This is a genomic window from Arthrobacter sp. NPDC055585 (assembly GCF_053619115.1).
On sequence record NZ_JBSHIT010000001.1, the window covers coordinates 181,751 to 239,421 of the forward strand.

The window sequence follows — 57,671 nt, forward strand, 5'->3', positions numbered from 1 at the left end:
CGTGTACGCGCATCCAGTGGACTGGGCGACGGGCGCGGCTCTGCTGGTGGACATGCCCCTCGCGCGCAGACTTGGCGGGTGGAACGAGTCCTTCTTCCTGTACTCGGAAGAAACTGATTACTTCCGCCGGGCCCGCGAGGCCGGTGCGCAGGCCTGGTTTGAACCTGCGGCGTGCATGGTTCACCGGCGCGGCGGTTCGGGCCAGTCGGATGACCTTGCGGCGCTGATGGCCGTAAACCGGGTCCGGTACGCGGCGCTGCACCGGAGCCGGGGCTACGTGGCCGCATTCCATGCCGCCGTTCTGCTCTCTGAAGTGCTCCGGACCGGGCGGGCAGGGCATCACAAAGCGGTGCCGGCGCTGCTGCTGCCGGGCCGGCGCAGGGGGCTCCCCCACGCCCAGCCTCCCGCGGCGGAGCCCGTCGACCCGCATTCAGCGGACGTTTACCCGGGCACCGCGGCGCCCTTTCCGCAGGGAAGCATCATCATTCCCTGCCACAACGAGGAACAGGTCATTGGCGCCACCTTGGATTCGCTGGCACCGGTGATTGAAACCGGAACCGAAGTGATCGTGGTGTGCAACGGGTGCACCGATGACTCGGCGGTACTGGCACGTTCCAGGGCGGGGGTGCGGGTGCTTGAACTGGATGGAGCATCCAAGGCAGCTGCCATCAACGCCGGTAACGCCGCTGCGTCCCGGTGGCCGCGCCTGTACCTGGACGCGGATATCCGGGTAAGCCCGGAGACAGTCCGGGCGGTGTTCAATGCCCTGGCCACGGGATCCCTGGCAGTGCGTCCCGCTGTTGACTACGACCTCGACGGCGCCGGGACGCTTGTCCGGTCCTATTACCGGGCGCGCCGGCACCTGCCCGGGGCCCAGCGGTCGCTCTGGGGTGCCGGAGCCTATGCCCTGAGCGCTGAAGCCGGGCAGCGGCTGGGACTGCTGCCCGACGTCGTAGCCGATGACCTCTATATTGAGCGATTCTTTCCGCCCGAGCAGAAGGCCGTCCTGGACTGCCCGCCTGTACTGGTACGGCTGCCGCGGAACGTCAGCGGCCTGCTCGCTGTTCTGCGGCGCACATACCGCGGCAATGCGGAACAGGGTGCCCTGCGCGCCACCGCCGCGGCAAGCGCCGCCGGTATCCTGGGTGCTGTCCGCGGGCCTCGCAGCGCCCTCGATGCCGTGGTGTATGCGGCGTTCACCGTGGCCGGACGGCGGCTGGCAGCGGCCTCGGGCCCCGGGACAACATGGGAACGGGACGAAAGCACCCGCAGCGTCCGGCAGCAGCGTGACGTTGCCTCCTAACCCGTCTTCGAAACGAGCGCTTCCCGGTGGGCGGCAGCTGACCGCCCGCCGGGCCGTTGTGGTCCTTGGCCTGGGTCTGTCCATCCTGTTTCTTGCCGGCGGCACACTTCTTGCCAGGCTTCCCGGCAATGTTGCGTTCCCTGCTGCCGACGGCACACCCGCGCCGCTGCCCACCGCAGATCAGGTTCCGGGAGGCATCCCGCCGCAGAAAGCCCAGGAATCCACCGGCGCCCTTCCCCCGGCTGCCGCACCGGACCCCGACCGTCCGCTCGAAGTTCCGCCCGGTGCTGCCACTCGCGACTCAGGCTCGCTGCCCGTTTCCCGTGAGCTGCCTGAAGCGCGTGTCCTGGTCCGGCTGCCGCTGCCGGCCGCGGATGCCGCCGACGGCCACCTCGTTGCTGACTTCCCGCAGGATATTCTCCCGGTGGTGCCGGGATCCCTGGTGCTCTCCTCTTCTGTGGCGTCTTCCGGGAACACGCTGCAGGCCGGGCTGCACGCGTCCGGGGACCCCACGGCCGTGCTCGAGTTCTACGAAGGACACTTTCAGGCTCTGGGATTCCAGCCTGGTGCACGGGAAACCGCCGGAGGAACCACAACCGCGGTGTTCTCCTACGGCAGCAGCTCGGTGACGGTGACCACGGGAGAAGGCACACCGGGAACCGCCGCCGAGTACTTCGTCTTCGCTGTCCTGCGCGCCGGCCTGTAGGAGACCCGTGTACCTTTCACTTGCCGACCAGCGGGCCCGCCGCCTCAGCCGTGCCGGCGCCCCCGGGGTGCCGTTCCGGCTCTCCCCGGTCATCCTCTGGCTGGGCATCGTCAGTCTGCTCACCGATATCTCCTCCGAAGCCGTAGCTGCCGTCCTGCCCGTGTACCTCACCGGTGCGCTGGGTCTGTCCATCCTTGCCTATGGTTTCCTGGACGGGCTGCAGCAGGGCATCAGTGCCGTCGTACGGATCGGCGCCGGCTGGACATCGGATGCGGTGGACCGGCCCAAATGGGTGGCAGCCGCGGGGTACGGCCTGTCCATGGCGGCGCGCGCGGGACTGCTGGTCTCCGCGTCAGTGGGTGCCGTTGCCTCTGTGATCACGCTGGACCGGATCGGCAAGGGCATCAGGACTGCGCCCCGGGATGCACTGATCACCACCGCAGCACAGCCGGAACATCTGGCCCGTTCCTTCGGCGTGCACAGGATGCTGGACACTGTGGGGGCAACGGCCGGACCGCTGCTGGCTTTTTGTGTGCTGCTGGTGATTCCGCAGGGGTACTCGACGGTATTCGTGCTGTCGCTGGGTGCTGCCGTCCTGGGGGTGGCGGTGCTGGTGCTGCTGGTCCCCAACCTGCGGCCGCAGGCCAGCGGCTCCGAGTCACAGGCCGCCGCCGGGCCGCGGAACGCAGCGGACACCGGTACCCGGCGGGCGGCATGGGAAAGGCCTGCGCGGGAACGACAAGCCCGGCGGCGTGCCCTGTCAGAGCTGAACACTTCGCCGGTACGCTGCCTGCTGCTGGCAGCGGGCCTGCTTTCGCTGCTGAGCGTGGGGGACGGTTTCCTCTACCTGCTGCTGCTGACCTCCGGCGGGTTCAGCCCGGTGTGGTTCCCTCTGCTTTTTGTGGGGACCAACGCGGCGTACCTGCTGCTGGCCATTCCGCTGGGCCGGGCAGCGGACCGCTGGGGCAGACACCGCGTATTCCTGCTGGGCCATGCCGGCCTGCTGGCCGCTTATGTCTGTGCCGGTTTCGGCGGCCCGGCTGCCACGGTGCTGTGCCTGCTGGCCCTCGGCGCGTTCTACGCGGCAACTGACGGTGTGCTCGCTGCGCTGATGGGCAGCCTGGTACCCGAACGGGTCCGCGCCACCGGAATCGCCGCAGCCCAGACCGTGGTGGCCCTCGGCCGGCTGGTTGCATCAAGCCTGTTCGGTGTCCTCTGGTACACCCTGGGACCGCAGCCGGCACTGTGGCTCGCGGCCGGTGCCCTGGCCCTGGCGCTGCCCGCCGCGGCATGGCTGATCCGGTTCGTGACCCGGCGTCCGGTCCCCGCTGCGGCGGACGCACCATGACGACGCCGGCTGGCTCCGGGCCGCAGCTGGCTGCCCCCACCCCCGAGGTGCCACCGGCCTCCGCTGCCCGCTGGCGGGTGCTCGCGGTGGTGACGGCCGCCGTCGTCGCCGGCAGCGCTGTGTACGGGTTCACGGCCTTCCAGGACTACCGGGAGCGGTCGGACGCGGCACCCAGGGTGGCTGTGGATACAACCCGTCCACCTCCGGCGGGGTCCCATCTGGTGTTCCGCAATACAGCGGCAGGTGCGGGGTACGGGCACATCGCCACGGTGCCGCTGACGGACCCCGCCGGTGCACGCCGGATCGAGGACACGGTGTGCGACCGGATCTATGCCGCGGCTGCCGTGCGCTCCTGCCTGCAGACCAGCGGGGCGCTGAGCGCGTTTTCCGATGTGCTCCTCGACGCTGAGGGCAACACCCTCGCCTCCTGGCCGCTGGCAGGGATCCCGAGCCGCACCCGGGTCTCTCCGGACGGCGCCCTGATTGCCACCACCGCGTTCGTGACCGGGCACTCCTACGCCGGCGGCGGGTTCTCCACGGAAACCTGGATTACCGGGGTGGACGGCACACAGCACGGCAATATCCAGGACTTCACCCTGCTGCTCGACGGCGACGAGGTCACCGCGGTGGACCGCAACATCTGGGGCATCACCTTCGGCACGGACGGGGACACCTTCTACGCCACGGCGGCCAGCGGTTCCTCCACCTGGCTGGTGCGCGGCAGTCTCTCGGCACGCACGCTCACCGTGCTGCGGGACGGAGTGGAGTGCCCCTCACTCTCACCGGATGGTCAGCGGATCGCGTACAAAAAAGAGGTTTCCGGGTCCGCTGTTCCGCACTGGCGGGTTGCGGTGCTTGAGCTGGACACCCTCACGGAAACAGTTTTGGGCGAAACCCGCAGCGTCGATGACCAGGTTGAGTGGCTGGACGGGGACACCGTGCTCTACGGGCTCCCCCGGGATGGGGGCCCCGGCGACTCGGATGTCTGGGCGCTGAAGAGGACCGGCGGAGAACCCCGGCTGTTCATCGAGCATGCGTGGTCCCCCGCCGTCGTCCGGTAACCCGGTCCGGCATTCTTAGTCCGGATCCCGCCTGAACACCACGTCCACCAGGTACGTGGCCCCGGTCTGCGTGGTGGGGAACGTCCCGCTGTACGAATAGCGTCCGCCGTTGGCCGGAACCAGCAGCGGTGTCCGGTCCCGTCCGGCGGCGAACCCGCCGGGGGTAGCGGAGTAGACGCCGGCCGGCGCGGTGTACGCCACCGTGTACTCAGTGCCCGGCACCAGCCGGACCGGCTGCGCCAGCAGCGCAGACTGCCAGCCGGAGCCGCCGCCGGCCGGGAAGGTAACCCGGCCCAGTTCGGTGCCTCCGGCGTCAAAGAGGTACCCGGTGTGCGGACCGCTGTTGCCCTCTCCCCGGTAGAAGCGCAGCGCGCTGATCTCTCCGGCGCCGGCCACGGAGAACGCGGTGCCCAGCGTGACCGGTGTTCCGTCCAGGACCCGGTCGATGAGCGGGACGTCCGTCTGCCCGTACAGGCTGCAGGGACAGCTGGTCCCGGGAACTTCCGGGTCAGCAGGAAGCTCGGCCGGTTCGAACAGGACATCCACCAGGTAGCTGGCCGCAGAGGAGCTGGCGGGGTAGCCGCCGGAGTACGTGAACCGTCCGCCGGATGGATCCACCGTAAGCGGGCCGTATTCGTAGGCAGCGGCGAACTGTCCGGGGGTGACTGAATATGTGCCCGACGGCGAGGTGTAGGCGGCCACGTACTGCTCCCCTGCCCGGACGGGAACCGGAGTGGCGAACCGGACGCTTTGCCAGCCGGTGCCGGCAGAGGCGGTGAACGTGGCCGAGGCCAGGACACTGCCGTCTGCCTTGAATACCTGCCCGGTGTGCGTGCCGGTGTTGCCCGGTCCCTTGTAGAACTTCAGGCCTCGGAGCACACCGTCCGTGGAAGAACGGAAGGCCGTGCCCAGGACCACCGGTGAGCCGTCCGCGACCACCGCCACGGCCGGAACGGTGTCCGGCGGGAACAGGCTGCAGCACTCAGTCTCCGGCGGAGGTTCCGCCGTGGTGAACGTCCAGGTGCCGCTGCCGTCCGGTAGCAGTCCCCCGGAGGCGGTGGCGCTCAGCTGCACCGTGTACGCGGTGCCGCCTGCCAGCCGGTCGGCAGGGGTGAACGTGGCGGTGCGGGTTCCGGCGTCGTAGGAGGTCTGGCCCTGCACCGTCCGACCGTCCGGTCCGCGGACGTCAAAGGCGACGGAGCCCGGCACCACGTCATGGGAGAACGCCCCCGAAATCCGGGTGTCGGCAGGGACGCCCGTGGCGCCGTCGGCCGGTGCCTTGGCGTGCACGCCCAGGGCCGGGCCGCTGCGCTCAAAGACCACGTCCACCAGGTAACCGGAGGTGGACGTCCGGTCCGGGTAGGTTCCACCGTAGACGTACCGGCCGCCCTCGGCAGGAACGGTCAGCGGCCCGAAGGTGTAGCTGCCGGCGAACTGGCCGGGGTTGGCTGAGTATCCTCCGGTCGGTGAACTGTAGGCCGCTATGTACTCCCGGCCGGCCTGCACCGGGACCGGCACCGCGAAGGACGCGCTCTGCCAGCCCGAAGAGGATTCGCCGCTGAACGTCACCGCGGCCAGCTCCGTCCCGCCGGGTCCGAACAGGCGGCCGGTGTGCACGCCGGTGTTGCCCGGGCCTTTGTAGAAACGGATGCCGGTGACCGTCCCGGCGGTGTCGGGACGGAACGCGACACCCAGGCTCAGCGGAATCCCGTCGGAAAGCTGCGGCAGGGACGGGATCATGTCCTCGTTGAACAGGCTGCAGGGGCATTCTCCTTCTGCCACGTTCCGTGCAGTGGTGAAGGACCACGTTCCGCCGGCCACCAGGGCGCGGCCCTCGGTATCCGTGGCAGTGAGCACGGCGGTGTACCGGGTGCCCTCGGCGAGGGGTTCCTGGGGCACGAACTCGGCGGTGCGGCTGGCCGCTGAATACCGGGTGGTGCCCGCAGCCGGGTTCCCGGCAGCGTCGCGGAACTCAATGCTCACGCTTTCACGCAGGACTTCCCGGGACAGGACGGCGCTGATCCGGGTGGCGGTCTGGACTCCGGAGGCGCCGTCGGCCGGGGTGTGGGAGGACGCGGAGAGCGGGGCGTTGCTGGTGGTTTCAAAAACAGCGTCCACGAAATAATTGGTGTTGCGGTAGCTGTCTGCGGGGAACCGGCCCGGTGTGGTGTTGAAGACCCCGGCAGGCGGAGCCCCGAAGCCTCCCGCGACCAGCAGCGGGGCGGCGTTGCTGCCGTGTGCTGACCAGTAGTCCGGGGCGGTGGCGTAATGGCCGGTCTGGGTGCTGTAGGAGATCACGTAACCGCGCCCCGCAGTGACGGCGACGGGTTCTGCAAACACTGCCTGCTGCCAGCCTGTTGCGCTTTCGCCGGTGAAAACCGTTGTGGCCAGGGCATTGCCGGCGGCGTCCCACAGGGTTCCGGTGTGCTGGCCGGTGTTGGCGGCCGACTTGTAGAAACGCACTCCGCTGATGAATCCGGACACGGACGGGGTGAACCGCATGCCCAGCTCCACCGGGGACCGGTCCAGACCGTCCGCCGTCTGTGGTTCCTCGGCCCCAAAGACGGTGAACGGCCCATGGACGCTTACCGGGGCCCAAACGCCGGCGGCGGAGAAGTTCCCGCTGTCATCGATGGCGCGGGCGCGGATTATCTGGGTGTCCATGCCGGACTGGATGTAGGAGTAGCTCCAGGCGGTGGTGCCCTCGGCTGCGGACCACGTTTCGCCGTCGTCGGTGGAGATTTCCACTCCGGCAACCTCGCCGCCGCCGGTGTCAGCTGCGGTGCCGGAGACGGTGACGGCCTGCCCGTTGGCCACCGTGCTTCCGGGTTGGAATGTAGTGATCGCCGTGGACGGCGCGGCGGTGTCAGTGCTCTTGGAGGTGCGGGTCAGGGCCGGGTCCAGGGTGGCCGGCTGGGCGTCCATGTCCGCCAGGAGGTTCACCTGGGCCTGCTGCATCCGGCGGTCCGCCGGTGCTCCCCACCCGTCGTGTTCCCGGTCCAGACCCCAGGTCCACTGAACGCTGCCGGCAGAGAAAACCAGCGCCCCGCTGGGTACCCGGTACTGGGTGACGTGGTGGGTGGTGGTGCCCTCCGTGACCGTGTTGCCGAAGTCGCGCAGGTACTGGGGTGTGGGACCGGTGGTGGTGGAAAGCCGGGCGAGGCCGGGCGGGCGGAACCCGTTGTCCAGGTCCTCGTTCGATTCGTAGCCGACGGTGTGCGCGGCCAGCTCCGTCCGGGTGCCGGCATTCTGCGAAGCGAGTTCGGTATGACGCCAGAGCCGGTACTTCCCCTCCTCAGCGCTGACCGTGACCGGCAGGTCGGAGAAGTTGGCCACGTAGGCGGTCCCGGTGAGGCCGTTTTCGGGCAGGCCGCCGCCCTGGTTCTGCGCGGCGAACCGGGGATCGCGCCAGGTGCCCGTCCACTCCGGCACCGGGTCGATCTTGGTGTTGGCCCAGGTCTCCTTGTAGCTGACCAGCGTCCGGTGCGCGCCGCCGTCGGTAGTCGAGGGCTCATACCGGGTGCGCCAGTACACCTCGTTGCCGGAGAGGAACTGCAGGTTCACACCGGCATCCCGTGCTGCTTCCACGTTGCGGCGCTGTGCACCGGACCAGTATTCGTCGTGTCCCACGGAAAGGAACACGCTGTGGTTCAGCAGCCGCTCCCCGTAGCGGTCCGTGTCCACGCCGGACTGGTAGGTGACGTCGTAGCCGTTCTTCTCCAGAAAGCGCACCAGGGGGTATTCGGCGCTGAAGTAGAAATCCCGGCCGTCGTTGTCCGCCCGGGTGGTCACCGGCCGGTTGTAGCTGAGTTTGTAGGCGCGCCCGTTGGCGGCGCCGCGGTAGAAGTCGGACCCGCCGTAGGTGTTGTACGCCTGCCAGGTGGGATCCGAGGTCTGGAAAACGACGTCGGCCGTGGACGCATCGCTGCGCACAATGAAGGTGATGTGGCTGGCCCCGCCGGTGTCCGTGCGCTTCAGCAGCGCCACGTACACGCCGGAGACCGCGTCGGCGGGGACGTGCCAGGTAGCCGAGCGGTGCCAGGTGCCGCAGTCCACCAGTTCGGTGCTGACGTCGCGGAGGCATTCGGGCTGGTTCTGCGGCAGCGCGGCCGACGGCGTTACCGAGTCGATGTGCCGGGCGCCGAGTCCCTGGTACCAGCCGGTGCGGTAGATCTCGATGGTGTAGGCGGCGGCGTCGGTGTCCACTTTGAAGTCCAGGCTGTTCCCGGCATTGACGCTGATGTCGGTGGAGAAGCCCTGGATGCTGGGGTCTCCGGCTTTCTCAATGTCCCATTCATCCGGGTCCGCACCGGGTTTCGCGTTCTCACAGACCACCGGGCTGGCTGCAGCGGAACAGTCTTCCGCTGCAGCTGCCGGGGAGGGCTGGGCTCCGGGCAGGACCAGCTGGGCCACGGCCAGCAGAGCAGCCAAGGCCAGCGCGGTCCGGACCGGGCGTCTGCCGTGCTGCGCGGACCGGCGCGGGGTTTGACGGTGCGGTGATGGACGCGGCTGGAATGTGCGGCGCGGGACCTCGGCGAATCCGGATGCGCTGTGCCGGGACTGATGGTTTGAAGATGCACTGTGCATACGTGGTGTTGACCTGTTCTTCACGGGTGGTCCGGGCTTCCCACGGTAGGAGCCTGCCCCGGAAACCGGGTGAGTGGCAGTTACCGGAGCATCCGTGGATTCTGTTGCGGCTACCCGTTCAGCGGGACCCGGTAAATGTGGAAGGAATACTCGTTCTCGAAGCTGTCCTCGAAAACTCCGTTCCTGTCAACGGGCAGGACACGGTCTTCGAAAAGCACCTCCACGTCCCCTGCTGTAATTCCCTCCGGCAGGACGAAGCTCCGCCGGCCCGGCTCGGTGCCGCCCTCCGGCATGGCGAACACATAGGCCTGCCCGTCCTGAACTTTGAGCATGGTGTCCAGCCCCGGGCCGAAAGAGTACTCATAGGACTGGGTGTTGATGACCGGCGCCAGTTCATGGATCCGCCGGTTCACCTCCCCGGCCGCTTCCACCTGGGCACGGCCGCAGAAAGCGGGGTCCATCTGGGATGCGCGGAAGACGTTGGAGCTTACGCAGTCCCCGGAGAAGCTTTGGTTGAAGTAGAGGATGCCCCGGGCCTCGTTGATCACGGCGCTCATCACCGCACCCTGGACCTGCCCGGGCTGGATGTACCCCGAGTACGTTCCCTCAGCCGGCCCGCCGTTCAGGTTCTCCACAAAATGCCAGACCTGCTGCAGTTCACCGTCCGCTGCGTCCCGCATCCGCAGGGCTTCGACCGCTCTGCCGTAACTGGACGCGGTTCGGCACGCCTGCCGGGAGATCTCCACCAGGTAGGGGCTGCGGTACGGTTCCAGCGAGCAGTGCGGAACCGTGTACCAGTACATGTCCATCGACACGACGTCGGTGGGGCCGTTCACCAACGCCTCCGCATCCGCTGCAGGCAGGTCGCTGCTGATGATCATCTGGGTGAAGTTCGCCATTTTGAAAACACCGGGAGGTGCCTGCCCCGCCCGGCCCTGGAGCTGGCGCAGGCCGTCCGCGGGGCTGAAACGCCCGTCCACTTCGTCGTCCAGGAAAGTACCGACCCAATGGGGGCTCTCCGGCTTGAAGGAGTCGTTGAGCCGGTCGCCAATCCAGAAGACGCCGTTGTCTTCGAACAGGCTGAACGGGGTGCCGTCGGACATGCCGATGTAGGTGTTAATCCCCAGGGATTTGTCATATTGCACCTCTTCGTCGGTGCTGATGCCGTTGTGCCAGGCGACAACGGGGAAGAACGCGGGGTCCGTCCACCCCGCCGCATCGGCGTTGGGGAAGGATGACCAGTACTCAGGGCCTCCTTCCCACGGAATGCGGGGCAGGGACAGCTCTGGCCCGGAGGGCACAGCGGGTGCGGGCTGGGCATCCCCCGTGCACCCGGCCAGCACTGCCGCAGTGGCGGCAGCAGCCGCAACCCGGACGAGGAGCCCTCGTCCGCCCCGGCTGCCGGAGCCCATCAGCGGCGCCTTCCGTCAGACGCCTGCGGGTGGACTTGCCGGGGGTTTCCCAGCTCAGGGAAACCGGGCGGTATCCCGGCCAGCCCCCGGTAAGCGCCCGCCAGTCCCACCGACAGGAACAGCAGGGCTGCCGAGATGGAGAAGTTCAGTCCGTCGAAGAAGGACAGCAGGACTGCTCCGGCCAGGATGGCTGCGGCCAGTCCGGCTCCCAGCGCCCGGGTGAGGCTTCCGGCCGGGGCACGGGTGAAGCCGGCAGACAGGGCTGCCCATATTCCGCTGAGAAGGAGCAGGATGAGCAGTAGCAGTCCAACCAGACCAACCTCCACCAGTGCTGTCAGGTAGCCGTTGTCGAAGATGCGGTAATTAGGCAGGAATGTTCCGAACCCGCGCCCGAAGAACAGATTCCGGGCGGCTATTTCGGCGGCGACAACATAGCTTTCGGTGCGGGACAGCGAGCTTGAATCGTTGCCCAGGGTCTGGAACATCCCGCGGACCGTTCCCGCGATTCCGGGCACGCTCACGTACACCAGCCCCAGCAGCACGCCCAGCGCTCCGAGCACCCTGATCCGTACCGCGGACGGCCAGGTGGGAATCAGCACCAGCACACCAACAGCAGCGCCGATAAACGCCGAGCGGGACCCGGACATGATGCAGGCAAGTGTCAGTCCCAGCGCCGGCCACCAGCGGGCGGCGATGCTGCGGTTCTTGTCTGAGAGTGCCAGCGTCAGCGCCAGCGGCAGGGCCATGGAAAGTACGACGGCGTATTCCAGTGGCTGCGTGGCCGTTCCCGAAGGGCGGATGAAGTCCCCGCGGCTGGAGACCTCGTGGCCTCCTTCAGCGCTGAACCCCGGCAGCGAAACCCATTCCAGCAGGGTCTGCCCGGCGAGGAACTGTGCCAGTCCGAGCAGGCCCGCCAGACCGCTGATCAGGACCAGCCGCCGGATCAGCATCAGCCAGCGCCCGGGCGAGGAAATCCCGTCATTCGCGAGCAAGGCGATGCCGGTCCAGCCGGCGACCCGCAGCATGCCGCTGTCTGCGGGGGACGACTCACTCGGCGGTATGCCCTGGAGGTTCGAAACCGCGTAGCTGAGGAGCACTGCGGCCAGGAACAGCAGCAGGATCCAGCGCACGGCTTTGGAACCCGTTTTCAGGGCGGTGGTCCGCCGCAGCCGCTCAAAGAACCACCAGAACAATCCCAGCAGGGCCCACAGCGTGGACGGACGGCCCATGGATCCAAGTGCAGTGATGGTCAGGTAGGACGGCACTGCCAGTGTGAGGATCAGGTAGACAGTGAGGAAGGAGACGACGTCCCCCGCAGCCGGAGCAGCTGCAGGCCGGAGCGCAGGCGGGGTGTTTCCGGTGCCCGGGGCACTCACGGGATGCTCCCGGCAGGCTCGCGCACCGGCTTCGGCCCGGTACCCCGGTGCTTTCCGCGGGACCTGGTCCGACGTACGGCCAGCGCATCCGCCGCAGCCGCGGCAGCGCAGGAAAGGCCCAACCCGGTCACCAGCAGGACCAGCAGCGCCTTGGCTTCACCCATCCGCGTTTTGCCGAAGGAGGTGATGATCAGGTCCTCCGGCGCGCGTTCCACGGTGATCAGTGCTTCCGGCTGAGCACCGGCTTCAAGCTGCAGGGCATCACTGACTGCCTGCACCTCTGCGTGAACCCGGGCAATTTCCGCGGAAACCTTCTCAGGTGTCGGCGCGGCGGCCTGCACTGAAAGCACCGGGCGGCTGAAGGAAGAGAGCCACTGACCGCCGGTGTCCAGCATCCCGACCGAGGTGCCTTCACGGATCCCGGTGCCGAACAGGGACGCCGTGGGCGAGGCGAGTTTGGCTGTCTTGGTTCCGGCCAGGTACTTGCGCTCGACGACGGCAGCGAAGTCGATCAGCGTCTGCGGTTCGGTGCCGGTAAGGGTGCGGCTCTGTCCTGGAACACCGGGCTCCTGGAAAACCAGGTCCGACTGCGCCGCATAAACCGGTGCGGACTGGCTCAGGAACCCAAACGCGATTCCCGTGCAGCAGAGGCCCGCCAGCCACACGTACCAGCGGCGGCGCAGCACGCCCAGGAGCTGGACGGGAGTCACCGCGTCCTGGCGTCTTCCCCGAGTGAATCCGGTGAGCCGTGCTTCTCTGCCCCGGGTTTCCTGCCCGCTGACCGGCTGCCCACTGAGCGGCTGCCCGGCTCCTGCTTCGCGGATGCGGTTCCGCCCGCTCTCCGGCTTCCGGCCCGGGCCGGAAGCCGCCTGTCCGTCTTTGCGTCCGGAACCAGATCCGGATCCGGCCCCTTCCCCCCTCCGGCGCTGCCCCGGGAATGCTCACCGGATGTCTCCTGCCGCTCAGCCCGGGCCAGCAGCAGTCCGTCAGCCAGGGCAGTGAACATCAGGGTTCCGGACAGGCCCACAACTACGGCCACTGCCAGCATCTGAAGAGTCTGTTTGGAGTTCAGTGTGGCTTCCGCGTCCACCACCACGGGCATGATGTCGATCCGCTGCACCGGAATCACGGCCAGCTCATCCTGCATGCGGGTCAGCACGGCTGGAAGGGTTTCCATCGCCTGGTCCAGGACAGTCAGTGACTCTTCTTCGGTTTCAGCCGTTGCCTGGACAACCACGATCGAGCCGCTGGTGCTGCGGTCAGGTTCAATGGTGTACGTCGCCGAGGGGTAGGCCTCCAGCACCCGGTCCCGGACGGCGGGGGCGTTAGCCTGCCGCACCAGGACATCCAGCGCTTCGCTCATTCCGCCGAGCTGAAGATAGGGGTTGCCCTCGTCGCCGACGGCCGCCGGCGGCGGCATCAGCACCATGCTGCCCTGGGCGTCATAGGACGGAGGCACAATCTGGCTGGCTCCCCAGCAGAGGACGGCGGTAAACACAATTCCGGAAAGGACCAGATACCAGCGGCGCAGGATTACCTTGAAGGTCTGCGGTGTGGTCATGGCTTCTCCCCTGCTGCTGCGCCCCGAAGGGAAGCGATGCGTTCCTTGACCCGGTCCAGCCCCTCCTTGCCCGCTGCACGAAGCAGTACGGCCTTTGCGGCTGCCCGTACCCCTGAACCCAGAGCCCGGCGGGGCGTGTCCAGCACAAGCTCCCGGACCCGTTCTGCGGCTCCCGGCGGGCGCGCACCGGTCAGCAGGCCGGGGAAACGCTGCCGGTGGGCAGCAGGGGAAACCCGCACTCCCCGGACCCGGTTGCTCACGTTTCCGCCGTGGACCACCTGCAGCCAGCCCGGTGGTCCCGGCACCTCGCGTACCGGCATGCTTCGGCCCAGCAGGGTGTGCCAGTCCGCCCAGCAGGTTACGGCGTCTGGCCAGGGCTCGGCCACACTGCAGAACGCGTTGGTGCGGTCCCGGCGGGCGAAGAGCCCGGTACCGGCAAGGATCAGGCCGCGGGGAAGATAGAGGGCGGTGCGGCTGCGGGTTTGTGCGGCCGCGTGCTGCAGCCGTTCCACAAAGTCCGTGGCAACGCCGTCGTCGTTGTCCAAGTTGGTAGTCATCAACTCGGCCGCGGGGTCCGGAACCAGGCTGCGCAGGTCTGAGAGGAGCTCCGGCCGCTCCACGGAAGTCCGGTACACGGGAGTGAAGAGTCCGTCCGCAGACCACTCGCGGATGCGTTCGCGCAGCCAGGCCGGGCTTTCCGGATCAAAGTAGATCAGCCACTTAAACCGGGTGTTGGACTGGGCTGCCACGGAAGGCAGGCAGTAACGCTCGAACAGGCTGGACCGTTCGCGCAGCCAGCCCTCGCGTGCCCGTATCAGGGACTCCGGACCGGGGGTGGGCAGGTTGAACCGGGTAATCAGGAAGTGATCTCCCGTCCAGACCGGCGCGGCGGCGTCGACGGCGTCCAGCAGGGTGCGCGCACGGGCGTCCCACGAATGCTGTCTGGCGAGCCGGCGCCGTTCCTCGGCCCTGTGTGGGTCCGGGGCCTCCGCCAGGACCCGCTGCAGCGCGGCGGTGAACGCGGCCGGGGAGTCCTCACGGGTTACGTGGCCTGTACCAAGCCACCTGGCGGCGGGCAGGTCGGTGGAGACTACTGGCAATCCAGCGGAGAGATAGTCCAGGGTCTTCAGCGGAAAACTTGACCGGTTGAATTCCGTATTGGCATACGGCGTGATGCCGGCGCCAGCGCCGCCCAGCCGGCCGGGCACGTGCTCGGGCGGTATTGTCCCCTCCCAGCTCACGTTTGTGTGTGTCAGCAGGGCATCCAGCCGGGCCCGGGCTGCCGGGTCCCGTTCCGTTCGCGGTCCGATAAGCGCCAGCGGGATCCCGGCACCGGCAACAGCATCAAGAATGTCAAAGTCCAGCCTTTCGTTCAGCTGCCCCAGCAGTACCGCACCCCGTTTCTCCCTCCCGTGCTCCGGCGAGGCAGAGGAATCAGGCAGCGGGACACAGCCGTTGGGCAGGAGGAGCACTGGAATGCCGGGCCGCAGCAGGCGCAGCCGGTCAGCGAGGTCTTCGGTGACGGCTGCAACCAGGTCCGCCTCAGCCAGGTTTTGGCTCATGCAGCGCCGGATCCGCTCCGCGGGGAGTCCCATCAGCGGGGCTCCGGCGAGCCAGTCGTCGGTCACGAAGAACACTTTTATGCCTGTGTCCAGCCGCGGGAAGCGCGCCAGCGGAGCCGCCACGACGACGGCGCCGGGAGCCTTTGACGTTCCGGCAGCCCTGCGGATGGCCAGCCGCTGCAACCCTCCGGCCACAGCGCCGAGCACCGGCCGCCAGGCGCCGGGCGGAACCGGGACGATCAGCCGGGTCAGCTGCGGCGCCACCTCTTCAGCCACCGCACGGATCCCCCGTGCGGTACCGCCAAAAACCGGTGCCGGGGGGTCGGCCCAGAGGACTTCCCGGTATTCTGCCAGCGCCTTCGCCAGGCGTTTCTCCGTGCCCTCGAGATCATCCCAGCGGGTGCCCGCGATCCACACCAGTGTGCCCTTGCTGCTCACGGCAGGCTCCCTTCTGCGCGGGAAACCGGCCGGCGTCCGGTCCCGCGGTGTCCTGATGCCCGCCCGCTGGCGCCCAGCAGGGCCGTGCCGCGAAGCGGGTCATGGGCCAGCAGCACCAGCCGGCTGCCCGCAGACAATCCGGAAAGCAGCCGGTATCCCGCGGCTGAGGCTGTGTCAGGGAGGATGACCAGGGCACAGCGGGAAATGAATTCCAGAGCGTCTTCAGCGGCGGAGGCGTCCGCCACAAAGGCCGCGGTCCGGGACGGCTCCAGGCTCTTCGGCACTGCCTGCGGTTTATCTGGAGGCAGGAGGGTAAGCGGAGGAAGCGACGGGTTGAGTGCCAGTCCGCGGGACAGGGACCGTTCAAGCCGGCTGCCGGCCGGCTGGCCAAACAGGACCGCCGATTCAAGTCCCTCCCGGCGCAGGACGTCCGTGAGGAGGCGGGAGAATTCGTCGGTGAGCAGCCGCTGCTTCAGCGGGGAGAGTCCGATCCGCAGCTGCCGCACCGCGCCGGTACGAAGCCGCCAGCGCAGGCGGCGCAGCATCCGCTGCCTGACCCGGCGCACGATGTTCCCCGCCGGTGCCTGCGCCGTCGCGGCACCGGCCACCGGCACAGATCCGGCCGGCGCTGCCCCATGTACGGCTGCAGTGAACTGCAGGCCGTGGGACGGCTGGCCGCAGGCGCTCAGGTGCTGCTGCAGCTCAGCCTCCCAGCGCTCGGCTGTCCGGGCCGGGACCGGACAGACGGAGGCGCGGATGGGTCCGGTCCCCTCGCCGGGAACTCCCAGGCACTGCCGTATCCGGTCAAGCTCCGGATGGCGCAGCTGCCCGAACCGCGCCGCGGCCGCGACTGCCTGTTCGCGTTCCCCGGAACACAGCAGGGTGCGCACATGGGCAGCCCAGAGTACCGGGTCCGGGTCCGGTGCTGAGCGGTCAGTAAAGGTGTCCACCAGTGCCTGCGTTGTCCAGTCCCGGGCGGCTCCGGCGTTCCCGGCTGCCAGGTCAGTCCAGGCCGTGCCGATCACAGCCTCGGGAATGAAGTAGTAGTTCAGGCACTTGAGGAATTCCCGCCGGGCACGGACCGTGTCGTGGTCCTGGAGCAGCTGCCAGCCTGCCGCCAGGAAATCCCGGTCTCGCCCGCCCGCAGTAAAAGTGACCGGCCGCGTTTGCACTGGAGCCAGGAAAAGGCTGCCGGCAGGACCTGCCTGCGCTATGCGCTCCCCCGGGCCCCGCACGGACGTCAGCTGCAGCCATTGAAGCACCTGGCTGCGGCAGGACTGGATGTGGGCTTCATGCACAAGCTTTGTGCCGGCGGCGGTGATGCCCTCCAGCCGGCCGGGATCGGCCAGCAGGATGTCGAGTTTCTCGGCGATCTCTTCCGCTTCGCCCAGTACGCAGTTCTCCAGGTCCCTGAATCCGAACGCGGCGAGCGCGGGGGTGTCCTCCGCGATCAGGCAGGCTCCGGCTGCCGGGATTTCAAGGTGTTTGCGCACCAGGTCCCGCGACATGCTTCCGCAGGCAGGCACAAAAATGCTGGCACTGAGCAGGCGGGCGTATTCCTCCCCGAAGACGGTGCGGCTGCCGGCTTTGCCCCACCCGTAGTGCGGCATGGTCATGGTCGCGAAGCTGCGCGAAAGCACCCGGCCGACGGCGTTGCGCCAGGGATAGTGCCGTTCCTGGCTTCCGGTGAACAGGACCGGGATGTTCTTCTCCACCGGGTACGGGTGGAAAACGGCCGGGTCCACGGAATTGGGCCAGACGAAGAGCCGGTCAGCGATTTCCGGGGTGTATTCAGCCATGGCCACCGAGGTTGTGAAAAACTCCTCCACCCCCCATCGGTCCATGTCGGAGAGGAAGACTGCGCGCGCCAGATCGTAGGGGTCAGAGTGCAGGAATCCGAGCTTGGGGATCTGCGGGTGGCTGGAGGTGTTCCGGATGCTGCGCTCCCTGGCATAGACACCCGATTCGAAGACACAGAGATCCGGTTCGAAGGCATCACATTCGGCGGCGTAGTCACAGTCCCGGTCAATCACCCGGACCTCAAAGAAGTGCTGCAGCGTCTGCACATGTTCATCCAGGTGCCGGTTGAGGAAACCGGGCAGGCCGGGTTTGGCCCAGCGGAAGAACAGCAGCCGTGGTTTCCTCTGGCTATCGGGGATCATACGGTGCTCTCCTTGGTGGGCCGCAGCCGTGCCAGCAGCGGGCGTTCAAACCGGTCATAGGCGGCCAGCAGGTTCCCGGCCCTGCCCTGGACCTGCGAAGGCAGGACCCGGCGGAGCATCGGTGCACTGAAAACCAGATAGGCTGCGCAGCCGGTAAACCCTCCCAGCAGCAGCCGCCCAATGTCCCCGCCGGCAAGGGATGCGGCTGCCAGTGCCAGCACGGCCGCGCCGGCGGCGGCCAGCGCGGGGGCCGCTGACGCCCGGGCCAGGAGCCGGCCCGGAGCCGGAACGGTGGCGCGGACAGCGCGCAGGTACAGCGGCATGATGACTGCCGTGATCACGCCGACGTGAACCCAAGCGGCTCCGGGCAGGCCGAACGGGCCAAGACTGAGGCCGACCGCAGGGACCAGCAGCACCAGCCAGGCTGCCTGCACACCGAAGACGGCTCCGGCACGTCCCTGGCCTACCAGCAGGTTGGAGAACAGCAGCGAGAGGGCAAAGACACCTCCGTACAGCGCGAGAATGCGCAGGACGGGGGCGGCCGGAGCCCAGGTTCCGCCGTAGAGCACTGCCACCAGCTCCCCGGCCAGCGCCACTGTCAGGGCAGTGACGGGGAAAGCGATCAGCGCTACCAGGCGGGATGTCCGGGCCAGGAAGCTGCGCAGCTCTGAAGATCCTGCGCCCAAGGCGGAGAACGCTGGCATGGCCACGGAATTGATGGTGGAGCTCATGACCGAGGTGGACCAGGACGCCACGGTAAAAGCCAGGGTGTAGATGCCCAGTTCCACCGGCCCCAGGAAAGCGCCGATGATCGCGTAGTCGGCGTTGAGCAGGCTGTAGCCCAGCAGGTTTGCGCCCGCCAGCGGCAGGCCAAAGCGCAGCACCGGCCCCACTTCTGCCCTGCGCAGCCGCGGCCAGTAGGTCCGGTCCACGCTCAGTGCCATGACCACACCGCTGATGAGCTGGCTGACCACCCGGGACCAGGCGAAGGCCATGGCGCCGTCGCCGTTCACTGCCATCAGCACCAGCACCAGGTTCGCCGGGAGAAAGGCCACGGCGGAGGCGAGGAAGACCTTGCCCTGCCGGAACTCGCGGACCAGCAGCGCGCCGGGAACGGTGAAGACACCGCCCAGGACGACGGCGATGGCCAGCACCCGGATGGGTCCGGCGGCCTCCGGCGCGCCAAGCAGCCCGGCGAGCGGATCCGCGGCCAAAGCCATGCCGGCGGCCAGGGTGAAGGAACTTAGAATGGCGAGCACGGCCACGGTTGAGGCCACCCGGTCTGGATCCAGGTCCCGCCGGGCAACGCAGGAGGAAAGCCCCAGTTCACCGAAGCTTGAGACAACCGCATGTACCACCAGCGCAGCGGCAAAGACTCCGAACTCGTGCGGTGTCACCAGCCGAACCACGATCACCATGACCGCAATTCCTGCGAGCTTCATCATCAGGGCGTTTGCGCCGCTCCAGAGCGCTCCCCGGGCGGCCCTCGCACCGATCCCCGCAAGTCCGGTGGACTCTGACGGTGCTGTCACCGCAGCGCCTCCGCGAGGGTTTCGGCGACGTATTCCTGCTGCGGCCGGCTCAGGTGCGGATGCAGTGGCAGCGAGAGCAGGCGCAACGCGGCGTCCTCGCTCACCGGGAAGTCTCCGGGTCCGTAACCCAGATGAGCATAGGCACCGGTCAGGTGCACCGGCACCGGATAGTGGATTCCGGCACCGATGCCCGCGTCCGTGAGCGCCTGCAGGATCCTCTCCCGTTCTTCGGCCGGGACCCGTACGGCGTAGATGTGCCACACGTCCGTGTTGCCGTCCGCACTGAAGGGCAGCTCCAGCCCGGGGATCCCGGCGAGCAGTTCCTGGTAGGCGGATGCGGCGTCTCGGCGCCGCTGGTTCCATGCTGCGAGCCGTTTGAGTTTGGCGCTCAGCACCACGGCCTGCACGGCGTCCAGCCGCGAGTTCATGCCCGCCACCTCATGCCGGTACTTGACCCGGCTGCCGTGGTCCGCGAGCAGCCTGACGCGTTCGGCCACGGATTCGCTGCCGGTCAGCACAGCGCCGGCGTCCCCGGCAGCACCAAGGTTCTTGCCCGGATAGAAGCTGGTTCCCGCGGCGTCGCCCAGGGTACCGGCCTTCCTGCCAAACCGTTCCGCCCCCTGGGACTGCGCGGCGTCTTCCACGATCGCCGCGCCAAAGCGCCTGGCGGTGCCGGCCAGGGCCTCCACCGGAGCGGTCTGTCCGAACAGGTGCACGGGCATCAGCGCCCGTGTTTTGGGCCCGGCTGCCTGGGCCGCGCAGGCCGGGTCGATCAGCAGATGCTCAGGATCGACGTCGGCGAGCACCGGCAGGGCGCCGGCGCGGGAGACCGCCTCTGCGGTGGCGATGAACGTATTGGCCGGCAGGATCACTTCCGTCCCCGGCTCCACACCGCAGGCCCGCAGGGCCAGCTCCAGGGCATCGGTGCCGTTGGCCACGCCGATGCAGTGAGCGCTGCCCAGCCACTGGCCATACGCTTCCTCGAAGCCTGCAACGTGCCTGCCGCCAATGAACGCCGTCGCAGCGAACACTTCCTTGAGTCCGGCCTGGATCTCCTCATCGACTTCGGCATGCTGCGCGGCCAGATCCACGAGCGGGACTCGTACGGTGGGCGGTGTCTTCATCGGGGGTCCTTCCAGTCAGTAGGGCCGGTAACCGCTGCCGGTGCCGGCGCGGCCGTCCGCTTCAGTTCCCGGGCGGGCACTCCGGCCCAGGTTTGCCCGCCGGGAAGGTCCTGCAGGACAGCAGACCCCATTCCCACCACGGTGCCCGCGCCAATCCGCACGCCCTGCCGGACGGTGGCCGCCATGCCCAGGTACGCCCCGGATCCGACGCGGACTCCGCCTCCCAGACACACGCCCGAGGTGAGCGTGGCGTAATCCTCCAGCACGTCGTCGTGCGTCAGGGTACAGTTGGGCATCACGGCAACGTGCCGCCCCACCGTGACGGCAGCGGTCATGACGGTCCCGGCAAGCACGATGCTGCCGGTCCCCACGGTGCACCCTTCGGTCATCTGCACTGCGGGGTCGACGAACACGGCAAACCGGTCCTCTCCCACCCCCGCGCCGGCCAGGCGGCGGACCATACCCGCACGCGCTGTTCCGGAACCCGCGCATGCCAGAAAACTGCAGCGGGGGTAGTTCCCCGCGTCGCTGAGTCCGCCGAGCACGGGAACCCCGTCCAGCATCGCCCCGTGCAGGGCGGGATCATCATCGAGGAAACCGAAGATCCGGTACGTCTGGGTCCTGCGAATGGCGGCAAGCACCTCCCGCGCCAGCCCGCCGGCACCAAGCAGCAGCAGCGTCGGCATGCTCATGGTTTCCTGCCGCTGCCGGCCACAGCCTCAATGACCCTGGCCTGTTCCGACTCAGTCATTTCATGGAACAGCGGCAGAATGAGCGTGTTGGCGCTGAGCCGTTCAGTTACTTCCAGCGACACGTCCCCGGTGTCCCTGTCCCGGTACGCCGGTTCCAGATGGGCAGCCATAATTCCGCGGCGGGCTGAGATCTCCTGTCCGGCGAGCGCCTCAAGCACCCCGTTGCGGTCCGTGCCAAACCCTGGCAGGACCTCGATCCAGTAGGACTGGAAGTTGGATTCGCCCCACGGCGGATCCACGACCGCACGCAGGAACTCAATCTCCGCGAACGCCTTTGCATAACCCGCCGCGAGTTCCCTCCGCCGGCGCACCACGGCGTCGAGCCGTTCCAGCTGGACGAGGCCGACGGCAGCCTGGAGATCCGTCATCCGGTAGTTGTAGCCAACCTCGGTGTACGCCTCCGCCGGGGCGAGGATGCTGGCGCTGCGTTCCGCTGCGGAAACGCTCATCGCGTGCTCACGCAGGGTCCGGGCACGGGCAGCCCACTCCGGTCGCGCCGTCGTCAGCATGCCCCCTTCACCTGTGGTGAGGATCTTCCGGGGGTGGAAAGACCAGGCAGCGATCTCCGCTCCTGCGCCTGCGGGCCGCCCGGCGTACCGCGAGCCGGCGGCGCAGGCTGCGTCTTCCAGGACGGTGATGCCCAGGGGATCACAAAGTGCCCGCAGCGGTGCGAGGTCCACCGGCACGCCGCCCTGGTCCACGGCGATCACGGCGCGGGTCGCCGGTGTGAGGGCCGCCTGCACGGTCTGCGCGGTCAGGTTCCCGGTGTCAGGATCAACATCTGCGAACACCGGCCGGGCACCCACATAGGTTGGTGCGTTGGCCGTGGCGATAAAGGAGAAGGAGGGAACCACGACGTCGTCTCCCGGGCCAACGCCTGCGGCGATCAGCGCGAGGTGCAGCGCCGTGGTGCAGCTGGAAGCGGCCACCGCGTGTCCGGCTTCCATCCGCGCGGCGAAGGCTGCTTCGAACTGCGCTGTACGGGGTCCCTGGGCGATCCAGCCGGAGGAAATGACCTCGCTGACTGCGGCGGCCTCCTCAGCGCCCAGCCAGGGCTTCATCACGTTGATGCGGCTCATGCGTCGGCGCTCCCCCGTCCGGCTGCGATCTCCGAACGCAGCGGGAGCCACCACTGGACCAGTTCGGCAAGGCCTTTGGCCAGCGGAACTTCAGCTTTGAATCCCAGGTCTGCCTGCGCTGCGGAGGTATCTGCCAGCCGGCGGGTAACGCCGTTGACAGCGCGTTCCGGGCCGAACTCGACGTCGAGATCCGAGTTCATGACCGAAAGCAGCGCCTGCGCCAGCTCCAGCAGGCTGGTTTCCGTACCGCTGGCTACGTTGTAGATCCCGGCCGGGGCGTCCTGCACGGCCGCCAGGAGGTTCGCCCGGGCAATATCGGTTGTGTAAATGAAGTCCATGGTCTGGGCTCCGTCGCCGAAAATCAGCGGCGGGCGTCCGTCCGCGATGCGTTCCATCCAGCGGACCAGCACTTCCGTGTACACGCCGTGTACATCCATCCGGGGTCCATAGACGTTGAAATAGCGCAACCCTGTGTAGGCAAGGCCGTACATGGCGTGGAAACTGCGGAGCATCCCCTCGTTGAAGGCTTTCGCAGCGCCGTAGAAGGTGTCGTTGCTGTGCAGGTGGTGGTTCTCCGGCGTCGGAAATACTTCCGCGAGGCCGTAGACCGAGGCGCTGGAGGCAGCGACGACGCGCGCCACTGAATGCGCGGCCGCCGCCTCCAGGACGTTGAATGTTCCGTCCGCCAGGACTTCCAGAGCCAGGCGGGGATCTTCGGCGCACTGGGTGATGCGGATGGCGGCCTGGTGAAAGACACAGTCGGTGCCCCGGGTCAGGTCATTCACTGCGTCCCGGTCCCGGATGTCGGCTTCGTAGAGGCGGACCCGCTGGTCGGACAGAGCATCGGCGAGGTTGGCACGGCGTCCGCGGACGAGGTTGTCCAGCACACGCACCTCCCCCGCCCCGGCATCAAGGAGCTGGTCAACGATTGCCGAGCCGATGGTCCCGGCGCCGCCGGTAACCAGAACGCAGGCTCCGCGGAGCTGATGGGTGTGTGTCATGAGGCGGATTCCAGTTCGAGAGTGGGACGGAGCGGGACAGGGGATCCGCTCACCTGGCTGTGGGTGGCGGCTTCAAGGACGGAAAGGACCCGGACACCGGCCGCGCCGCTGGTCAGGGCCGGGCGCCTGCTGCGGATGGCAGCTGCGAACTCTGTGACCATCGCCGAGAGTGCCTCGTGTTCGGGGAGGGCGGGAGACCAGGTGTCCCCAAGCCGGTAGGAAATGTTGGACTGGGAGCGTTCCTCTTCACCGGTTGCCCCGGCAGTACGGGAGAGGTTCACGCCGCGATCGTAGACGCTCAGCCGCTGCTGGGGGTTGAGGTCGTCCCAGACGAGGGTGCGCCGGCTGCCGCCGATCACCAGCTGGCGGATCTTGGTGGGGCTGAGCCAGTTCACGTGGATGTGTGCCATGGCCCCGGAGTCCAGTTCCAGGACCAGGTGGCCCACGCAGGACGTCCCCGCACCCAGCGGATCGGAACCGTGTGCCGATACCCGGACCGGCCGCAGCCCTCCCGGCAGGACAAAATCGAGGATGGCCAGGTCGTGGGGTGCCAGGTCCCAGAACACGTCGACGTCGGGCTGGATGAGGCCCAGGTTGATCCGCACGGAATCGATGAACAGGATTTCACCGAGTTCCCCCTGCGCCACCAGGTCACGGATCTTCAGCACGGCCGGCGTGTAGCAGTACGTGTGATCTGCCATCAGCACCAGCCCCGCGGCCTGGGCCTGCGCCACCATCTGCTCTCCGCGGGCGAGCGAATCGGCCAGCGGCTTTTCCACCAGGACGTGCTTGCCGGCGGCGAGCGCAGCTGTTGCCAGCCCGTGGTGGGTTCGGGCCGGCGTGGCGATGGCAACGGCGTCGAGGTTCGGGTCCTGCAGCAGCTCCTGGACGGAACCGGTGACCGGTACCCCGCCCACGTTCCGGGCCAGACGGGCTGCCCGGTCCGTGTCCAGGTCGCATATAGCTGCCAGCTGCCAGTCGGATCCCGCATTGAAGTTGCGCGCGAGGTTGGGGCCCCAGTAGCCGGCTCCGATAACTGCCACGGAAAGCGGCGTTTCGGGCAAAGCCGTTCCAGGGTTTGGGGAAGGGTGCACTTTGGAGACCTGCGTTCTGTCCGCAGCCGGGCGGCTGAGCTCTGATACTGCGCGCCACCCTACGAAGCAGCAGCTGCCGCCCGGATGAGTACCGGCTACGGGTCGTTACTCGGCCTTACCCGCCTGCATCCCGGAAGCGGCGGGTAATCAATCCTGCCCTTTACTCTCCCACCAGGTCCGCTGTCAGTTCCTCGCGTTTGCTGATCCCCAGCTTCTCGAAAATCCGGTAAATGTGACCCTCAACGGTGCGTACGGACAGGAAGAGCCGTCCGGCTATCTCGGCATTGCGGTAGCCCTTGGCCACCAGTGCTGCGACGTCCTTCTCCCGCCGGGTGAGTGAGGGCGCCGGCATGGCGCTCCTGCCCGGGCCGGTGTTTTCCGAGGACTTGCCAATGGCGCGCTGGACGCGCTGAATCTGGGACCGGTCTCCTCCGGCTTTCGCCAGCCGGAGCGCTTCCTGGAGCGCCAGCGGCCCCAGGGCGACGGCGTCGGGGTCTGCCGGTTCAACAGCGAACCGCAGAAGTCCGGAAACATCCTGGTCCAGCACAGCCCTCGCAAAGACATTCACTGCCCTGGCACGTGGTCCCTGGACATCCTCCGAGAGTTTCAGCAGCCGGTTCATGGTGGTCGGGTCGCCGGCGGCCATGCTCAGGCAGCGCAGCTCGAATTCGGCCGCTACCAGTCCGTGCTCCTCGGCCTGCTCGGCGGCATCTCGCAGGGCGGTCAGGGCTTTGGGGTCGCCGGTCCTGGCGTATTCGGCGGCCAGCCGGTTTCCCCTGGCAATGACCCGCGTACTGGCCGTTCCGCGCGGTTCCAGCCGGTCCCAGTCCCCAAGAAGTTCATCGGCCCGGACGGTGTCTCCCCCGGCGGAGGCCAGCTGGGCGGCAATGGACAGGGCCAGGGCCAGGCTGCCGTCCGGGTCATGGGTGCGCATCCCCTCTATAGCCGCCGTCAGCTTGGGCATTGCTGCTGTGTGATTGCCGCGGCGCAGTTCCAGGACCGCCAGGCACAGGTCAACCGTTCCGCCAACCTGGAGAGCGCTGCGGGAGTACATTGCGAAGTCCTGGTGGACGGAGCCGAGGACTTCGTCCCAGTAGCCGGCCCAGAGGAGCGCCGAAAGGTGGCGGTGCAGCACGAACTGGTAGTACGTGAGGAAACGGTGGTCGCTGTGGGTGACGATTCCCAGGGCCTCCCGGGTGAAGTTCACAGCTGTTTCCGCCCGTCCGCTGCAGGCATGGATCTCGCCCATGAGAGTCAGGGAGACCAGGATCGCTTCGCTGTCCCCTGCTGCCCTGGCTTCCGCGAGCAGCGTTTCCACTGCCACGGCCGTGCTCCGGAAGTTCCCTTCGGAAACCTCGATCAGCGTTCCCAGCAGCGCGGCGCCGCGCCAGGACGACTCGATGTCTGCCCGCAGTTCGGCGTCCAGCGTTCCCGCCTCAACCGCGGCTGCCTCGATCCGCCCGATTGCCGCCTCCCAGGCGGCCCGGGCCTCTTCCAACCCCCCAAGGGCATTCGCCAGCCGCTGGTTTAGCTGGACACGCAGCAGGGTCCCCATTTTCGCAGTAGTGAGGTCCGTTGCAGCTTCAACGGTGCCGTTGACGAGTTCCTGTGCAGCCTCGAAGTTGGCCCGCTGGTAGTGGGCGCGGGCTTTTTGGACCCTGGCAGCCGGCAGCAGGGCCGGATCCTGGATTTCCCGTGCGGCACGGAGGGCGAAATCGCTGTCGAAGAAATTGTTGGCCATGTACGCAGCGCGGAGCAGCTGCTCATCCGGGACCCTCGCCCCGCAGTCCAGCGACCAGCCAACGCTGCGCAGCAGGCCGTCCATCGAATCGGTGTCATCTGGCATGATTTCCAGTACGCGCTGGCGCAGGCGGGCGCTGCGTGCGGCCGGAACCATGTGCCGCACCAGCTGCCCGTACAGGGGATGGCGGGGACGGAGCAGACGGCTGCCCTCGTCCTCAACACTGACCAGGTGCGCAGCCGTCAGCGCATCCACTGAGCGGTGCAGGCCCAGCCGGAAAGCAACGGCCACCGGCACGGGCTCGGCGAGGGCAATGATCTCCATGGCCTCGCGTTCCTCCGCGGACAGCCCGGAAAGCTGTGCTTTCAGCAGATCGCCCAGCCGCCCCTGCGGCGGATCCGCGTTGGCACCCATCAGCCAGACTCCGTGCCGTTCGGCGAGGGCACCGGTGCGCCGGGTCTCGGCGATCAATGCCAGCACGAACATCGGGTTCCCTCCGCTTCGGCGGGCAAGCTCGGCACTGGTGGTGCTGAGCACCGGCCCGCCAAGCACCTGTGAACAGAGTTCGTGGACCTGGATGTCAGTCAGCGGCAGCAGGTGGTGCCGCGCAATGACGCCGCTCCATACCTGCGCCGGGATGCCGGCGGGGATGTCGGTGATGCTCCGGGTCAGGATTAGCATCCGGACCCTGCCGGAGGCAGTCAGCTGCGAGAGAAGGTCAGCGCTGGACTCATCCAGCGCGTGGGCGTCATCGAGCACCAGCAGCGGCGCGGGGCCGGTGTCCCGTCCGGAGCCCGGCCTCAGCCTGCCCAGCAGCGCGCGCATCACGGCAAGCGGCGAATCGGTTTCATCCGCCGAAAGCACGGGCAGCAGGGGGGCCAGGGCACCGAAGGGTATACCGGTCAGCGCCGAACTGGCATGGATCCGGTGCACGGGCATCTCCTGACCGAGCCTGGCTGCCACAACATTTGCGAGCGCACTCTTGCCCATGCCCGCTTCCGCCACGACCAGCGCCCCGCACAGCTCCGCGGAGCGGAGATCGGCCAGGACAGCTTCGACCTCCGAATCCCGTCCCACAAGTGCCTGTGAAGCAAATCCCTGCATATCTCCCCCAAACCTCAACCTGCCGAACGCAGGACATCCCGCAGCTCAGACCGTCCTGAGACGTGCAGCTTCCGGAACAGCTTGTTCAGGTGCCAGTCCACCGTGCGTGGTGACAGGTGCAGATCCTGCGCGATCTGCGTCCTGGACCAGGATCCGGCAGCCATCTGCACCAGCCGCCCATCGAAGTCGCTGAGTGTCTCCAGCATGCTTTGAATACTGTGTTCCCGCAGGAGCTTACGGTACGCCGCGTTCTCTACGACGGCGGCACGGCGGGCAATGCGGCTGCCGGCCGCAGGTGCATCGGCCCGTACCAGTCCTGCAGCCCGGTGGGCGAGGAGCTGATGGCCGAGTTCCGCGGCGCCTTCGGCGGCCGCCAGCAGCAGGCCCGGATCCCCGTCAAGCAGTCCCCGGCCATAGGCCGCCAGGGTGTCGGCCCAGCGTCCTGTTGCAGTCGGCGCGAGCCTGGCGAGCTCCGCCGCCGCCGGAAGGTCACCGAGGGAGGCGGCAGCCTCCAAACTGGCCAGCGCGAAGGAAATATTGCCCCGGGCCTCAGCCTCTTCCGCCATGCGGGTAAGGCTCCGTGCCGTGGTCTGGGGATTGTGCCCTTGCTGGGAGAGCGTTCGGTAAAAGGCAGCGACCCGCTCCGCGTGCCAGGACGGGCGGTGCCTGTACCTGGGTGCCAGGGCCCGGTATTCCGATGCCCGGGCATGGTTTCCGGCAAGCAGGTAAGCGTAGGACAACACGGCCGTGGCAAGTGGCAGCAGGTCGTCCCGGTCACGGAAGCGCAGCTGGCTGACCGCAGGAGCCAGCGAGTCCACCGCAGAATCGGCTTCACCGGCGGCGGCATGAAGGAGCCCGCAGGCCAGCTCGCCGGCGGTACCGCGGTACGACTCCTGCGCGCCGTCGGCATCGGCGCGGACAAACCGCAGGGCCCGGGCCAGATCTCCGGCGGCATAGAGCGCGTAGAAGAGACGGGTCACGATTGTGCTCTGGTCAGGTGCCGGAAGCGGCCTGCGCAAAAGTTCCTGGTTGCTTTCCAGCAGCTCCAGGGCTTCAGCTGCCTGCCCGGAGACTGCCAGCGCTTCAGCAGCTGCGGAAACAGCCAGCGCGCGCATCCTGGCGGAGATACCGCTCCGGACAGCAAGCGCGCGCAGGGGCATAACCGCTGCCGCGTAGTTGCCTTCGGCCAGCTGCAGCTCTGCCTCCGCGACGTCGATTGCTGCAGCCGTCTCGGTGCTCTCTGCCGGTACTCCGTCTGAGCGTGAAGCCCGCAGGGTTTCCAGGACATCCTGCGGAGACCCGGATTTGGGGAGGCTGCGCCGCAGGGCTGCTTTCTGAATCATGAGGGCCGCCCAGCTCTCCCGCCGGGTGCGGTCGAATCCCGGCTCGCTTTCAAGAAGCAGAGCCTGGGCCGCCTGAAGTTCACCCAGCACCATAAGTGCCCGGATTTCCTCCCGGACCAGGTCCTGGTCCCTGTCGGAGCGTTCCACGGACCGCACAAATTCGAGGGCCTGGGAGGGGTTCCCGGAGTCGTTGACGAAGCGGGCGGCCCGCAGGACTGCCTTCGCTCCCGGATCCGCCTCACACGAGAGTGTCCAGGACACGTATCCAGCTTCCGCAGCCGGCTCCAGCTCGACCGGATCCGAGAGCAGTTCGGAGAATTCTCTCCACAGCTGGTGGCTGCGGCCCAGCGGCACATTCGCGGCGACCACAGCGCCCAGAGTTGGGTCACCTAGCAGCACGCCGGTCGAGGACGGGCCGCGTTCGAGCACAACTGTGCCGTTTTCTTCCAGGGCATCCAGCGTTTCCGCGGGGGTAAGACCGAGCATCACAGGCAGCGGAAGCGGGCTGACCAGCGACAGGATTTCCACTACCCTCCGCTGGTCCTCAGGAAGCCTGGAGAGTCTGGTCGAAACAACCTCTGCCACAGCGCCGGTGTACACATAGGGCCGCGCCCGTACCCACGTCTGGTCCGAGAGCACCAGCCGGCGCAGCTGAACCTGTTCCTCAGTCATAAGAATGGTGAAGTGCGGATTGCCCCGGGTTTCCGCCCACATTTCCCGGACCGCCCGTTCAGAGACCGGGCCCCGGAGCAGCCGTTCCATGAGCGTGCGTGTTTCTCCGCTTGAGAGCGGTTCGACGTCGATGCGCTGCAGATGCCCGTCGGACCAGAGCGAGAGGACCTCTTCGTCTGCCTCCAGCAGGTCGGTGACAGTGGCTACAACAGTGGCATCTTCTGCGCGTACCAGCTGGGACACCACCTGGATGGAGAGCTCATCGAGTTTATCGGCGTCATCCACCAGCAGCAGCAGCGGAGCGGTGCCCGCCTTGGACCGCAGCAGCCTGCGCACTTCCTGCAGGACGCTGACCGGGTTCATGCCGCCGGAGGACGGGAGCTCACTGAGCAGCGGGGCAAGTGCACCATAGGGGCTGCGCCGGGACACGTCGGTCCCGTAAAGCGCCTGCACCCAGTAGCCCCGGGTTCGTTCTGCCAGCGCCGCTGCCAGTGCAGTCTTGCCGATTCCCGGCGGGCCGGCAATGAGGACACCGCGGCCTTCAGCCAACGCCGAAGCAAGGCGGCCCAGCACAACCTCACGGCCAACAAGTTCGGTGGACGGCCTGGGCAGCATCATGCCCGGCCAACCGCACGCAGGCGGAGCCGTCTGCCAGAACCGCGCGACGCCGGCCCTCTCATAGTTCGTCCCCCCAGATTCGCGTGTCCCCCGAGCCAAAGCTGGTCTGCTGGGCGACGTGCCTCACCAGTCCACTGCGCAAGAGTACAGTCCATTCCCGCCCATAGGAAGGTATGGAGTGCGCAGAGGCCAAGATGAAGGCCGCTTGTTGAATCCCACAGTTGGGATGATGTGGAAGAGGGAACCCGCAGCGAACGCAGGATGGCTACGGGACGGAGGTGGCTGGAGTCTGATGACGGCTGAAGAGGGTAGCTGAAAGCTGATGATAGCTAAACGCTGATAAGGGACCGGCGCCGGGATGGGGGTGGCCCAGTCTCGGAGGCCTCCCGACGCCGGCCCCGCTTCAGGAGCCCGAAGGCTACCGCCAGTCTAGGCCTGCGCCATGACCCAAACAATGCCTTTTGGGGCGCACTCCGGCACGGGTCTTATACCTGAATATCGCCGCTCGGTTACTCGTATGGAACGGCTGCTGCGTCCGGTTCTAGGCCGCGCCGTGGAACTTCTGCTGCGCGGCAAGCAGACCGTCGGAAAGCAGCAGCTCAACCGCATCCGCGCCGTCGGAAACCAGGAAAGGCAGTTCCTTGGATTCCGCCGTGCCGAAGTCCTTCAGCACCCAGTCAGCGGTGTCCATCCGGCCCGGAGGCCGGCCCACCCCTACCCGCACCCGCAGGTAGTCCTTGGTGCCCAAAGCCTTGCTAATGTCACGAAGCCCGTTATGCCCGCCTTCGCCGCCGCCGAGCTTGAGCTTGACGGAGTTGAACGGAATGTCGATTTCGTCATGCACGGCAACGACGTTCTCCGGTTCGATCCCGTAGAAGCGCGCCAGCGCTGAGACCGGTCCGCCGGAGAGGTTCATGTACGTGAGCGGCTTCGCCAGGATGACGCGGGGTCCGCCGATGCCGATCCGGCCTTCCAGGACCTGTGCACGGGACTTGTGCGACTTGAACCTGCCGCCCATGCGGGAGGCGAGTTCGTCCAGGACCATCTGGCCTACATTGTGCCGGTTACGGCTGTAGCCGGGCCCGGGATTCCCGAGCCCGGCTACAAGCCAGGTGTTGCTGGTCAAAAAGGACTACGCCTCTTCGGAAGCGGCCGGTGCGGCTGCTTCTTCTTCGCCTTCGCCTGCACCCAGATCCTGTACAGCGGACTCGGAGATGTTGATGACCATGGTCTCGGGATCGAGCAGCAGTTCGACGCCGGCCGGCAGTTCCAGGTCCTTGGCGTAGATGTGCTCGCCGGCCGTGCGGCCTTCAATGCTGACCGTGATGGTCTCCGGCAGGTTGGTGGCGTCTGCGGAGACGAGGACCGTGTTGGCTTCCTGGTTGTAGACCGAGGAGCCCGGTGCCAGTTCGCCTTCTACGTGGACGTTGACCTCAACCTCAACCTTTTCGCCCTTGCGGACGGTCAGGAGGTCGATGTGCTCGATGATCTGCTTGATCGGGTCGCGCTGGATGTCCTTGGCCAGGGCCAGGTGGCCTTCGCCGTCGACGTCGATTTCCAGCAGGGCGTTCGGGGTGCGGACAGCCAGCGTGGTTGCCTTGGCGGGCAGCAGGATGTGCATGACATCGGCGCCGTGGCCGTAGATGACTGCGGGGATCTTGCCGGCGGCGCGGGCCTTGCGGGCTGCACCCTTGCCGAAGTCGGTGCGGGTGGTGGCTGCGAGCTTCTGCTCAGACATTGCAAACTCCTGTGATGGTTCTTCCGGGATTTCAGTTGCCTATTCGGCGCCGGTATCGGAACGAACCAGCTGCATCGTCTGCGCCGGTCATCAGAAACTGATCAGAGCGCGTGCAGTTGAGAAGTTGCCAGCCACCGTCGATAACGGAGTGCCTCCGGGATAATCCGGGGCCTCCCTCGCCTAGGCATCGGACACAATCCTACCAGCAACCCGGCGTCGGACGTTCCGCCCTGCTCCTCCCCAACCGCCGAGAGGCCAGTTGCGGCTGGTTTGAGCGCTCAAACCGGCCGTAACTGGCCTCTCGATGAAAAGGAACTGCCGCTAATTAGGCCTTGCCGTCGAACAGGCTGGTGACTGAACCGTCTTCGAAGACCTCGCGGATGGCGCGGGCGATCAGCGGGGCGATGGAGAGCACGGTGAGCTGCTCGAAGCGCTTGTTGACGGGGATCGGCAGGGTGTTGGTGACCACTACTTCGCGGGCACCGGACTCGGCCAGGGTGCGTGCTGCCGGATCTGAGAACACGGCGTGGGTGGCGGCGATGATGACGTCCTTCGCACCAGCTTCCTTGAGCACACGCACTGCACCGGCGATCGTTCCGCCGGTGTCGATCATGTCATCGATCAGCACGCAGGTGCGGCCCTCGATCTGGCCCACAACCTGCTTGGAAACAGCCTGGTTGGGCACGGTCAGGTCACGGCTCTTGTGCACGAATGCCAGCGGGGCACCGCCCAGGCGCTCGGCCCACTGCTCGGCGACGCGGACGCGGCCGGTGTCCGGGGAAACCACGGTGACGTTGGAGACGTCCACGCGGGTCCGGATGTAATCGGCCAGCAGCGGGATGGCCATCAGGTGGTCCACCGGGCCGTCGAAGAAGCCCTGGATCTGCGAGGTGTGCAGGTCAACGCTCATGATGCGGTCTGCACCGGCGGTCTTGTACAGGTCTGCCACCAGGCGGGCGGAGATCGGCTCGCGGCCGCGGCCCTTCTTGTCCTGGCGGGCGTACGGGTAGAACGGGGAAACAACGGTGATGCGCTGGGCCGAGGCACGCTTGAGTGCGTCGATCATGATCAGCTGTTCCATCAGCCAGTTGTTCAGCGGTGCCGGGTGGGCCTGGATGACAAAAACATCCTTGCCGCGCACGCTCTCGCCCGGACGCACGTAGATCTCGCCGTTGGCGAAGTCATAGGCAGCGAGCGGCAGCAGCTCCGTGTCGAGGCACTTGGCCACTTCCTCCGCCAGCTCAGGGTGTGCCCGTCCTGATGCTAGGACAAGCCTTTTTTCACCTTGTGCGGTGATTACGCTGCTCATGACTGTTCGCTTTCTCGCGTGGGGATATCAGTACCGGAGAGGGAAGTCTGTGTCTGGGCGCGCTCGGCAGCCTGTGCTGCAGCGGAGCCGGGGCGGTTAGCCGACACCCAGTTCTCGAGGTTGCGCTGCGGTGCCACGTTGATGGCCAGCGAGCCCGCCGGAACGTCCTTGCGGATCACCGTTCCAGCTCCACTGTACGCCCCGTCCCCCACGGTGACGGGCGCCACATACATGTTGTCGCTGCCCATCCGTACGTGCGATCCGACCGTGGTGTGGTGCTTGTTTTCGCCGTCGTAGTTGACGAAAACCGAGGCTGCACCGATGTTCGAGTACTCGCCGATGGTGGCGTCCCCCACATAGGAAAGGTGCGGAACTTTGGAGCCGGTGCCGATCTGCGCGTTTTTGGTCTCCACGAACGTGCCGATCTTCCCGCGCTCACCCAGCTGTGTGCCCGGGCGAAGGTAGGCAAAGGGTCCGACGTCGGCGCCCGCGCCAATCACTGCGTCGGATCCGTGAGTGCGGATCACCTTTGCGCCTTCGCCGATCACCACGTTGGTGAGGGTGGTATCCGGGCCGACGACGGCGTCGCGCGCCACCGTGGTGGTGCCGTGCAGCTGGGTGCCGGGCAGGATGGTGACGTCTTCGTCCAGGGTGACGGTTGAGTCGATCCAGGTGGTAGCCGGGTCCACGACCGTGACGCCGGCACGCATCCAGCGGGTCAGGTTCCGGCGGTTGTGCTCGGCATTCAGGGCTGCCAGCTGCACGCGGTCATTGGCGCCTTCAACCTGCCACTGGTCAGTGGTTTCAACTGCAGCGACGCGTCCGCCTGCTGCCCGGGCAATGGCCAGGACGTCGGTCAGATACATCTCGCCCTGGGCGTTGTCGGTACTGACCGAGGCAAGGGCCGAACGCAGCACGGCGGCGTCGAAGGCGTAAATGCCGGAGTTGATTTCGTTCACTGCCAGCTGTTCGGCCGTGGCATCTTTCTGCTCCACGATTCCGGTAACGGTTCCGTCTTCGGCACGCAGTACCCGGCCGTAGCCGGTGGGATCGGCAACACGGGCGGTGAGAACCGTGACGGCGTTGGAGTCCACGTTGTGCACGGCCACCAGTTCGCGCAGCGTGCCCGCATCCAGCAGCGGCACGTCGCCGTAGGTCACCACAACGGTCCCATCCAGCGGGGTCAGGGCGTCGATGGCTGCAACAGCGGCCTGGACGGCACGTCCGGTGCCGGGAACCTCGTCCTGGTCAACAATCATGGCGCCGGGCATCAGAGAGGCGATGTGGGAGGCGACCTGGTCCCGCTCGTGGCGCACAACGACGGCGAGGGTGCGCGGGTGCAGGGCGTCCGCGGCGTTCAGGGCATGCCCCACCATGGAGATGCCGCCCACGGGATGGAGGATCTTGGGGGTGCGGGACTTCATCCTGGTACCTGCTCCGGCTGCGAGGACGATAACCGCGGCAGGTGCGGCGCCTTCGTTCGGTCCGGTTTCCTGCGTATCCTGCATGCTCACGAAAAGGCGCTCCTACACGTTGTCCGGCCACGGCCCGGGGCTGTCCCCCTGCTCGCCGCGCGGCTGCTTCCCAGCGTTCCGCCCATAGGATTCGAACCTATACTCCACGGCTCCAAAGGCCGGGGTGCTGCCGTTACACCAGGGCGGAAAATGTGTGGCTGATGCCGCACACAAGAGTCCAGTTTGCCATGCCCGAACCCTGCTCCGCGACTCGGGTCACCTGCGGCTCGCGGGGCGGTTAGCGCCGATGCGTAGACTGGGACAGTGGCGAGAATAACAACTGCGCGGTCACGGCCGCGTATGACAGGAGTCCAGCGGCGGGCCCAGCTGATCGGCGTCGCCCGTTCACTTTTCGCTCTCCGTGGACTCGAAGGCGCGACCATCGAGGACATTGCAGCTGGAGCCGGCGTCTCCAAGCCCGTGGTCTACGAACACTTCGGGTCCAAGGAAGCGCTCTATACCGAAGTTGTGGACACTGAGTTCGACCGGCTGCTCGCGGCTATCACGGAAGCTCTCGGCGCCGACGCCGGGCCCCGGGTGCTGCTGGAACGCGCGGCCTACTCGCTGCTTGACTACATCGAGAACCACACCGACGGGTTCCGGATCCTGGTTCGGGATGCTCCCCCGTCGCAGCCCGAAGGCACCTTCTCCACCCTGCTTTCCCGCATCGCCGCCGACGTGGAGCACATTCTCTCCAAGGAATTCGGCAGCCGCGGCCTGAGCGCCGAAGTGGGCGGAATGTACGCGCAGATGCTGGTGGGGATGGTCGCCATGACCGGGCAGTGGTGGCTGGATGCGCGCACCCCGGACAAGGCCACGGTGGCGGCGCATCTGGTGAACCTGTCCTGGAACGGCCTCACCGGACTGCAGAAAGAACCGGCACTGGGCCACATTGCCGGCGGGGGAACTCCGCTGGTGCTTACCCTTTCAGCCGTCCTGGTCCGAGACAGCGACGGGCGGATCCTGCTGGTCCGCAAACGCGGCACCCGGAAGTTTATGCAGCCCGGAGGGAAGCTGGAAGCCGGAGAGGATTTCCGCTCGGCTGCTGCCCGCGAAGTGAACGAGGAGCTGGGCCTCGCAGTGACGCCCGGCGACCTCGCGGACATCGGCCGCTGGTATGGTCCGGCGGCCAACGAGGCGAATACCTATATTGATGCCGGGCTGTTCGCGCTCAGTCTTCCGGGCCCGTATGGAACCGGGAGCACACCGGCGCCGGAAGCTACCGCGGAAATCGAGGAGACGCTCTGGGTCACGCCGGCGGAGGCGTTCGCCCGCAATGACATTTCGCCGCTGCTGCGTGACCACGTACTGCCCGAACTGCTGGCCTCCGAAGGGTCTGAACGGCCCCTCACCGGCTGAGAACCGGCGGCATTGAGCTGCCTTGGACGGGCGAAGGGCCTGCGGACGGCGAGAAAATGTGTGCCTGGCTGCCGGTGCCTGCGGCCTCTTCTGTTCTCCCCCGCGGAACCTGCGTGGTAGGCCTGCGTCTATTCCGGCCGAGCCCTCCGTGAGGGGAATCCAATGCGACTTCCAGCCACCGCCACCCGCCGATCAGTTCTCTCCCTCGCCGCAGTCTCCGGCGTTCTGGCAGTCACTGCTCCACCACTTCCAGCCTTTGAAATAGCCCCGGACGGCACTGGGTTCGCGGTCAACCCGGACGCAGAGCCATCGTTGCGGGCGGTGTTCCCCGGGGCGGGCATTAAGCGGGTCTACAAGGATGTCTTCCGATCCACCACGTTTCAGGAGATGCTTCTCGTTTCCGATCCCGGGGGCGTTCCAAAGCTCATCACCACAACAACGGGCAGCAACAACCAGTTCCAGGTCCTTGACGCGGCCACCGGCAAACGGGAATACGTTTCGCCCCCGGTCGAAGGGGGGATCGCGGCCTATCTCCTGTGGGACCCGGGGCGCCGGACCGTTTATGCAGCCAACGACGGTGAGCTCCTCGCCTGGACTTTCCAGAGCCGGAAGCTGGTTTCGCTGGGCCAGGCGGCGCCGTCTGCCTCGGCTCTTTACGGCTTTGATCTCGACGCCTCCGGGCGGGTTTGGGGCGGATCGTTCCCGGACGGCATCATCTGGAGCTACGACCCCGCAGCGAAGAGATTTGCCTCCTACCCGGCGATAGACGAGCGGACGGACTACGTCAGGGCGGTGGGGGTCTGGAAGGACACTGTCTTCGCCGGAACAGGGTCCATAGATCCCCGGATCGTGTCTTTTCCCACCGGAGCGCCGCGGAGCCGCAAAATCATTGAGCTTCCGGACGGCGGGCCCTCCGGATTCGTCTTCCGCATCCTGGTGCGGGGGGACAAAGTCTTTGTCATCGCCGAGGACAGCACCAACACGTCCCACTGCTACATCTATAACCCGGTCAAAAGCCGCTGGGAGGGCGAGCTGGAGTCTGCCTCCCGGGCTTTTTCCGACGGCGGCGGCAACATCACCTGGCACGCTGCACGGTCTCTGCTGATACGCAGGGACACCACAACCATGTCCGAACAGGTCCTATGCCCCGTCAATATTTCGCTGGTGCGGTCCATTCTCGTTTCCGGAGACAAGATCTTCGCGGCCGGAGAGCATGCAGGAGCCCCGGTTGTAGCTGAGTACTCGATCAGCAAAAAGAAAGAGACGCGGCGGGTCCGCCCCGCGGTCCTGAGCGGGTCTCTGGCGATCCAGTCCCTTATCGGATCGGACCACGGTCTCCTGTACCTCGGCGGTTATCAGGGCGACGGGCTCGCTTCCCTAAACCCTGTGACCGATGCACGCTGGCGGTCCTCCAATACCACCGGCGTCGCCCAAATCGAGCACCTGATGCAGTACGACAGGAACCGCCTCTACCTGGGATCCTACGGTTCGGCGAAACTCTTCTCCTTTGACAGGTCCCGCATTTCCGAGGGCGACGCCGCGTTCACCCGCATCACCACGCTGCGAGATCCGTACATGCAGTCCCGGCCCTTCGCGTGGGCTGCAGCCGGAGGCAAGGTCCTGGCTGGAACGGTTCCGGAGTTTGGTTTGCGGGGCGGCGCGCTGGCGCACATTGACCCAGTGGCAAACCGGCTGGGAAAAGTCATTGCCAGGATCATTCCCGAACAGTCCGTCGTGGGACTGGCAGGGTACGGTGACACTGCCTACGGAACCACGTCCGCGCGTGGAGGATACGGTGCTGCAGATTATCTTGGCGACGCCTGCGTCTTCGCCTACAACGCCCGAACGGAGAAGATGCTCTGGGTCTCGTATCTGAAGGGCACAAGGGACATCTACTCCCCCATTCTGCTCGGCGGGGTTTTGTACGTGGCCACCGTCAACGGTCTCCTGGCCCTCGACCCGGCGACCGGCAAACTTCGTGACACCCTGTCCCTGCGGGACCGCACCGGCCGCCCCGGATATCAAAGCGTCCGCGCCCTGCGGGTTCCCGGCACCACAAAAATCATTCACAGCTGGGGCGGGATCGTCTCATTGATCGACGTCGGAGCACGCACACGGTCCGTCCTGCAGAGCACAGACGCCGGCACGCAGCTCGCCGTTATGCCGGACGGACGCGTGTTCGTGTCGTACCAGAGCAACCACATTGCTGAGCTGTCCATGAGCCGCAGCCCCCTGGTGCTCACCTTCGCCGATCTGGTTACCATCAACGCTTCGGGCGACCTTATGGTTGCCCGCTCAAACGGCGGAGGCGGCTATGGACCGGCCGAACGGCGGGCTACAGGATTCAATGCCGGGACCATCCTCAGCTTCCATGTCACCGACTGGAACGGGGACGGCATTCCGGACATCCTGGTGCAGCGGCGCAGCGGCGTGCTGGAGATACGGCTCGGGCGGGCGGATGGCGGGTTTGACGGTCCGGTCACCGTCGCTACGGGGTGGTCTGCCAAGCGGCTGGCCGTCGGACCGTGGACGAGCAGCATGTACCCTACGGTCATCGGGGTCAGCTCTGCCGGGGAGGTGCGCAGGCACCCGGTGGGGGCCTCCGGCGCCATTGGGTCCGGTTATGTCCTGGGCAGCGGTTGGAAGAACCGCGACATCACCATGATCGATCTGGGCGGTTCCGGACTGCAGGGACTCCTGGGCAGGTCCGGCGCCAGACTCTACTTCCAGCAGTCAAACGGCAAGGGTGCCTTCCAGGGAACCCAGAAACTGGTCGCCTCGGCCGGGTGGAGCGACGCCATAGCCTTGGCATCAGTGACGGCCCACTTCCGGGACCGCAGCGGGCTGCTGTCGGTTAAAGGCAGCGGAGCACTGCAGTACATCAGTGCCCAGGGCACCGGCTTTGCCGGAATCATCAACTATCCCCTGAACCTGCGGACCTCGTTCCTGGCCGGATCCCCTAAGCTCTAGTCCAGCCCCAGCTCCAGCGGAGACGCTACTCGAGGATCTCCGAGGCTTCGAGCCACTGCATTTCAAGTTCCTCCTGCTCGGCGGCGACAGCCTGCAGCTTGGCGTTCAGCTCAGCAAGCACCTCAAAGTCCGGGCTGCCGCCGGCAGTTTCCTTATTCATCTGCTCGTGGATCTTCTCCGACTGGCCGGCGAGCTTCGTCAGCTGCCGCTCAATCCGGGTGAGGTCCTTCCGGGCGTTGCGCTTGTCCGCTTCCGAGTACGCCGAGCCCGCTACAGCCGTGGCCACGGCGCCCGGGGCGGCGGCATCGGGCCGGGAGGCACCGGCCTGCGCGGCCCGGCTGGCCTGCGAGGAACTTCCGCCGCCGGCACCGGATGCCAGCGCTGCTTCGCGCAGTTCAAGATACTGGTCGACGCCGCCGGGCAGGTCCCTCAGCTTGCCGTCGCCAAGCAGCGCCATCTGGGTGTCAGTGACGCGCTCCAGCAGGTAGCGGTCGTGCGAGACGACCACCAGGGTTCCGGGCCAGCCGTCGAGCACGTCCTCCACCGCGGCCAGCGTGTCGGTATCGAGGTCGTTGGTCGGTTCGTCGAGCATGAGCACATTCGGCTCCCCCACCAGCAGGCGGAGCAGCTGCAGCCGCCGCCGCTCGCCGCCGGACAGTTCACGCACCGGCGTCCACTGCCGCTGGGAGCTGAAGCCCAGCTGCTCCACCAGCTGCCCGGCGGAGAGCTCGCGACCGCCCACGTTGAAGACGCGCTTTTCCTTCTCGATCACCTCGATGACCCGCAGGTCGGCGACCTCGTCCAGTTCACGGACTTCCTGGGTCAGCACGGCTGTCTGCACGGTCTTGCCGCGCTTCAGCCGGCCCGACGTCGGCTCAACAGTGCCGTTGAGCAGGCGCAGCAGCGTGGTCTTGCCGGCGCCGTTCACGCCCACGATGCCCAGCCGCTGCCCGGGAGCCAGCCGCAGGGTGATGTTCCGGAAGAGCTGGGTGTCCCCAAGCTCCAGGGAGACGTTCTCCAGGTCCAGAACGTCCTTGCCCAGCCGCGCCGTCGCCATCTTGTTCAGGGACAGCGTGTCCCGGGGCTCGGGCACGTCGGCAATCAGGGTGTTGGCGGCCTCGATGCGGAACTTCGGCTTCGAGGTCCGCGCGGGGGCACCGCGGCGCAGCCACGCAAGTTCCTTCTTGATCAGCTGCTGGCGCTTGCCCTCAACGACGGCAGCCATCCGGTCGCGTTCGGCGCGGGCCAGCACGTAGGCGGCGTAACCGCCGTCAAAGGGCTCGACGACGGCGTCGTGCACCTCCCAGGTGCGGGTGCAGACTTCGTCGAGGAACCATCGGTCGTGGGTGACCACCAGCAGTGCGCCGTCGGTGGCCCGCCAGCGCTGCTTCAGGTGCCGGGCCAGCCAGGCCACGCCTTCGACGTCGAGGTGGTTGGTGGGCTCGTCGAGCATGATGACGTCGTCGTCGCCCATCAGCAGCTTGGCCAGGGCAACGCGGCGGCGCTGGCCGCCGGAGAGGGAGGAGACCTGCGCGTTCCAGTCCACTTCCTGCACCAGGCCGCTCATGACGTCGCGGATCTTCGGGTCCGAAGCCCACTCGTAGTCCGCGGCGTCGCCGACGATTGCCTGCCCCACGGTGAGGTCGCCGTCGAGCACGTCCGACTGGTCCAGGTAGCCCACCGTGACGTCGCGGCGGCGGGTGACCCGGCCGCTGTCCGCGCTCTGCCGTTCGGCGAGCAGCCGCATGAGCGTGGATTTGCCGTCGCCGTTGCGGCCCACCATGCCGATCCGGTCCCCCTCGTCGAGCCCAAGGGAGACGGCGTCGAGGATGGTGCGGGTGCCAAAGGCGATGCTGAGGTTCTCAGCGCCAAGCAGGTGTGCCAATCGGAACTACTTTCGTCGGGTGTTCAGGTTTTGCTGGCCGTGGGCTGCGCCCCGGCAACGGGGCCGTGGACGGCCAGTGCGTTGTGCCCCTCGGACCGCAGCGCTGCTTCGAGCCGGGCTGCGGAGCCGGCGTCAGCGGCCAGGAAGGCCAGGGTGGGTCCGGAGCCGGATACGATCCCCGCGAGGGCGCCCAGGGCGCGTCCACGGTCCAGGACCCGCTCCAGCTCCGGTGCCAGAGACAGGGCCGCAGACTGCAGGTCATTAGTGATAACGCCGGCCAGTGCGGCGGCGTTCCCGGTGCGCAGCGCGTCCAGGACGCGCGGGTCGGCGGCGACGGGGTCCGGTGCCGGCGCAGCACCGACAGCCTGGGCTTCGGCCCGCAGGGCATCGAGCCGGCCGTAGACCGCCGGGGTGGACAGGCCCGATCCGGACGAGGCCACCAGGACCCAGTGCAGCGGGGTTTCCGCGGACACTTCGGTGAGCAGGTCGCCGACGCCAAGCCCGACGGCGGCGCCGCCTTCCAGGGCGAAGGGTACGTCCGCGCCCAGGCCGGCAGCCAGTGCGTTAAGTTCGGCAGAGTCCAGCCCGGTTCCCCACAGCAGGTTGCAGGCCAGCAGTGCGGCGGCGGCGTCGGCCGATCCGCCGCCCATCCCGCCGGCTACGGGGACGCGTTTGGTGATGGTCAAGTCCACAGCCGGATCGGCGATCCCCGCGTGCGCGGCAAGGGCAGCAGCAGCGCGGGCCACCAGGTTGTCCGGGCCCAGGGGAATGCCGTCCACCGGGATGCGCAGCGGACCGCCGCCTTCAACGGACACGGTGATGCCGGGGCTCCGAGGGGCCGCGGCAGTCACGTCTTCGCGCAGGCTCAGGGCGAGGTAGACGCTGGCCACGGCGTGGTACCCGTCAGGGCGCAGCGGACCAACCTGCAGCGACACATTGATCTTCCCGGGCGCGCTGACCGTCACGGCGCCCGGATTCCGTCCGGATGCGCTCACGATGCGGCTTTCGCCTCGGCTATCCGGGTGTAGGCGGCTATGTCCAGCACCTCACCGCGGGCACTGGGGTCCACGCCGGCGGCACGGAGCGCGGTTTCAGCTGCTGCAGGGCTGCCTGCCCAGCCGGCCAGGGCAGCACGCAGGGTCTTGCGGCGCTGCGCGAAGGCGGCGTCAATCACGGCGAAGACTTCCTCGCGGGTGGCGGTGGTGGCAGGCGGCTCGTGCCGTTCGAAGCCAACCAGGCCGGAGGCAATCTTAGGCGCCGGCCAGAAGACATTCATGCCGATGACGCCGGCCTTGCGCATGGTCCCGTACCAGGCTGCTTTCACGGAGGGGACGCCGTAGGTCTTGGACCCGGGCCGCGCGGCAAGCCTGTCCGCCACCTCGTCCTGGACCATGACCAGGCCGTGGCGGAGGCTGGGGAAGGTCTCCAGCAGGTGCAGGACCACCGGGACGGCAACGTTGTAGGGCAGGTTCGCCACCAGCGCGGTGGGCTCGGCCGGCAGCTCCGTGACGCGCATGGCATCGGCCAGGACCACGTGCAGGTTCTCTGCCTCTTCCGGGCGCCAGGTCTGCACCGTCTGCGGAAGGCGGGCGGCGAGCACCGGATCAATCTCCACCGCAACCACTTCGCGGGCGGCATCCAGCAGTCCCAGGGTCAGTGACCCCAGGCCGGGACCGACCTCCAGAACGGTTTCCTCCGGATCCACCGAGGCCGCAGCGACGATTCGGCGGATTGTGTTTCCGTCAATGACGAAGTTCTGGCCGAGGGTCTTGGTGGGACGAACGCCCAGTTCCTCCGCGAGCGCCCGGATATCGGAGGCGCCAAGGAGGGGTTTGGGCCGCGGAACGGGCGCGGAAACAGATTCAGTCACTGCCTCATACTAGCGCCCGGGACCGTCTCACCCTGAGCCGGGGAGCAAATGTGCTAGTCAGGCCAGTCCCCCACCGTCAGAGGAAAAGCCGGCGGAAACGGTGGCTTGAAAAGACTCATGGGATTCCTTCCGCGCTTTGGCTGTTGCTCTGCCGTTGCCGCAACCCGGGCTGTAGCGTCCTTGACCGCGGCTGATCCAAGTCTCGCGCACCGGGAGAACGGCGGTAACGGTCATGGGTGAAACCTTCGGGAAAAAACTCCGAACAACCCGGGAGAAGAGTCTCCTCAGCCGAAGGGACCTGGGCGCACCCGCACTGCGCGAAAGGGAAATTATGCTGCTGGAAACCGGACGGCGGGAGCCCGGCAGGGATGTGCTCGGGTACCTGGCCGCGCGTCTGGCAGCTGCGCAGGAAGGCCGCGCCCGTCCCGGCGGTGCGGATGGTTCCGTTTTCCTTGGCCTGGCTGCGGCGCAGGCCTGGGATGAACGCAGCTACTTCGCCTGCCTGGAAACGGCCGTGGCAGCAGCCTCGGCAGCACGTTCCGAGAGTGACGACCAGGGCTGGTGGGAACTGTCCCTGCTGGCCTGCAACGCACGCCTTCGACTGGGCCACTACCGGTTCTGTATCCAGCAGGCCTCCGCGCTGGCCCGGCATCCATTGGCGCGCAGCCGGCCGGAGCTGCGTTCCCAGGCGCAGGAACTGCTCGCCCGGGCCTGCCAGGGTGCAGGGCGGCTGCCGGCTGCCGTTCGGCACGGGCAGGAGGCAGTAGCTTCGGCGCAGGAAGGCACCGCCGGTTCCCAGGTGAGCCTCGCCGCCTATCTGTGCCTGGCCGCGGCCCTGACGGAGAGCGGACGGATCTCCCAGGCCTGGGAGTACTGCCAGGTGTTCCTCCTGCCGCTGGCTGAGTCCGTGCCGGACACCCTGCTGGCAGGCAAGGGATTCTGGACTGCCGGGAATGTCGCGTTCAGGCGGGGAGACACGGCCTCCGGAGTCCGGCTGCACCAGCGGGCCGCCGCGCTGCTCAGTCCCAAACTCGATGTAGGGCTGTGGGCCTCCTTCAACAAGGCATCGGCTAGCATGCGCCTGGCCTCCGGTCTTCACGATGAACAGACACTGGCCTGCATCCGGCAGGCAGAGGCAGCGCTCGCCGTTGTAGGCACCTCCCGCAGCGATGCCGTGGACCTGCTGCACGCCCATGGACGCTGGCAGCACCTCAGCGGCAACCATGCAGAGGCGGTGAACCTGCTTTCCGAAGCGTGGGACGGGCGCAGTGTCCTTTCTCCGCAGACGGCGGCTGAAGTGGCGCTTCTGCTGGGGCTGAGCCTGGCATCGCTGGGGCGGCACCGGGACGCAGCGGAACGGCTCCGGGAAAGCGAGTCGCTTTTCCGCCGGGCCGGAGCGGCGGACAGGTCCGGTCATGTCCGGGCGTTGTCCGCGAAGCTGCGCCCAGCGTCGGAGCATGCCCCGTAGAACGAAGAAGCCGGCCACAGGGGCCGGCTTCTTCGTTGCGGATGCGAAAGCTAGAGCAGTCCGAGCTTGCGGGCGCAGGACGGCCAGTGGCCCCAGCCGCCGTTGGCACGCAGGTTCTCTGCCACTGCGATCTGCTGTTCGGGCGTCGCTTCGCTGGCGACCGGTGCGTAGGCTCCGCCGCCGGCGCCGAGCCAGCTCTGGGTGCTGAACTGCAGCCCGCCGTAGTAGCCGTTGCCGCTGTTGATGTGCCAGTTCCCGCCGGATTCGCACTGGGCCAGGGCTGCCCAGGCACCGCCGGCCGGGGCCGTTCCACCGGGCGCAGCCGGGGCGGGGCGTTTTTTGGTGCCGACGGCGACGGTCTCCGCTACCGGCTCACGGGTGACATTTTCGCTGGCCAGCACCCGGCTGACTTCGCGGCCATCGACTACCACGGTATCGAAGACCAGGGTGCGCTCACCGGGGGTGCCGGGTTCGGTGACCTTCTTCTCGCCTTCGAAAAGCCCGGCGTCTTCCACGGTGCGGGTTTCGAAGGCAACCGGCTCCGTTACGGTGTCCTGGGTTCCGGAGACCACGCGGGTGACCTTCAGTGTCATGCCGTCGGCAACGCCGGACCGGGCCGGAACGGAGAGACGGTCAGAGGGGCCGACAGTAACGCCGGCTTCATCCAGCAGAGCGCCTACGGTTGACGCGGTGGTCTGGACCTGGACGGTCTTCCCGTCTGCGAGCACGGTGACGGTCTTGGGAGTTGAGATAGAGAGTCCCTGCAGTGAAAGCAGGGAGGTGTCCAGCGAAGCGGACACGGAAGACTTGGCGGAGACCCGCAGTTCGGAAATCAGGTCTGCCACCGTGGAGCCGGTGGTCTGGACGGTGTGGCCCGTGCCGTCCACGTTCACGTCCACGGTCTTGGCGGTGGTTACTTCGATCGTTGTTCCGTCCTGGACCTCGGTGTCCGGGCCGGGAACAACAAGGTCTGCTGCTGAGAGCTGGACGTCTGCCTTCTCAAGGACATCCTCAACGGTGCCGCCGAAGGTCATGATGTCGCTGGTTTCCCCGTCAACGCTGAGGACGACGGACTTGTTGGTGCCAACGAAGGCCACCAGCCCCAGGATGAGTGCCACCATCACAGCGGCCTGGCCGCCGAGCTTAAGCCCGCGCCTCACGATTGCAGTTGCCACGGAATTCCAAACTTTTCGAACTTCCGGGCACGGGGACTTGGGCGCACTCCAGGCAGGGCTCCGGGTCTCACGGAGTGCCGGCGTGCGCAGGCAGGGACCATCGCCGTCGTGGTAGTCCGGACTGCCCGAAGGCAGGACATGGTTCTCTAAGGCGGTGGTTATCAGTCCGGAAGCCTTCCCCGACCCCGGCTAATAGGTCCCTACCGTAACCGAACCGTGACCTCCGGGCAAATGCCAGTTTCGGCCTCCGGGATTGACACCTAGTTCCACGAGCCGTAAACGGCCCGTGTATTGGCGGCAATCGAGGTGCAGAGCTCGGCCAGGTCCGTGGCACGGATTTCGGCCATGGCCCGCACCGTATAAGGGATCATGTAGCTCGCGTTGTTACGCCCGCGGTACGGGTGCGGAGTCAGGAACGGAGCATCGGTTTCCACCAGCACCAAGGACGGATCCGCGATCGAGAGCGCGTCCCTGATCCCCTGGGCATTGCGGAAAGTCACGGTTCCGGCGAAGGACATGTACCACCCGTTTTCGTTGCAGATCCGGGCCAGATCAGCGTCCCCGGAGAAGCAGTGGAACACCACGGCCGGGGGAAGCTGCTCCTCCTTCAGGATCCGGACCACGTCATCATGCGCGTCGCGGTCATGGATCTGCACCGCGATGCCGGCGCGGCGGGCAATACCGATGTGCCGGCGGAAGGAGTACTGCTGGGCGTCCACGCCTTCCGGGCCCGTCCGGTAATAGTCCAGGCCGGTCTCCCCCACAGCCCGCACCCGCGGGCGGGCGGCGAGCGCCTCGATTTCATCGAGCGCCTCTTCCAGGGCTCCGGCGGCTGCCAGTTCGGGGGCATCGTTGGGATGGATGGCCACGGCAGCCAGCAGCCGCGGGTCTTCCTCTGCCAGCCGGGCAGCTTCCCGGGAGGACTCCAGATCGGTTCCCACCTGGACTGCCCCGTGTACGCCGGCGGCAGCAGCGGCGTCGAGCGCTGCGGAGACGCTCCGGGCGCCGGGCACGCCGAAATCCAGGTGCGTGTGGTTGTCCATCACCGGAACAGGCAGCGGCTCGGGCGCGGGTGCAAAGGCTTTTTCCGCGCTGCCGCCCTCATCCCGCCGGCTGTGGCCCCGGGCAAGGTAGGTCTGCGGTATTTCACCCGGAACGTATGCGCCGTCGATAGTCATGTCTTTAAGCCTAAGTGAGCTTGTACCCTGTACGTACTAAGTGCCCCGGCGGCTGCCGGGAACGGCTGCGGCGGGCCCCTGGCCCTGCCGTGCCGGGCGGGCAGCTGAAGGGGCACTCAACCGCCAGCCGGAGCCGCGCTTTCCTCCGGATGACTGCGCCGAGGCTTGGAAGGTATCCATGGACACTCGCAACACATCCGCTGCCACCGCCGGATTCGATGCTCCGGGAGCCGGTGCGCCGTTCGCCGGAAGCGCGGCAGAGGAGGCCGATTCCTTCCTGGCTGCCAGCACCCGCATCCTGGACGCCATCAACACCGTCATCGACGGCAAGGATGAAGCCGCCCGGCTGGTGCTGACGGTACTGCTGGCGGAGGGCCATGTGCTGCTCGAAGACGTACCCGGCGTCGGCAAGACCATGCTGGCGAAGACCCTGGCCCGGGCCGTTGACTGCTCGGTGACCCGCATCCAGTTCACCCCGGATCTGCTCCCCTCGGACGTCACGGGGGTGTCCATCTACAACCAGGATGCCCACCGCTTCGAATTCCGGCAGGGTCCGGTCTTCGCCAACATTGTGATCGGTGATGAGATCAACCGTGCCTCGGCCAAGACCCAGTCCGCGCTGCTGGAATGCATGGAGGAACGCCAGGTGACGGTCGACGGCGGCACCTACCGGCTGGCCGAGCCCTTTATGGTGGTGGCCACCCAGAACCCCCTGGAGATGGAGGGCACGTACGCCCTCCCCGAGGCACAGCGGGACCGCTTTATGGCCCGCATTTCGCTGGGCTACCCGGACACCGCCTCTGAGATTGAAATGTTGGAGACCCATCAGTCCGTTTCCCCGCTGGACTCGATCGTTCCGGTCGCTTCGGTACGGGACATCGCCGCGATGACCGCACGGGTGCGGGACGTTTACGTCTCCGCCGCAGTCAAGGAGTACACGGTGGCCATTGGCGCAGCTACCCGGGAACACCCGCTCATCCGCCTGGGCGCCAGCCCCCGCGCGCTGCTGCAGCTGCTCCGCGCGTCCAAGGCCCGTGCCGCACTGGAAGGCAGGGACTTTGTCCTGCCCGACGACGTCGCCCGCCTGGCCGGTTCGGTGCTGCCTCACCGGCTGATCCTGGAGCGCAAGGCGCTCAGCGCCGGGGACACTCCCGCGTCGCTGCTGGCCGCAATCCTGTCCAAGGTTCCCGTGCCGCGGCCTGCCGGTGCCCGTCCCGGAATGGTCCGGCCGTAGCCGATGAGGAAGCCCGCGCTGCTCACGGCGAGCAGGCCGGCGCTCACCGGCCGCGGCTGGGGGCTTGTTGGCACCGGGGTTGCTGCACTGCTGGGCGCCCAGATCCTGGGTCGGCGTGACCTGCTGCTGCTTGGGGTATTCCTGATCCTGCTGCCGCTCGTCTCCGCACTGGCGCTTCGGCTGCTGAAGCCGCAGTTTCGGGTGGAGCGGACTTTCACGCCCGGCACGGCGGAGACCGGAACAGCGGTGAACATCTCGCTTGCGGTCCGCCCGGTGCAGCCCTTCGGCGGCACCGCACGCATGAAGGAGGAGCTGCCCGGCCGCTTCGGAGCCAGCCCGGAATTCCGGTTCCCGGCAGCCCGCACCGACCGCAGCTCCACCAGCCGCTATGAGTACCGCCTGAAGTCCTCCCGCCGCGGCCTGTACCGGATCGGACCGGTCAGCGCGGGATTCCTGGACCCGTTTGGGCTGGCCGTGGCGCGGCACACCATCGGCGGCACCGATGAACTCATCGTGAAGCCCGCGCCCGCGGAACTGCCGGCGGCTGTCCTGGACGGCCTGCGCGGCAGCGACGGCTCGGTGTCCACCCGGGTCCAGGGTGTGCCCAGCCAGGACGATGTGACCACACGGGAGTACCGGCACGGAGATCCGATGCGCAGGGTCCACTGGTCCGCCACGGCGCGGCACGGCGAACTGATGGTGCGGCAGGAGGAAACCGTGGCAACACCGCGTGCCACGCTGGTCCTGGATCAGCGCGAGTCCAGCTACGACCAGGGGTTCCTCTCCCCGTTCTGGGCCGAAACCGCTGATGACACCGCTCCGCCCAGTTCCGAGACCTTCGAGTGGGCTGTCTCCGCCGTGATGTCTGTCGGCGCGGACCTGCTGGAACGCGGGTTCGCCGTCCGGATCCTGGATGCATTGGCGCGTCCCGGGCTGCAGCGCTCGCCTTCAGCCGCTGTTCCGGATGCCGAGGTCTTCAGCGGCGCGGCCGCCGTCACCGACCTGGGCGAAGGCCTGGCCGCCCTGGGACTTGAACAGGCCGCGGCAGCGTCTGCAGCACGGACGCTCCGGCCACGGCCCTGGCGTCCGGACAGAGCGCCCTCCCCCGCAGGGGCACACCAGCTCCCCGAGCGGCCCCCTGCAGCGGGACCGGCCAGCCGTGGACCTTTCGGCGATGCCCTGCTGGAAGCCCTGCTGGACGGCCGGCACCGCGGTCCGCTGGTGGTCATCACCGGCACCCTCAGCAGCGAGGATGCCCGCAGGCTGGCACCGGCAGCAGACGCCGTGCCGGCGGCGGTGGCCCTGCTGGTCACCGAACGTCCGGCCGCCGCAGCTGCCCAGCTGGCGCTGCTGCGCTCCGCCGGCTGGACTGCTCTGGCCCTGGACCCCGCCCAGCCCGTAGCGGCAGCGTGGTCCGGTGCCGCCGAACAGGCCGCGGCCCTGTCCCAGCCGGGACACCGGTCATGACGGCCACGCTCGCCCCGCCCCAGCCGCATCAGACCGGCCCAGCGCCCAGTCCACGGCGGACCGGCCAGGCACAGTGGGCCGGCGGAGCAGTCACCTTCGCGGCAGTGATGCTGTGCGCCCTCAGCGTCCACGGAGTGCTCGAAGGGTCTGCCTGGCTGTGGCCGCTGGGGACCGCCGTGGCCGCAGTGGCTGCCGGCACAGCACTGGCGCGCTGGTTTCGGTTCCCGACGGCGCTGGTGCCGGTTGCCGGTCTCGGAGCCCTGACCCTGATTCTGACCATGATGTTCTCCCCTGATGCCGCTTTCCTGGGCATCATCCCCACCGGCGCGACGCTGGAGCGGGCCGGGTCGCTGCTGGCGGGGGCCCAGACCACTGTCATCACCCAGGTCATACCCGTTATCCCGGACACGGGAGTGGTGTTTGTCGCCTGCCTGGCGGTGGGTCTGGTAACAGTCCTGGTGGACACCCTGGCGATCACCCTGCGCATGCCGGCCGCCAGCGGGTTTGGCCTGTTCACCGTGCTGCTGGTGCCTGCCATCATCAAACCGCAGAGCGTGGGTGTTGCCGGGTTTGCGGCCGCTGCTGCCGGCTACCTGCTGATCCTGGCCGCAGGAACGTGGCAGGAGCGCAGGGAACGTGCTGACCAGGGCACAGGGCCGGCTGCTTCCCGCCCCTCCGGACCGCAGGCCGCAGGTGCTGCCGCGATCGGTGCGGGCGCCGTCGTGGCCGCCCTGCTGGTTTCACTGGCCATCCCGGGCTTTAATACCGGCGCGTTCCCCCAGGGCGCCCGGTTCAACTTCCTCAACGGCACCACCGGGCTGAACCCGGTGGTGACCCTGGGCAATGACCTGCGCCAGCCCACCGCAACCGGGCGCATTACCTATGCGACGGATTCCACCCGGCCGCTGTACCTCCGCTCAACCACCCTGGAGGATTTCTCCGGAACCCGCTGGGCGCCCGATACCAGGGAAAACGACCGCCAGTCCGGTGTTGAGGAAATGGCGGCCGCTCCGGCACCGGATGCCGGAATCCCCACGGACACCGTGCAGACCGTGATCAGCTCCCCCAGTTACGCCAGTCCTTGGCTGCTTGCCCCCTACGCCCCGTCCGCGGTGTCCGGGCTTGATGGTTCCTGGACCTGGGATCCGTCCACCATGACCATCCTCTCCGGTACCGGCAACTCGGAGCCGCGCAGCGGCTACCAGGTGATCAGCGAGGCGCCCATCATCACCGGGGAGGCACTCTCCGGAATATCCCCGGCTCCGGCGGACGCCGTGGACCCGATGTTCACGGACCTGCCTGCCAACCTTCCGCAGATCATCCGCGACACCGCCAGGGAGGCCGTGGCGGACGCCCAGGGACCGTACGCTCAGGCACTGGCGCTGCAGTCTTTCCTCCGCGGGCCGGACTTCGACTACTCGCTTGAGGCGCCGGTGGAAGGCGGCTATGACGGCAACGGCATAGACGTCCTGGCCCGCTTCCTGGAGCAGCGTTCGGGGTACTGCATCCACTTTGCCTCCGCCATGGCGGTCATGGCCCGCGAAGTGGGAATTCCCAGCCGCATGGGCCTGGGATACGCCCCCGGGCGGGAAACCGGGTCCACGGTTCCCGGCCCGGACGGCACAGAACTGGATGAGTACGCCGTGGATGCCCGGGACGCCCATGCCTGGCCCGAGCTTTACTTTGAGGGTGCCGGATGGGTGCGCTTTGAGCCCACTCCCTCCCGCGGCGTCGTCCCGGCCTATGCCGCGGCGCGGCAGCAGAATGCGGCGTCCGCAGCACAGTCCGACGACGATCCCCGGGAACTGCAGAATCCGGTTCCGCCGGTGCTCCCCTCCTCCGCGCCGGGTGCTGAGACACAGTCCCAGTCCCTGGCTCCGGAGGAAACTGCAGGAGCGCCCTGGGCCGGTGTCGGCATCGGGATCCTGGTGGCCGCCGCTGCCGTGCTGACGCCGTGGGCGCTGCGCCGGCGCCGCAGCGGGATCCGCAGGCAGGAGCACGCCAGAACCGGCAGCGCGGCCCCGGTCTGGGCTGAGGCGACGGACGTGGCCCAGGACTTCGGCTACCGGGCGCGGACCGCGGACAGTCCGCGCTCCTATGCGGACCGTCTGGCTGTGCAGGCAGAGCTGCCGCAGCCTGCCGCCAATGCACTGGCACGGCTGCGCACTGCCTATGAGGCGGAGGCATACTCCAACCCCGCCGCCGGCACCGGACCGCGGACGGGCAGGTCCGGGGCTGACTGGCAGGACGTGGACAGCCTGCGGAATGCGCTGCGCGCTTCGGTGTCCCTTCCCGTGCGGCTGCGCGCAAGGTTTATTCCGGCGTCGTTCTTCCCTGCGCCCCGGGTACGCACGGCCGAGCGGTCCCCGGCGTCTTCAGTGCCTGAGTCCTGACACAGAAGGTCCCGCTCCCGGGAGACTGAGCTCCCCGGAACGGGACCTTCGACGGGCCGCGGAAGACCGCGCCCGGGACCGCTCGCCCCGGCTAGGCCGTGGGGTCGGCGATGCCGATGTACTGCGTGTAGAGGTATTCCTCGATGCCTTCGTCGCCGCCTTCACGGCCCAGGCCGGACTGCTTGACGCCGCCAAACGGGGCAGCAGCATTGGACACGACGCCGGCGTTGAGGCCCAGCATGCCGGTCTCCAGCTTCTCGCCGATCCGCAGGCCGCGGTTCAGGTCCTCGGTGAAGACGTAGGCGATCAGGCCGTACTCGGAGGCGTTGGCCAGCTTCACGGCCTCGGCTTCAGTGGAGAACGTGATCACCGGTGCCACCGGGCCGAAGATTTCCTCCTGGAGGATCCGGGCGCCGGCGGGAACGTTCTTGAGCACGGTCGGTGCGTAGAAGTAGCCCGGGCCGTCAACGGGAGCGCCGCCCACAACCGCGGTGGCACCGCCGTCGATCGCGTCTTCCACCAGGGAGTGGACCTTGTCACGGGACTTGGCGTCGATCAGCGGGCCGATCTTGGACTCGTCCTCGGTGCCGCGGGCAGTGGTCATGGCCGAGACCTTTGCGGCGAACTTCTCGGAGAATTCGTCGGCAATGTCCTCGTGCACAATGAACCGGTTGGCGGCGGTGCAGGCTTCGCCCATGTTGCGCAGCTTGGCCGCCATGGCGCCTTCAACGGCCTTGTCGATGTCAGCGTCTTCGAAGACCAGGAACGGAGCGTTGCCGCCCAGCTCCATGGAGGTGCGCAGCACCTTGTCAGCGGCGTCGCGGATGAGGCCCTGGCCCACCGGAGTGGAGCCGGTGAAGGAGACCTTGCGCAGGCGGTCATCCTGCATGATCGGGCCGGTGACTTCCCCGGCCTTGGTGGTGGACACCACGTTCAGGACACCGGCAGGCAGGCCGGCTTCCATCATGACGGCGGCGAACAGCTGGGAGGTCAGCGGGGTGAGCTTGGCAGGCTTGAGCACCATGGTGCAGCCGGCGGCCACTGCCGGGGCAATCTTGCGGGTGGCCATTGCCAGCGGGAAGTTCCACGGGGTGATTAGCAGGCAGGGACCCACGGGCTTTTTGGTGACCATAATGCGGGACTTGCCGTCCGGGGCGGTGCCGTAGCGTCCGGTGACGCGGACGGCTTCCTCCGAGAACCAGCGCAGGAACTCAGCACCGTAGGCAACTTCGCCGCGGGCTTCTGCCAGCGGCTTGCCCATTTCCAGCGTCATCAGCAGGGCGAAGTCCTCGGCGCGGGCAGTGACCAGCTCAAAGGCGCGGCGGAGGATTTCGCCGCGGACACGCGGCGGTGTGGCGGCCCAGGAATCCTGGGCGGCAGCGGCGGCGTCCATGGCGGCAGCGCCGTCTTCGGTGCTGGCATCGGCAATGCTCAGCAGGACCTTGCCGGTTGCGGGATCCTCGACTTCGAAGGTCTTGCCGCCGGCGGCGTCGCGCCACTGTCCGTCAATCAGCAGGCCGGTGGGAACCTGGGCCAGCAGTTCGGCCTCGCGTTCAGCGGTTACAGCCATGAGTGAGCCTCCAAAGTATGCGGGTTTACCGGATCACATTCTGTCCAGTGCTGACTTCACGTTAAAGGCCGTGCCGACCAGTGTAAATGCACCCCTGCACAATGACATTTCCAAAACCCTGTGCATTTGGCTAGAACGGCGCTACGGTTTATCCGCCCGGGCGGCCAGCACCGCCGCGTAGAGCTCGCGCTTACTGATCCGGGCATCGGAAGCAATGGTGGCCACCGCGTCCTTCAGCCGGGAACCCTGGGCTATCAGCTCGTTGACCGCACCCACGTGGTCTTCCGGGGCTTCCGGTTCCGCGTCCCCGGCTCCGCCGACGACGACGGCGATCTCGCCCCGGACTTCGCTGGTTTCGGCCCATTCCAGCAGGTCGCGCAGCGGTCCGCGCAGAACCTGCTCATGGAGCTTGGTCAGTTCCCGGGCCACGGCCGCGGGCCGGTCCGAACCAAAGGCGGTATCCAGGGCCCGCAGCATTGGCTCCAGCCGGTGGGGCGCCTCGAAAAAGACCATGGTGCGCTTCTCATGGGCCAGCTCGGACAGCCGTGCCGCACGTTCACCGGACTTCCGGGGCAGGAAACCTTCAAAGCAGAAACGGTCCGTGGGCAGCCCGGAAAGGGCCAGCGCGGTCAGCACTGCTGACGGACCGGGGGCGGCGGTGACCGCGATGGCTTCCGCGGCAGCGGCTTCCACCAGGCGGTAGCCGGGGTCCGAGACCGAGGGCATGCCGGCGTCGGTCACCATCAGCAGCGTGGCTCCGCCACGGACCAGCTCGAGCAGCTCCGGAGTACGTGCCTGCTCATTGTGCTCGTGGTAGCTCATGATGCGGCCTGTGGTGCTGATTCTCAGGGCGCTGACCAGCCGGTGCAGTCGGCGGGTGTCCTCGGCGGCAATTACATCTGCGTGCTGCAGCAGGTCGATCAGCCGGACTGTCGCGTCACCCATGTTTCCGATCGGCGTGGCGGCCAGGACAATCTGGCCGGTGCCTGACCCTGCGCTGCCCCGCTCGGGACGCTCGGCAGTAATGGGCTCCTGGGTTTCGCTGCTGCTGAAGTTCACCCTTCAACCCTACGCGACAGGCTATAGAGTTGAGCGCGTGACCCAGCCCCTGACCTCCGCCCCGGCCCGGGACTCCGCACCGCGGGTGCTGGCTCCGGAGAAGGCCTTCACGGAGGAATCGCTGCGGCTGCGGCTGCTCGGTGCTGCCCTGCCCTCCCGGTACTGGGCCTGGGCTGCCGCGCTGGGCACGGCCCTGCTCGCAGGTGTGCTCCGCTTCGTCCGCCTGGATGAACCCGGCACCCTTGTCTTCGACGAGACCTACTACGTCAAGGACGCCTACTCCTATCTGGTCTCCGGCTACGAACGCGCCTGGCCGGAAGACGCCAATGACTCCTTCGCCTCAGGCCAGCCGGACGTGCTGCTGGAGGGTCCGGAATACGTAGTCCACCCCCCGGTGGGCAAATGGATGATCGCGTTCGGGATGGCGCTGTTCGGACCGGATTCGAGTTTCGGCTGGCGTTTCTCGGCCGCGATGGCCGGCACCGTGACCGTGCTGCTGATCGCCCTGATTGCCTCCCGCCTGTTCAGGTCCGCCCTCCTGGGTGGCACCGCAGGGCTGCTGCTCGCCGTCGACGGGCATCATCTGGTTCTCTCCCGGACTTCACTGCTGGACATCTTCCTCACTCTTTGGGTGGTTGCCGCCTTCGGGGCCCTGCTGCTGGACCGCGACGACGGCCGGCGCCGGCTGGCGCGAAAACTGAGCCAGGCTCCGCGCCGGTTCCCGGGAGGACCCCCGGCCCCCGCCGCCCTTGCCTCCGGACCGTGGCTGCTGTGGCGTCCCTGGCGGCTGGCCGCTGCCCTCTGCCTGGGCCTGGCAGTGGGAACCAAGTGGTCTGCGCTGGCTTTCGTGGCGGTCTTTGGGATCATGACTGTGCTCTGGGATGTCAGCGCCCGGCGCGTAGCTGGGATCCGGTACTGGCGGACGGGTCTGCTGAAAGACGGTGTCCCCGCCTTCCTAACCATCATTCCGCTGGCTGCAGCAACCTACCTGGCCACCTGGACCGGCTGGTTCCTTTCCAGCGGTGGCTACGGACGCCAGTGGGCGCAGTCCAACCCGGCGCCGTCCGGCCTGGAATGGATTCCGGACCCGCTGCGCTCCCTGGCCGAGTACCACCGAAGTGCCTACACCTTCCACAACGGGCTCTCCTCGGAACACTCCTACGAGGCCAGCGCATGGACCTGGCTGTTTATGGGCCGTCCAACGTCCTTCTACTATGAGAGCCCCGATCCTGCCGTCTGCGGAGCGGACACCTGCACCTCTGCAATTACCTCCGTGGGGAACCCGCTGATCTGGTGGGCAGCGCTGCTGAGCCTGGCTGTGCTGCTGGCCTACTGGCTGGGACGCCGCGACTGGCGCGCCGGAGCCGCGCTCTCAGGCATCGCGGCGGGATACCTGCCCTGGTTCGCTTTTCCGGACCGGACCATGTTCTACTTCTATGCCGTCTCCTTTGTCCCGTTCCTCGTTCTGGCTTTGACCTTTACGGTGGGGCTGGTCCTGGGACGGGCGGCCGGTCCACCGCTGCGCAGACGGCGCGGGGCGATCATCGCGGCATGCTTCCTCGCAGCTGTGGTCCTTGTCTCCGCTTTCTTCTATCCGGTCTGGACGGCTGAAATCATCCCCTATTCTGATTGGCGGCTCCGTATCTGGATGCCGAGCTGGATCTAGGTCTCAACGCAATGTGCTTGCACAGAAAGGGAGGACCCGTGCGCGAAGCCTCCACCGGATTGTTCGTGGAGCTCCCGGAAGACTCCAACATCACCGACCTGCTCCTGGCCACGGCTGCCCGGAACCCGGAGCTGGCCCTGTATGCCCGCCAAACCGGTTCCGGCTGGCGTGACGTGAGCGCGGCCCAGTTCCTTGCGGAGGTGCGGGCCGCAGCCAAGGGCCTGCTGGCGCAGGGAGTGCGGCCCGGCGACACCGTGGCGGTGATGTCCGGGACCCGCTACGAATGGACCGTGGTGGACCTCGCGATCTGGTTCGCCGGGGCCGTGACCGTGCCCATCTATGAGACTTCATCGCCAAGCCAGGTTCAGTGGATCCTTTCCGATTCCGGAGCGCGGATCGTTTTCGCCGGCGACGAAAACAAGGCCCGGGTTATCGAAGCCGGTGCAGCCGCAGCGGAGGTGCCGGTCCGGATCTGGAAGCTGAGCGGCGGGGACGGACCGGACACCCTCGCGGCGCTGGCCGCCGCAGGAGAAAACGTGCCGGACGAGGAGCTCGAATCCGTCCGTTCCTCCCGCTCGCTCTCGGACACGGCTTCGCTGGTGTACACCTCCGGTACCACCGGACGGCCCAAGGGATGCAGCATCAGCCACGGCAACTTTGCGCTGTTCGCGGTGAACGTGATTGAGCTGCTCCCGCAAATGCTGAAGCGCCCGGGCGCCAGGACCTTGATGTTCCTGCCCCTGGCCCACGTTCTGGCCCGTGCCGTGCAGGTGGGGTGCCTGGCGGCCGGCGTCACCGTGGGCCACAGCTCTTCAGCGGCTGCGCTGGTCGATGATATGCGCACCTTCCGGCCCACCTTTATGCTGGCCGTTCCCCGCGTCTTCGAGAAGATCTACGCAGGCGCCCAGGAGAAGGCAGCTGCCGCCGGCAAGGGGAAGCTGTTTGATTCGGCGGCCTCCACCGCCGTCGCCTATTCCGAGGCGGTGGACAGCGCTGCACGCGGCGGGGCGGGACCGTCCCTGGCGCTGCGCCTGCGCCACGCGGCCTTTGACCGGCTCCTCTACCCCAAAGTGCGGGCAGCGTTCGGCGGAGACATGGACATCGCCATCTCCGGGGCAAGCCCGCTGAGCCCACAGCTGGCGCACTTCTTCCGCGGCGCCGGCATCGCTGTCCTGGAAGGCTACGGCCTCACGGAGACCACTGCCCCGGCCTCGGTCAACACCATCCCCCTGACCCGGGTGGGCACGGTTGGCCTGCCGATGCCGGGCAACGCCATCCGCATTGCCGACGACGGCGAGGTGCTGGTACGCGGCGTCGGTGTCTTCACCGGCTATCACCGGAATCCCGAGGCGACCGCCGAAGCGTTCAGCGGCGAATGGTTCCACACCGGAGACCTCGGCACGCTGGACGAGGACGGGTTCCTGAAGATAACCGGCCGCAAGAAGGACCTCCTCGTCACCGCGGGAGGCAAGAACGTGGCTCCCGGCCCGCTTGAGGAGAAGGTCCGTGAGCACCGTCTGGTTTCCCAGGTGGTGGTGGTCGGCGAAGGCAGGCCCTTCGTGGGTGCCCTGGTAACGCTCGACGACGAGGCGCTGGCTCTCTGGTGCCGCGAAAACGGCGTCGATCCCTCAGCTGCCCCGGCGGAGCACCCGCAGGTCCTGGCGCAGGTCCAGGAGGCCGTGGACGCCGCGAATGCCACCGTGTCCCGGGCCGAACAGATCCGCCGTTTTACCGTGCTGCCGCGTGACTTTTCCCTGGACGGCGGACATGTCACAGCCACGTTGAAGCTGCGCAGGCAGGCGGTCATCGCCGACTTCACCGCCGAGGTGGAGAAGCTCTACACGAAGTAGTCTCCGCCTCCAGGTGCGTCACCACGCAAAAACAGCCAAGGCCCGTCTTCACGGGCCTTGGCTGTTTTAGTCTGGCTGCGGCTGCTGCCGGTTAGAGCGCCTCGAGTGATTCAAGGTAACGGCGCCGGCTTTCTTCCCGGGCCAGCCGGGAACGTTCGCGGCGCTTCTTAGTAGGCCAGGTAAACACCATGACCAGGAGGCAGACCAGCAGCACGATCCCGGCTATGGCCGCTCCGGCGTCCATCCAGAACTGTGCCGGGAAGAGCCGGATGAGAGTGTCATCCAGCCGGAAGGTCCAGTTGCCCTGCGCAAAGAAGATGCTGTGGACCAGCGTGAAGAACTCCTCCCAGGCGAGCACTGCAGCAACAAGCAGTCCGGCAATGATGGCCA

General features: G+C 67.4%; 39 protein-coding genes and 1 tRNA gene (2 of these 40 running past the window's edge). 12 read left to right on the forward strand and 28 right to left on the reverse strand.

The genetic code is table 11. The annotated features are described in order from the left end of the window. The 4 genes in view from ACWGQ2_RS00755 to ACWGQ2_RS00770 are tightly spaced (at most 7 nt apart) and all read left to right on the forward strand, a layout consistent with a single transcriptional unit that may run on beyond the window. Nucleotides 1-1,303, forward strand: partial view of a WecB/TagA/CpsF family glycosyltransferase gene (locus tag ACWGQ2_RS00755; RefSeq protein ID WP_452013294.1) — the 3' portion only. It extends 1,427 nt beyond the left edge of the window; 1,303 of the gene's 2,730 nt are visible here — the last part of the coding sequence; the start codon falls outside the window, past its left edge; its stop codon occupies nucleotides 1,301-1,303. Next, the gene (locus tag ACWGQ2_RS00760; protein WP_452013296.1) at nucleotides 1,287-2,009 is read left to right on the forward strand and encodes a hypothetical protein; all 723 of its coding nucleotides are present in this window, start codon (nucleotides 1,287-1,289) and stop codon (nucleotides 2,007-2,009) included. The genes ACWGQ2_RS00755 and ACWGQ2_RS00760 overlap by 17 nt, the downstream gene beginning before the upstream one ends. 7 nt (nucleotides 2,010-2,016) lie before the next feature. Continuing rightward, on the forward strand, nucleotides 2,017-3,357 hold the full coding sequence (locus tag ACWGQ2_RS00765) for an MFS transporter (RefSeq protein ID WP_452013298.1): 1,341 nt from the start codon (nucleotides 2,017-2,019) through the stop codon (nucleotides 3,355-3,357). Then, nucleotides 3,354-4,418 carry a hypothetical protein gene (locus ACWGQ2_RS00770; RefSeq protein WP_452013300.1) on the forward strand — a complete coding sequence of 355 codons (1,065 nt, stop codon included), beginning with the start codon at nucleotides 3,354-3,356 and terminating at the stop codon, nucleotides 4,416-4,418. Before ACWGQ2_RS00765 ends, ACWGQ2_RS00770 begins: the two co-directional genes overlap by 4 nt. A 15-nt stretch (nucleotides 4,419-4,433) precedes the next feature. Here the strand turns inward: ACWGQ2_RS00770 and ACWGQ2_RS00775 are convergent, their stop codons facing one another. The 20 genes from ACWGQ2_RS00775 to ACWGQ2_RS00870 form a co-directional block, all read right to left on the reverse strand. Then, entirely contained in the window at nucleotides 4,434-8,849 is a 4,416-nt protein-coding gene (locus ACWGQ2_RS00775; protein WP_452013303.1) for a DUF4082 domain-containing protein, read from the reverse strand. Between the two features lie 266 nt (nucleotides 8,850-9,115). Beyond that, nucleotides 9,116-10,417 carry a hypothetical protein gene (locus ACWGQ2_RS00780; protein WP_452013306.1) on the reverse strand — a complete coding sequence of 434 codons (1,302 nt, stop codon included), beginning with the start codon at nucleotides 10,415-10,417 and terminating at the stop codon, nucleotides 9,116-9,118. After that, a complete protein-coding gene (locus ACWGQ2_RS00785; protein ID WP_452013308.1) occupies nucleotides 10,417-11,793 on the reverse strand; it encodes an O-antigen ligase family protein in 1,377 nt (458 codons plus the stop codon). The genes ACWGQ2_RS00780 and ACWGQ2_RS00785 overlap by 1 nt, the downstream gene beginning before the upstream one ends. Next, nucleotides 11,790-12,503, reverse strand: coding sequence for a hypothetical protein (locus tag ACWGQ2_RS00790; RefSeq protein WP_452013310.1), 714 nt, complete (start codon nucleotides 12,501-12,503; stop codon nucleotides 11,790-11,792). The genes ACWGQ2_RS00785 and ACWGQ2_RS00790 overlap by 4 nt, the downstream gene beginning before the upstream one ends. Then, entirely contained in the window at nucleotides 12,500-13,354 is an 855-nt protein-coding gene (locus ACWGQ2_RS00795; RefSeq protein ID WP_452013312.1) for a hypothetical protein, read from the reverse strand. The genes ACWGQ2_RS00790 and ACWGQ2_RS00795 overlap by 4 nt, the downstream gene beginning before the upstream one ends. Then, entirely contained in the window at nucleotides 13,351-15,354 is a 2,004-nt protein-coding gene (locus tag ACWGQ2_RS00800; protein ID WP_452013315.1) for a glycosyltransferase, read from the reverse strand. Before ACWGQ2_RS00800 ends, ACWGQ2_RS00795 begins: the two co-directional genes overlap by 4 nt. After that, entirely contained in the window at nucleotides 15,351-17,516 is a 2,166-nt protein-coding gene (locus tag ACWGQ2_RS00805) for a glycosyltransferase family protein (protein WP_452013318.1), read from the reverse strand. Before ACWGQ2_RS00805 ends, ACWGQ2_RS00800 begins: the two co-directional genes overlap by 4 nt. Beyond that, nucleotides 17,513-19,048, reverse strand: coding sequence for an oligosaccharide flippase family protein (locus ACWGQ2_RS00810; RefSeq protein WP_452013320.1), 1,536 nt, complete (start codon nucleotides 19,046-19,048; stop codon nucleotides 17,513-17,515). The genes ACWGQ2_RS00805 and ACWGQ2_RS00810 overlap by 4 nt, the downstream gene beginning before the upstream one ends. Then, the gene (locus ACWGQ2_RS00815; RefSeq protein ID WP_452013322.1) at nucleotides 19,045-20,172 is read right to left on the reverse strand and encodes a DegT/DnrJ/EryC1/StrS family aminotransferase; all 1,128 of its coding nucleotides are present in this window, start codon (nucleotides 20,170-20,172) and stop codon (nucleotides 19,045-19,047) included. Before ACWGQ2_RS00815 ends, ACWGQ2_RS00810 begins: the two co-directional genes overlap by 4 nt. Beyond that, on the reverse strand, nucleotides 20,169-20,864 hold the full coding sequence (locus tag ACWGQ2_RS00820; protein ID WP_452013324.1) for a NeuD/PglB/VioB family sugar acetyltransferase: 696 nt from the start codon (nucleotides 20,862-20,864) through the stop codon (nucleotides 20,169-20,171). The genes ACWGQ2_RS00815 and ACWGQ2_RS00820 overlap by 4 nt, the downstream gene beginning before the upstream one ends. After that, nucleotides 20,861-22,003, reverse strand: a complete 1,143-nt coding sequence (locus ACWGQ2_RS00825) for a DegT/DnrJ/EryC1/StrS family aminotransferase (RefSeq protein WP_452013326.1) — start codon at nucleotides 22,001-22,003, stop codon at nucleotides 20,861-20,863. Before ACWGQ2_RS00825 ends, ACWGQ2_RS00820 begins: the two co-directional genes overlap by 4 nt. Continuing rightward, nucleotides 22,000-23,004 carry an NAD-dependent epimerase/dehydratase family protein gene (locus tag ACWGQ2_RS00830; protein WP_452013328.1) on the reverse strand — a complete coding sequence of 335 codons (1,005 nt, stop codon included), beginning with the start codon at nucleotides 23,002-23,004 and terminating at the stop codon, nucleotides 22,000-22,002. The genes ACWGQ2_RS00825 and ACWGQ2_RS00830 overlap by 4 nt, the downstream gene beginning before the upstream one ends. Further along, nucleotides 23,001-24,068, reverse strand: a complete 1,068-nt coding sequence (locus ACWGQ2_RS00835) for a Gfo/Idh/MocA family protein (RefSeq protein ID WP_452013330.1) — start codon at nucleotides 24,066-24,068, stop codon at nucleotides 23,001-23,003. Before ACWGQ2_RS00835 ends, ACWGQ2_RS00830 begins: the two co-directional genes overlap by 4 nt. Nucleotides 24,069-24,258: 190 nt before the next feature. Then, nucleotides 24,259-26,943, reverse strand: coding sequence for a LuxR C-terminal-related transcriptional regulator (locus ACWGQ2_RS00840; protein ID WP_452013333.1), 2,685 nt, complete (start codon nucleotides 26,941-26,943; stop codon nucleotides 24,259-24,261). Nucleotides 26,944-26,957: 14 nt separating this feature from the next. Further along, the gene (locus tag ACWGQ2_RS00845; protein ID WP_452013335.1) at nucleotides 26,958-29,576 is read right to left on the reverse strand and encodes an AAA family ATPase; all 2,619 of its coding nucleotides are present in this window, start codon (nucleotides 29,574-29,576) and stop codon (nucleotides 26,958-26,960) included. A 541-nt stretch (nucleotides 29,577-30,117) separates the two neighbouring features. After that, nucleotides 30,118-30,702, reverse strand: a complete 585-nt coding sequence (gene pth / locus ACWGQ2_RS00850) for an aminoacyl-tRNA hydrolase (RefSeq protein ID WP_452013337.1) — start codon at nucleotides 30,700-30,702, stop codon at nucleotides 30,118-30,120. Nucleotides 30,703-30,708: 6 nt separating this feature from the next. Next, nucleotides 30,709-31,314, reverse strand: a complete 606-nt coding sequence (locus ACWGQ2_RS00855; protein WP_452013339.1) for a 50S ribosomal protein L25/general stress protein Ctc — start codon at nucleotides 31,312-31,314, stop codon at nucleotides 30,709-30,711. 325 nt (nucleotides 31,315-31,639) lie between these two features. Next, the gene (locus tag ACWGQ2_RS00860) at nucleotides 31,640-32,623 is read right to left on the reverse strand and encodes a ribose-phosphate diphosphokinase (RefSeq protein ID WP_452013342.1); all 984 of its coding nucleotides are present in this window, start codon (nucleotides 32,621-32,623) and stop codon (nucleotides 31,640-31,642) included. Then, a complete protein-coding gene (glmU, locus tag ACWGQ2_RS00865) occupies nucleotides 32,620-34,131 on the reverse strand; it encodes a bifunctional UDP-N-acetylglucosamine diphosphorylase/glucosamine-1-phosphate N-acetyltransferase GlmU (RefSeq protein WP_452014458.1) in 1,512 nt (503 codons plus the stop codon). Before glmU ends, ACWGQ2_RS00860 begins: the two co-directional genes overlap by 4 nt. Before the next feature lie 82 nt (nucleotides 34,132-34,213). Continuing rightward, nucleotides 34,214-34,285, reverse strand: a tRNA-Gln gene (locus ACWGQ2_RS00870). 152 nt (nucleotides 34,286-34,437) lie between these two features. On the opposite strand from ACWGQ2_RS00870, the gene ACWGQ2_RS00875 reads away from it, so the two are divergent. Together ACWGQ2_RS00875 and ACWGQ2_RS00880 are read left to right on the forward strand one after the other, a co-directional pair. Continuing rightward, nucleotides 34,438-35,496 (forward strand): TetR family transcriptional regulator, encoded by a 1,059-nt coding sequence (locus ACWGQ2_RS00875; RefSeq protein WP_452013344.1) that lies wholly within the window; start codon nucleotides 34,438-34,440, stop codon nucleotides 35,494-35,496. A 162-nt stretch (nucleotides 35,497-35,658) separates the two neighbouring features. Continuing rightward, a complete protein-coding gene (locus tag ACWGQ2_RS00880; protein WP_452013346.1) occupies nucleotides 35,659-38,466 on the forward strand; it encodes an FG-GAP-like repeat-containing protein in 2,808 nt (935 codons plus the stop codon). A 25-nt stretch (nucleotides 38,467-38,491) separates the two neighbouring features. Here the strand turns inward: ACWGQ2_RS00880 and ACWGQ2_RS00885 are convergent, their stop codons facing one another. From ACWGQ2_RS00885 to rsmA, 3 genes are read right to left on the reverse strand one after another with little or no spacing between them, the layout of a single operon-like run. After that, entirely contained in the window at nucleotides 38,492-40,351 is a 1,860-nt protein-coding gene (locus ACWGQ2_RS00885) for an ABC-F family ATP-binding cassette domain-containing protein (protein ID WP_452013349.1), read from the reverse strand. 23 nt (nucleotides 40,352-40,374) lie between these two features. Further along, entirely contained in the window at nucleotides 40,375-41,346 is a 972-nt protein-coding gene (locus tag ACWGQ2_RS00890; protein ID WP_452013351.1) for a 4-(cytidine 5'-diphospho)-2-C-methyl-D-erythritol kinase, read from the reverse strand. Beyond that, nucleotides 41,343-42,221 carry a 16S rRNA (adenine(1518)-N(6)/adenine(1519)-N(6))-dimethyltransferase RsmA gene (gene rsmA, locus ACWGQ2_RS00895; protein WP_452013354.1) on the reverse strand — a complete coding sequence of 293 codons (879 nt, stop codon included), beginning with the start codon at nucleotides 42,219-42,221 and terminating at the stop codon, nucleotides 41,343-41,345. The genes ACWGQ2_RS00890 and rsmA overlap by 4 nt, the downstream gene beginning before the upstream one ends. A gap of 331 nt (nucleotides 42,222-42,552) precedes the next feature. Here rsmA and ACWGQ2_RS00900 point away from each other — a divergent pair, with 331 nt between their 5' ends. Beyond that, nucleotides 42,553-43,689, forward strand: coding sequence for a helix-turn-helix domain-containing protein (locus tag ACWGQ2_RS00900; RefSeq protein WP_452013357.1), 1,137 nt, complete (start codon nucleotides 42,553-42,555; stop codon nucleotides 43,687-43,689). A gap of 50 nt (nucleotides 43,690-43,739) precedes the next feature. Here the strand turns inward: ACWGQ2_RS00900 and ACWGQ2_RS00905 are convergent, their stop codons facing one another. Together ACWGQ2_RS00905 and ACWGQ2_RS00910 are read right to left on the reverse strand one after the other, a co-directional pair. Continuing rightward, complete coding sequence (locus ACWGQ2_RS00905) at nucleotides 43,740-44,864, reverse strand: ubiquitin-like domain-containing protein (protein ID WP_452013360.1); 1,125 nt, start codon at nucleotides 44,862-44,864, stop codon at nucleotides 43,740-43,742. Nucleotides 44,865-45,124: 260 nt separating this feature from the next. Next, nucleotides 45,125-46,042, reverse strand: a complete 918-nt coding sequence (locus tag ACWGQ2_RS00910; RefSeq protein ID WP_452013363.1) for a TatD family hydrolase — start codon at nucleotides 46,040-46,042, stop codon at nucleotides 45,125-45,127. Between the two features lie 178 nt (nucleotides 46,043-46,220). On the opposite strand from ACWGQ2_RS00910, the gene ACWGQ2_RS00915 reads away from it, so the two are divergent. Genes ACWGQ2_RS00915 through ACWGQ2_RS00925 form a run of 3 tightly spaced genes read left to right on the forward strand, consistent with a single transcriptional unit; the run spans nucleotide 46,221 to nucleotide 51,136 of the window. After that, nucleotides 46,221-47,276, forward strand: coding sequence for an AAA family ATPase (locus ACWGQ2_RS00915; RefSeq protein WP_452013366.1), 1,056 nt, complete (start codon nucleotides 46,221-46,223; stop codon nucleotides 47,274-47,276). Nucleotides 47,277-47,279: 3 nt separating this feature from the next. Beyond that, nucleotides 47,280-48,743 (forward strand): DUF58 domain-containing protein, encoded by a 1,464-nt coding sequence (locus ACWGQ2_RS00920; protein ID WP_452013368.1) that lies wholly within the window; start codon nucleotides 47,280-47,282, stop codon nucleotides 48,741-48,743. Next, complete coding sequence (locus ACWGQ2_RS00925) at nucleotides 48,740-51,136, forward strand: transglutaminaseTgpA domain-containing protein (RefSeq protein ID WP_452013371.1); 2,397 nt, start codon at nucleotides 48,740-48,742, stop codon at nucleotides 51,134-51,136. The genes ACWGQ2_RS00920 and ACWGQ2_RS00925 overlap by 4 nt, the downstream gene beginning before the upstream one ends. A gap of 91 nt (nucleotides 51,137-51,227) precedes the next feature. Here the strand turns inward: ACWGQ2_RS00925 and ACWGQ2_RS00930 are convergent, their stop codons facing one another. Beyond that, nucleotides 51,228-52,706, reverse strand: coding sequence for an NAD-dependent succinate-semialdehyde dehydrogenase (locus ACWGQ2_RS00930; RefSeq protein ID WP_452013373.1), 1,479 nt, complete (start codon nucleotides 52,704-52,706; stop codon nucleotides 51,228-51,230). 141 nt (nucleotides 52,707-52,847) lie between these two features. Next, nucleotides 52,848-53,651, reverse strand: a complete 804-nt coding sequence (gene rsmI, locus ACWGQ2_RS00935) for a 16S rRNA (cytidine(1402)-2'-O)-methyltransferase (protein ID WP_452014460.1) — start codon at nucleotides 53,649-53,651, stop codon at nucleotides 52,848-52,850. A gap of 79 nt (nucleotides 53,652-53,730) precedes the next feature. On the opposite strand from rsmI, the gene ACWGQ2_RS00940 reads away from it, so the two are divergent. Further along, nucleotides 53,731-55,431, forward strand: coding sequence for a dolichyl-phosphate-mannose--protein mannosyltransferase (locus ACWGQ2_RS00940; RefSeq protein ID WP_452013375.1), 1,701 nt, complete (start codon nucleotides 53,731-53,733; stop codon nucleotides 55,429-55,431). A 38-nt stretch (nucleotides 55,432-55,469) separates the two neighbouring features. Next, nucleotides 55,470-57,281, forward strand: a complete 1,812-nt coding sequence (locus tag ACWGQ2_RS00945; protein WP_452013377.1) for an AMP-dependent synthetase/ligase — start codon at nucleotides 55,470-55,472, stop codon at nucleotides 57,279-57,281. A 91-nt stretch (nucleotides 57,282-57,372) separates the two neighbouring features. On the opposite strand, the gene ACWGQ2_RS00950 is transcribed toward ACWGQ2_RS00945, so the two are convergent. Further along, on the reverse strand, nucleotides 57,373-57,671 hold the 3' portion of the coding sequence (locus ACWGQ2_RS00950) for a lipoprotein intramolecular transacylase Lit (protein ID WP_452013379.1). 1,207 nt of this gene lie beyond the right edge of the window; the window shows 299 of its 1,506 coding nt (coding positions 1,208-1,506); its start codon lies beyond the right edge, outside the window; it ends in the stop codon at nucleotides 57,373-57,375.

Bases quoted from the DNA above. Each gene is read 5' to 3' on its own strand.
- ACWGQ2_RS00805 (WP_452013318.1), bottom strand. From the start codon at position 17,516: ATGATCCCCGATAGCCAGAGGAAACCACGGCTGCTGTTCTTCCGCTGG.
- ACWGQ2_RS00770 (WP_452013300.1), top strand. From the start codon at position 3,354: ATGACGACGCCGGCTGGCTCCGGGCCGCAGCTGGCTGCCCCCACCCCC.
- ACWGQ2_RS00915 (WP_452013366.1), top strand. From the start codon at position 46,221: ATGGACACTCGCAACACATCCGCTGCCACCGCCGGATTCGATGCTCCG.
- ACWGQ2_RS00820 (WP_452013324.1), bottom strand. From the start codon at position 20,864: ATGAGCATGCCGACGCTGCTGCTGCTTGGTGCCGGCGGGCTGGCGCGG.
- ACWGQ2_RS00795 (WP_452013312.1), bottom strand. From the start codon at position 13,354: ATGACCACACCGCAGACCTTCAAGGTAATCCTGCGCCGCTGGTATCTG.
- ACWGQ2_RS00875 (WP_452013344.1), top strand. From the start codon at position 34,438: ATGACAGGAGTCCAGCGGCGGGCCCAGCTGATCGGCGTCGCCCGTTCA.
- ACWGQ2_RS00845 (WP_452013335.1), bottom strand. From the start codon at position 29,576: ATGATGCTGCCCAGGCCGTCCACCGAACTTGTTGGCCGTGAGGTTGTG.
- ACWGQ2_RS00880 (WP_452013346.1), top strand. From the start codon at position 35,659: ATGCGACTTCCAGCCACCGCCACCCGCCGATCAGTTCTCTCCCTCGCC.
- ACWGQ2_RS00815 (WP_452013322.1), bottom strand. From the start codon at position 20,172: ATGAAGACACCGCCCACCGTACGAGTCCCGCTCGTGGATCTGGCCGCG.
- ACWGQ2_RS00840 (WP_452013333.1), bottom strand. From the start codon at position 26,943: ATGCAGGGATTTGCTTCACAGGCACTTGTGGGACGGGATTCGGAGGTC.
- ACWGQ2_RS00925 (WP_452013371.1), top strand. From the start codon at position 48,740: ATGACGGCCACGCTCGCCCCGCCCCAGCCGCATCAGACCGGCCCAGCG.
- ACWGQ2_RS00940 (WP_452013375.1), top strand. From the start codon at position 53,731: ATGGGCTCCTGGGTTTCGCTGCTGCTGAAGTTCACCCTTCAACCCTAC.
- ACWGQ2_RS00920 (WP_452013368.1), top strand. From the start codon at position 47,280: ATGAGGAAGCCCGCGCTGCTCACGGCGAGCAGGCCGGCGCTCACCGGC.
- ACWGQ2_RS00930 (WP_452013373.1), bottom strand. From the start codon at position 52,706: ATGGCTGTAACCGCTGAACGCGAGGCCGAACTGCTGGCCCAGGTTCCC.
- ACWGQ2_RS00855 (WP_452013339.1), bottom strand. From the start codon at position 31,314: ATGTCTGAGCAGAAGCTCGCAGCCACCACCCGCACCGACTTCGGCAAG.
- glmU (WP_452014458.1), bottom strand. From the start codon at position 34,131: ATGCAGGATACGCAGGAAACCGGACCGAACGAAGGCGCCGCACCTGCC.
- ACWGQ2_RS00825 (WP_452013326.1), bottom strand. From the start codon at position 22,003: ATGAGCCGCATCAACGTGATGAAGCCCTGGCTGGGCGCTGAGGAGGCC.
- ACWGQ2_RS00910 (WP_452013363.1), bottom strand. From the start codon at position 46,042: ATGACTATCGACGGCGCATACGTTCCGGGTGAAATACCGCAGACCTAC.
- ACWGQ2_RS00900 (WP_452013357.1), top strand. From the start codon at position 42,553: ATGCTGCTGGAAACCGGACGGCGGGAGCCCGGCAGGGATGTGCTCGGG.
- ACWGQ2_RS00780 (WP_452013306.1), bottom strand. From the start codon at position 10,417: ATGGGCTCCGGCAGCCGGGGCGGACGAGGGCTCCTCGTCCGGGTTGCG.
- rsmI (WP_452014460.1), bottom strand. From the start codon at position 53,651: ATGGGTGACGCGACAGTCCGGCTGATCGACCTGCTGCAGCACGCAGAT.
- ACWGQ2_RS00830 (WP_452013328.1), bottom strand. From the start codon at position 23,004: ATGACACACACCCATCAGCTCCGCGGAGCCTGCGTTCTGGTTACCGGC.
- ACWGQ2_RS00860 (WP_452013342.1), bottom strand. From the start codon at position 32,623: ATGAGCAGCGTAATCACCGCACAAGGTGAAAAAAGGCTTGTCCTAGCA.